This window comes from Nonomuraea sp. NPDC005983 (assembly GCF_040614375.1).
Classification (GTDB): Bacteria; Actinomycetota; Actinomycetes; order Streptosporangiales; family Streptosporangiaceae; genus Nonomuraea.
Map to the genome: position 1 here is coordinate 1 of NZ_JBEXUP010000019.1, position 56,349 is coordinate 56,349.

A 56,349-nucleotide genomic window follows, 5' to 3' on the forward strand; every position below is an offset into this window, starting at 1 on the left:
CTCGTCCCACGGCTCGGTGCCCGGCACCTCGCGGCGGGTGCCGAGCCGGTCGAACGACGCCGCGCGGAACCCCGCCGGCAGCCCCACCGGGTCGATCACGCACCTGGTCAGGTCGGTGACGTGGGCGAGCATCGGGGCGACCGCCGTGATCAGGGCGCCGGTCAGCTCGGTGAACGCCGACCTGGACGCCAGGTGCAGCAGGCCCGTGTACCGGCCCTCGGCCAGGAACAGCGGCGCGGTCAGCCCGGCACGCCAGCCGTAGGGGGCGAGGTGGCGGCGGAAGTAACGCTCGGTGCCCGGCTCCGGCATGCTCACCGGGGCCCGGGTGGCCATCGCCCTGCGGTAGGCGTCGAGCGCGGCGTACTCCTCGGCGGCGTCGCCGTCGATGCGCCCGTGGCCGTCGGACACGACGCTGTGGTGGCGGCCGGTCGCCGGGTCGAACGCGACGAACTCGTACGCGTCGAGCCGCACCACGCGGCGTAGCGCCGCCATCGCGCCCTGGGCTCCACCGCCGCCGCCGACCTGGTAGCCGACCTCGGCGAACGCCTGTAACTGGCGGACGTCCAGGGTGATCTCGGCCACCCGGCTTTTATATCACCCGACGATTGCGTGAACCTTGCTTGACCTTCACCTCTGGTTGGGGCTTCGTGTGGGCGCGGTCTGGGTGGTCCATGATCCCGTACTCTTCCTGGCATGACGGCCGACCTGGTAGCGAAGAGGGTGACGGACCTGCTGGCCCCGCAGGTGCTCGTGATCGTCATGCCGCCCGCCGTGGGGCTGATCGCGCAGGGGTGGGGCGGGGCGGTCTGGGGGCTGGTCGCCTCGGCGCTCTGCGGCGGCGTGCCCGCCGCGGTGATCGCGGTGGGCGTCTGGTCAGGGCGGCTCGACTCGCACCACATCGTCGACCGCGCCCGCCGCACCGGGCCGCTGCTCGCGGCGGTGGCGGCCGTGCTCGTCGCGCTGGTGCTGCTGGTCGCGCTGGGCGCGCCGACGCTGCTGGTGGCCACGGTGACGGCGATGCTCGCCGCGCTGGCCGTCACCGTGCCGGTCACGCTGCGGTGGAAGATCTCCTTCCACGCGGCGGTCTGCGCGGGCACGGTGGTGGTGCTGACGCGCGTCCTGCCCGTGGTGCCGACCGCGCTCGCCGGCGCCGCGGTCGTGGCCCTGGTGTGCTGGGCCCGGGTCCGGCTGGCGCACCACAGCGGGGGCCAGGTGGCCGCAGGGGCGGCGGTCGGCGCCGTGACCACCTGGACGACGCTGGTGGCGTTCGGCCTGGGGTAGCGCGGCCCAGCACGAAACCCGCGGCCCGTCCCGGCGGGCTTGCCACGGTCGGCCGCCAGGACCTCACCGCTGGAGCCCGCCGACGCGCGAATAGGGTCTGACCATGGTTGATTGGGTACGGCTTCGCCTGGATGTTGATGGTTTCGACGATGCGGCTTTCGAGCCTTACCTGACCAGGGCACGCGAGTCAGGCGTCGAGTTCACGACGATGGCGGAGCTCGGCGACACGGCCGGCCACCGGCGCGCCCTGTACGACCTCAACAAGACCTGCTCGGCCGACATCCCGGACCGGGGCGAGTTCTACACCTACGACGCGTACGTCACCGAGCGCATCGAGGTGCCCTCCTTCGACCCGGCCGGCGTCGCCCTCGCCCTGCACCAGGGCGCGTGGATCGGCATGACCACGACGTCGTTGCACGAGTCGAAGGGGTACGCGTTCAGCGAGATGACCGGCGTCCTGGCGCCCTATCGCGGACGGGGCCTGTCGCTGGCGTTGAAACTGCTGGCGATCCGCTTCGTCCGGTCGTCGGGGTACCGGTGGCTCGCGACGTTCCACCACCCGCGCAACGCGTCCGCGATCGCGATGAACCGGCGTCTCGGCTTCGTCGACCAGGTCGGCGAGGTCGGCTGAGGCGGGTCAGCCGTACGACTTGGCGACCCCGTCGAGCAGCTGCTCAAGGGTGTCGTAGGACGGCGTGTCGACCACGTCGATGAGGTCGGCGGCGACGGGGACGTCGTGATCCGCGGCGACCTTGGCGAACTGGGAGGCGTCACCCGAGCGGAACCCGTGCTCGGCGGCGAGCCTCTGCAGCTCGGGGTCGGTGCTCAGCAGGCGCCCGATCTTGTCGCCGGACGCGTTGAGCGGCACCAGCGTGTGCTTGGACAGCACGGTCGGCGACGGGTACGTCAGCACCATCCCGGGCTTGATCCGGCCCTGGGCGGCGGCGTCCACGAACTGCGCCTCGTAGATCCAGACCAGCGGCGACGGGCCCATGCCGACCGCGAGGTACTCGTCGAACGGGCCCTCGGTGGTGTTCTCGGTGTAGCCCTGGCGCAGGAAGAGCTTGGACACCGTGGGCAGCACCTCCACCTCGGCGGTGGCGCCGTGCACGACCGTGTTGCCGTTGGCGACGTAGCTGGCGATGGCCAGGTACATCGCCGCGGAGTTCGACGTGCGCGGGTCCGTCGTGGAGACCAGGATGTTCTTGCGGACGGGGTAGACCTTGTTGCCCGCGAGCTGGTCCCACCGCTTGTCCTCGGCGACCAGGGCGAGGTAGCGGGCGACGTCGAACGTCCGGACGGCGCCCTTCTTCACGACGCCCGCCTTGGTCAGCAGGTCCGCGATCGGCTGGAACGTCGCGATCGCCATCGGGGAGGAGAAGGGCGTGTACTTCTGGCTGACGTGACGCTGGCGCTGGATCCTGTCGGCCGCCGGGGCGCTCGACGGGAAGGCGAAGTCGTAGCGTCCGAGGTCGATCGAGGTGGCGATCTGGCGCGAACCCGCCGGGTCGACCTCGACCTTCACCCCCTTGGCGGCGAAGGCCTTGACGACCTGCGGGTCCTCGAAGAACGCCGTCTTCTCGGAGCCGATCACGCCGCGCACGGTCGCGAGCGGGGGCGGCGCGGCGGCCGGGGTCTCGCTCTCCTGCCCGCCCGTCGTGACCACCACCACGACGGCGACCACGACGACCGCTGCCAGAGCCAGCGAAAGAAATCCCTTACTGCGGACCCGTTCCGTCCAGATCCGCGGCGCCGCGGAGTTTTCCGGAGCGTGAATTCCCGGTGAATCAACAGTGTCGCCGGCGATGTCGGGCGACGTTCCCGCCGCGGCGTCCGACCGGACGTCCGCGGTCGTGTTCTGCGATGCGTGCGCGACCGCCTCGGGCGGCGTTTCCTCGCTCGCCCTCGCCGCCGTTTCCAGTTCCTGGCGGACGACGCGCTCGATCAGGACGGGGATGAAGTCCCGGACGGGACGGCCGTCGAAGCGGTGGCGGGCCGTCCCCACCACGACCTCGACGTGCTCGGCGGTGTGGATGCCCGTGAAGACCTGGACCAGGTGCTCCGTCATCCGGCGGATCGCCTGCTCTTCGCGGACGGTGTCGACACTCACCACTAACTCCTCGGTGTCGCGATTGGTCAGATATCGCAGCAAGCCGCCGTGCCTGCCCGCGCCGCGCCAACCATATAGGGGTTTCGGGCCCGTCGATAACCCGAATCGGCGGCTTATTTGATCTCTGCGGAGTCAGTCATGAAAGCCGCATGCCGCCGAAATCTTCGTTCATTGTCCGGTTGTTTTAGGTTCAGCGAAAAGATATGTGGACAGTCGAATGCGTTCACGGGGACGGGCCCGCCCGGGGCGGAATAGCGGCGGGGGGCGCGGGGTTGCCCGGGATATGGAGCCGATCACACGTGGACGCGTCCGCATCGAGCGGACCGCGAAGAGGGTACGGGTCTCGCTGGGCGGGCGGATGATCGCCGACACCGTCGGCGCGCTGCTGGTGTGGGAGGTGCCGTACTACCCGACGTACTACCTCCCTCGCGCGGACGTCGCCGCCGAGCTCAAGCCCAGCGGCCGCACCGCGCACTCGCCGAGCCGGGGGGAGGCGGTGCTCTACGACGTCGAAGGGGTGGCCGACGCGGCGCTGGCCTATCCCGACTCGCCGATCGAGGAACTGCGAGACCATGTGCGGTTCGAGTGGGACGCGATGGACGCCTGGTTCGAGGAGGACGAGGAGGTCTTCGTCCACCCGCGCGACCCGTACACCCGCATCGACATCCTGGCCAGCAGCCGGCACGTCCGGGTGGAGGTCGACGGGGTCACGGTCGCCGACTCGCGCAGCCCGCGCATCCTCTTCGAGACGGGCCTGCCGGCCCGCTACTACCTGCCGAAGACCGACGTCCGCCTCGACCTGCTGGAACACACCAGCACGGCCACCAGCTGCCCGTACAAGGGCACGGCGGAGTACTGGTCGGTCAACGGCCACGCGGACCTGGCGTGGTCGTACCGCACGCCGCTGCCGGAGAGCCAGAAGGTCGCCGGTCTGATCTCCTTCTACAACGAGAAGGTGGACATCTACCTCGACGGCGAGCTCCAGGAGCGTCCCGCGACCAAGTTCAGCTGATCACCGCGGCCGGGCGGCAGGTCAGGTGACGACCAGCGGGCGCTGCCGGACCATGGTGGCCGACGGCTCGACGGCGACGACCCTACGATCTGCCGGTTCGTAGGAGCAGGTGCCGGCGTGCCCAGGAAGGCCCGGGGGTGAGCATTGCCGCCTGCCGGGGCGACTCATCGTTACCGGAAGGAGACCTGGCAAGCGCTTCATAGTCATGGCATAACTAGTTATGATCTGACTATGGCAACTGAAGGCAAACGCTCCACCCTGGGGCTGACCGTGCTCGGCATCCTCGCCGGGGAGCCGATGCACGCGTACCGCATCCAGCAACTGATCAGGGATTACGGCAAGGACCGGGTCGTCAACGTCCGCCAGCGAGCCAGCGTCTACCAGGCCATCGACCGCCTGCTGAGGCTCGGGCTGATCGCCGTCGAGGGCGTCGGCCGGGACGGCGCCCGGCCGGAACGGGTCGTCTACGCCATCACCGAAGCCGGCCTGGCGACGGCCAGAACCTGGATCCGGGAGATGCTCTCGACGGTGGGCGGGGAGTTCCCGGAGTTTCCGGTGGCCCTGTCGTTCCTGATCATGCTGCCGCCGCCGGAGGCGCTGGCGGAGCTGGAGGCGCGGCTGGCCGCCGTCGAGGCCGAGCTCGCCGACGTGCGGGCAGCGGTGGACCAGTCCGCCGATCTGCCACGGATCTTCCTGGTGGAAGAGGAGTACCGGCACGCGGTACTGGCCGCGGAGCAGGCCTGGCTCATCACGATGATCGCGGACCTGCGAGACGGCAAGCTCACCTGGTCCCGTGAGTGGGTGCAGCAAATCGCCGCCGAATTCAACGAGCGGCAGGACTCCGAACGGCAGGAAAGGGAAGGCAGATGAACAGAATCCCCGTACTCATCGTCGGTGGCGGCCTGGCCGGCCTCGCGAGCTCGCTCTTCCTGGCACGGCAAGGCGTTCCGTCGCTGCTGGTGGACCGGCACCCGGGCGTGTCCATCCACGGCCGCGCACGCGGGATCAATCACCGGACGATGGAGATCTACCGGGCGTACGGGATCGCCGACGCGGTGGAAGCGGCCGGTAAGCCGTTCGACGTCGAGGCCGGTGTGGCCCGCTGCCACACGCTCGCCGGCGAGTGGGAATGGATCTTCGACGCGGACGAACCACGGGCGTGGCCGGACCTCACCGCGGGCGTCTTCTGCATGGCAGACCAGAACAGCGTCGAGCCGATCCTGATCGAAGCCGCCAGGTCGTCCGGCGCGACGCACCGCTTCAACACCGAGCTCGTCTCGTTCGACGCCGACACCGACGGCGTCACCGCGGTGATCGAGGACCGCGCGAGCGGCGAGCAGGAGGTCTGGCGGGCCGACTACCTGGTCGCCGCGGACGGGAACCGCAGCCCGATCAGGCAGCGGCTGGGGATCGCCCGCACCGGTGAGGCGACCTTCATGCACAGCATGAACATCGTCTTCCGCGCGGACCTGTCGGTGTTCCTGCCGCGGCGGGCGCTGTTCTGGATGATCTTCAATTCCGGTTTCGCCGGCGGGCTGGTCAGCACCGCCGACCCGCGTCGCTGGCAGGTGACGCTCTCCTACGACCCGGCGGTGGAGTCGGAGAAGGACTTCACCGTGGAGCGGTGTGTCCAGCTCGTACGGGCCGCGGTGGGCCGGGAGGACCTGGCTGTCGAGATCGAAGGCGTGGCCTCCTGGACGCAGGGCGTGGGCGTCGCCGAGCGCTACCGGCACGACCGGATCTTCCTGGCCGGCGACAGCGCGCACGTGTGGCCGCCGGCCGGGGCGCTGGGCGCGAACACCGGAGTGCAGGACGCGCACAACCTCGCGTGGAAGCTCGCCGCCGTCATCCACGGCCACGCCGGCGACGGGCTGCTGGACACGTACGAGGCGGAGCGACGGCCGCTCGCCGAGGCGTTAGCGCCGATGATCGTCAGACATCAGCAGGCCCGGATGAGCGGGGCGCCGGAACCCGAGGAGATGGACGGTAAGGTGCAACTGCTCGGGCAGCTCTACGGTGCCGACACCGTCTTCGCCGACCGGCTCGACCTGCCGGCCCGGGCCGGCGCCCGCGCCCCGCACCTGTGGCTCGACGGCGCAGGTGTCCACGATCTCTTCGTCGACGAGTTCGTCCTCCTGTGCGACAGCGCCGAATGGGCCGACGCGGCAGCCGTCCAGTCCATGCCGGTGCGCGCCTACCGTGCCGACCACGCCGACGGGTGGGCCGCCCGCTACGGCCGCGGCGCCGTTCTGGTACGCCCCGACGGCTACGTCGCCTGGCGCTCCTCCGCCCCCGCGTCCACGACCCTGCTGGCTCAGGCGCTCTCCCGAGCTCTCGCGATCCCCGCCTGACACATGGGGACGTCGCGACCGGTGGTCATGAGGTCGCTGAGTCGTCAGCGCGAGCGGAGGAAGGTGAGCGCGGCCAGCACCCTGCGGTGGTCGTCGGCGTGCTGGCCGAGGTCGAGCTTGGTGTAGACGCTGGTGACGTGCTTGGCCACGGCGGCCTCCGACACGTACAGCCGCTGGGCGATCGCGCTGTTGGATCTGCCCTCGGCGACCAGGGCGAGCACCTCGCGTTCCCGTGGCGACAGCGCGTCCAGCGGGTCGTGGGCGCGGCGGTGGACCAGCAGCTGGCGGACCACATCGGGATCGATGACAGTTCCCCCGCCCGCGACCGTACGCACCGCCTCCACGAACGGGATGATCGCGCCGATCCGGTCCTTCAACAGGTAGCCGACGCCGCGCGTGCCGGCCTCCAGCAGTTCGCCCGCCGCGGTCTCCTCGACGACCTGCGACAGGACGAGGATCCCGAGTCCGGGGTGGTCGGCGCGCAGCCGGATGGCGGCCCGCAGCCCTTCGTCGCGGAAGTCCGGCGGCATGCGGACGTCCACCACGACGACGTCGGGCACGTCACGCGCGACGGCGTGCAGCAGTTCGTCGGCGTTGCCGACGGCGGCGACCACCTCGAAACCGAACCGGGTGAAGATCCCGACGAGCCCTTCCCGCAGGAGCACCGAATCCTCGGCGATCGTCAATCGCATGGCAGTTCCATCCGGATCACTGTCGGACCTCCTGGTGGGCTGCTGAGTGACAGGGTTCCCTCGAGGACGCCGACCCGGTCGGCCAGCCCGGTGATCCCGCTGCCCGCCGCGGGGTCGGCCCCGCCGGTGCCGTCGTCGCTCACGTCGAGGGTGAGACATCTGTCGGACATTCTCGCCCTGATCATGACCTGCTGCGCGTTGCTGTGCCTGATCACATTGGTGAGGCACTCCGAGACACAGAAGTAGGCCGCCGCTTCCACTCCTGCAGGAGGGCGGCGCGGCAGGTCGAGGTCCAGGGTCACCGGGACGGGGCAGTGCCGGGCCAGGTCGGTGACCGCGGCCTCCAGCCCCCGGTCGGTGAGGGCCGGAGGATGGATGCCTCTGATCACGCGGCGCAGCTCGTCCAGCGCGGCCTGGGTGTGCTCGTAGGCCAGGCTGATGGCTTCCGCCGTACGTTCTGGATCCTCGCGCACGTCCAGCTGTGCCAGGCCGAGCTGCATGAGCACGGCGGTGAGCCGGTGCTGAGCGCCGTCGTGCAGGTCGCGTTCGATGCGTCGCCGCTCGGCTTCGAACGCGTCCACCAGCCGCGCCCGAGACCGGGTCAGTTCGTTCATCCGCTCTTCGGGGGGCGCGGCGAGCAGGCTGCGCGCCAGCGCTCCCTGGGCCGCGGCCACCACCGTGAACAGGTACGCGCATCCGGCCACCCCGGCCGCCACCACGAGGGCGGTCAGCCACGCGGACGGGGGGTGCGAGGCGTAGGAGACGATCGTCAGCGCCGCCAGCGTCATGATGACGCCGTCGAGCGCGGGCAGGATCGTCGCCCACAGCAGCGCGTAGCCGATCTCGCGCCAGGTGGCCGGGCTCACGGAGAAGGCTCGCGCTCCCGGTTTCGGCGCGGTGACGTCCGCGGGATCGATCAGCCTCAGCCGCCACCGCTCCATGGAGGCGATGGGGCCGCTCAGCACGACGGTGACGACCACCAGCGTGATCATCGCGACCATCAGCGCGGTCTGCCGTCCGAAGGCGGCCGCCACGGCCACCGCGCCGCCGCCGGGCAGGCTGGTCAGCAGGTAGGCGAGCGCCCGCCACGGCCACGAGGACCCGAGAAACCGCAGTGGGTTACCCGTGATCGCCTGCCAGGCGCTGGTGACGTTCTTCATCAGCCCTTGATCGTCCGGGTGACCTTGCCCGTGGCGTCGAGGAAGCGGATCTGAGGGTTGCCGTCCTGGCCCACTCGCAGGACGATCCGCGGCGTGCCCTTGCCGTCGGCGAGCGTCACGGCCGACGACCTGTCGGGGTTCTTGCCGACGAAGACCCGCTGGGGGCTCGGATACTTCTTCTGGTACTCGGCCATCGCCCGGTCCCGCTCCGGACCGGGCGGCATCTGCTCGATCTTCTTGCGCTCCTGGAAAGTCTCCGGCAAGGACGCCTCGGGCCGGTCGTCGACCGCCAGGCCGACGCCGCGGACGCCCTCCTGCTCCATGTACCGCAGCACGAGCGTCTGATCCTGCTTGTACTGGTCGAAGGCGAGCTGCCCGAACGCCCAGGGCTTCCCGCCGTCGACGCCGTTGTCGGTGCCCATGCCTCCGGACTCGTCCCCGTCGCCGTTGTAGAAGGTCATGCCCGGCCGGGTTCCCGCGTTGCCCAGCTCGACCCCGTCCACGACGGCGCCCGGCGACCGCTTCTTGTTGCTCAGGACCATGCGGGTCTTCCCGTCGGCCTCCACCACGTTGATCCGCTGAACGTCGATCTCGTCGAACGTGACCTTGCCTCTGTCCTGCGCGGCCGCCTGCCCGCTGCCGGCCAGGACCGCCGCGCCGGCCACGGCGGCAGCGGCCACGACTCCGGCCAGGAAGATGCGCATCTGCCGGAGTTGCCGCCTGACACTGGTGATTTCCGTTGCTTCAGCCATACATCCAATGATCTTGGCTGCCCTGCCGGACGGCGATGGAGCTGCTTACCGATCAGAGGTAGAAGTTCTTCTACCTCTGCGCGTCCCAGGGGCCGTTCCTCCCTGCTGCAGGACGAGCCTGCGGGAAGGGAGGTGAGGACGGCCGGGGCGGGGCGGTCAGGGGGCGGCGGGAGTCCAGGCGGGGTTGCGACCCAGGTAGGCCAGCAGCTCCGCGACCTCGTCGCCCGGCTCCAGCTCCAGCGCGGCGGCGTACGCGCCGTACGCGCGCAGCGGCTCGACGATGCTCCTGGCCACCTCCAGCAGCTCTTTGGAGAGCTCCGGCGTGAGCGGCGAGGGCTGACCGGTGGCGAGCGCGATGTCCCAGGCGTGCACCGCCGCGTCGAGCGCGCACGCGCCCGCGCCGAGCGAGGGCGCCATCTTGTTCGGCGGCACCGGGGTGGGCACCTCCTCGGCGTCCTTGCCGACGCCCGCCCACGCCGTCGCCGAGCGCTTCAGCGCCGCCTCCAGGTACGCCCGCGGCTCCTCGGCCAGCGTGCCCGACGGCGCGAACGGGTTCTCGCCGGGGCCGGGCTCGCCGGTGAGGAAGGAGGCGAAGGCGATCTGGTCGCCTGCGGCGTGCTGGAGCACCTGGGTGACGGTCCACTGCTCGCAGGGGGTCGGACGGTTCCAGGCGTCGGCGGGCACCCCGTCGACGGCCTCGCGCAGTGCCTGGTGTGCGGCGTCGAGCACGTCCCAGCCGGTGTTCACGGTCATCGGAGTCCCTTCCGGTCGCTTCGTGATGACTCCATAATAGCAGAACGGAATGATTCGTTCCAGTCTTGGGAGGCCAGTCCCTTGATGAGTGTGTCCAGGGCCCGCTCGAAGTCGGCGTCGGGATCGACCTCCCTCGCCGTCCCCAGCAGCCTGCTGAAATGCGGCAGTTTCGCCGGGTCGATCTGCCGGACGCGCTCGCCGCCTGGTTCGGCGCGCCCTGCGAGGCTCCGGCGGCCGTCGCGACCGGCCGGGGCTAGGTGAGCAGCCGGGTCAGGACGCGGGTGCCGAACTCCAGGCCCTCCACCGGGACACGCTCGTCCTTGCCGTGGAACATGCCGAAGTAGTCGAGGTCGGGGCGGAGCATCAGCGGGGCGAAGCCGTACCCCTGGATGCCGATCCTGGCGAACGACTTGGCGTCGGTGCCGCCGCTCATCACGTACGGAACCGGCCGCGCCAGCGGGTCCTCGGCGAGAAGCGAGCCTGCCAGCTCGTCGAAGAACGCCGACGGGTACGGCGCGGCCGGCGCGTCCTCCAGGTTGACGAACTCGCGGGTGATCTTCGGCCCGAGCAGCTCGTCGATCGTCGCCAGGAACTCCTCCTGCAGGCCCGGCAGGTAGCGGCCGTCGACGTGCGCCTCGGCCGTGGAGGGCACCACGTTGACCTTGTAGCCGGCCTCCAGCATGGTCGGGTTGGCCGAGTTGCGGATCTGCCCCTCGAACAGGCGGCCGAGCGCGCCCAGCCGGGCGGCCTCGGCGTCCAGGCGGTCCAGGTCGATCGGCTGCCCGGTGATCTCCGACAGGCTCGTGATCAGCGCCGCGACCGACGGCGTCAGCCGCACCGGCCACTGGTGGGAGGCCACCCGCGACAGCGCGTGCACCAGCGTCGCCACCGGGTTGTCGACCGCGGGCCTGGAGCCGTGGCCGGCCACGCCGTGCGCGGTGAGCTTCATCCAGGCCGTGCCGCGCTCGCCCACCGCGATCGGGTAGACCCGGTTCTCGCCGGAGGTCACGCTGAAGCCGCCCGACTCGCTGATCGCCTCGGTGACGCCGTCGAACAGCTCCCGGTGCTCGCCCACCGCGTGCCGCGAGCCGTAGTCGCCCGTCGCCTCCTCGTCCGCGAGGAACGCCAGCACCAGGTCACGCTTGGGACGCAGGCCGCGCGCCGCCATGCCGAGCACGGTGGCGAGCGTCATCGCGCACGAGCCCTTCATGTCGACCGCGCCCCTGCCGTAGACGCAGTCGTCGACGACCTCGCCGGAGAAAGGGTGCAGCTCCCACTCGGACGGGTCGGCGGGCACGACGTCCAGATGGCCGTGGATCAGCAGCGCGTCGGGCGAGTCGCCGTCGATCCTGGTCACGACGGTGGTCCGGCGCGGCGCGGACTCGAACACCACCGGCTCCATCCCCGCGTCGGCCAGCAGCGTGGCGACGTACTCCGCCGCCGGGCGCTCGCCGGAGCCCGGGTTGGTGGTGTCGAACCTGATCAGGTCCGAGCAGATCTCGGCAACGCTCTTCACGCTCTTCCTTCCAGCTTGAGCGGCGGGACCTCGGGCGTGTCGAACCCGAAGAGCAGCCCGTAGAAGGCCAGCTCGGCCTCCAGCACCGCGACGATAGTCTCCTCCCTGCGCCAGCCGTGCTGCTCGCCGGGGAAGGTGAGCAACGCCCACTCTTTGCCGTGTCTGTCCAGTTCGGCGACGAACCGGCGGGCCTGTCCGACGTCCACGATGGCGTCCTCCAGGCCGTGCATCATCAGGCACGGGCCCGACGCCTGGGCGGCGTGCAGCAGCGGCGAGCGGTCGGCGTAGCGCTGCCGGGTCTCCGGCAGCGGCCCGATCAGGCCGTCGAGGTAGCGCGACTCGAAGTCGTGCGTCTCGGCGGCCCAGCTCTCGGGGTCGGTGATCGCGTAGTGCGCGACGCCGCCCGCGAACACGTCGCTGTGCACCAGCGCCGCGACCGTGGTCCAGCCGCCCGCGCTGCCGCCCCTGATGGCGATCTTGGCGGCGTCGGCCAGGCCCCGCTCGACCAGGCCGCGCGCCACCTTGGCGCAGTCCTGCACGTCCACCACGCCCCACGCGGTACGCAGCCGCTCCCGGTAGGCGCGGCCGTAGCCGGTGGAACCGCCGTAGTTCACCTCGGCCACGCCGAGGCCCCTGCTGGTGAAGTAGGCGATCTCCAGGTCGAGCACCAGCGGCCTGCTGCCCGTCGGCCCGCCGTGCACGAAGATCACGTACGGCGCGGGGCCCTCGGCTCCCGCCGGAGGGTACAGGTGCGCGTGCACGCCCTCGATCGTGACCGCCTCGGGGTCGGGCAGCAGGGCGCGGTCGGGCAGCGGCTTGGGCGCCGACACCACCGTGCGGCCGCCTCCGCCGAGATCGACCAGCGTCACCTCGAGCGGCGTGTACGGGGTCGCGGCCACCGCCGCCGCCTTGCCTCCGGCCGCCGACACGGTCGAGGCCCAGTAGGTGGCGGCGTAGGTCGCGTCGCCACCTACGTCCCGCAGCTCGCCGGTGTCGGGGTCGAGCACGGACAGGAACCGGCGGTCGGCGGTGCCGTGGACCACCACGAGCGGGTCGTGCGCGCCCGGCCGGTCGGCGGCGCCGCCGGTGGCGATCGCGAACCAGGACGCGCCGGGCTTCCAGGGGGCGTCGCCGAACTCCTGGGGGAGCGGGGTGAGGTTGCGGGTCTGCCCGCCGTCGCGTCCCACCAGGTGGATGTTCCACCAGCCGGTCACGTCGGTGACGGCGTACAGGGTGTCCTCGTCGCGCCACTCGGCCTGCACGACCGACTCCTCGGGCCCGCCCGCGACCACCCGGTGCGGCCCCGCGGTGCCATCGGGGCCGAGCGGGGCGACGCACAGCTCGGTGCCGTCCCAGGGCATGTCGGGGTGGTTCCAGCCGATCCAGGCGACAAATCCGCCGTCAGGGGAAATACGCGGGTTCATCAGGAAATGCTGGGCTTTGACGATCATGCGGACGGGTCCGCCGTCGAGCGGCACCGCGACCAGATCGCGCACGTCGTCCGTCTCGCGGACGGCCCACACCTCGGCACGCCCGGGCGCAAGCCACAGGTCCGCGTAGCGGGACGGCCCCTCGGGCGTGAGCGCCACCGGCTCCCCGCCGCCGTCGAGGCGGTAGACGCGCTGGTCGGCCCAGTTCGTGAAGACCAGCCCGCCGCCCGGCAGCGGGCGCCAGGACCGCCCGCCGTACTCCACCACCCGGTTGCGGGCGTTCCACCCCTGGGGCAGGACGTCGGCACGGGCGCCGTCGGGCAGGCGGCGCACCACGCACCGCCTGCCGCCCTCGCCGGGACGCGGCTCGTCCCACCAGACCTCGACCCCGGCGGGCGTGGCCACGGCCTCGACCCACTGGGGGCCGCCATCGGTGCGCGCCACATCGATCGGTCGAATACTCATATCTCACCAATTACCGTTGGAAGGGGGAAGAGTTAGCCCAGGCGGGTGGAGCACGTAGACGATGCCCCCGCTGCCCGAGCCCCTGAGCCACACGTTCTCGAACGCCGCCCGCCGGTAGACCCGGCGGACCTCCGCGTCGCCCGGTGCGGCGGGGTCGTTGACGATCACGTCGCCCTCGGCGGTGAAGCCGGTGACGACCATGATGTGCCCGCCTGTGGAGTACCCGGAGCCGGGCAGCTCATGCTCCTTGAACGACATCGAGGCGATCATCGGGATGCCCGCGCGGACGAACCGCTCCAGCTCCACCGCCGACCGCAGCCTGGTGACGAAGCCGTCGAGCCCGAACAGACCCGCGTAGGCGACGTTGAACGGCCAGTTGCCGGTGCCCTGGTAGCTGCGGTCGTAGGTGCCCCTGGCCGCGTGGTCCACGGCCGGGCCCGGGTCGTCGTCGCCCACCCAGCCGAGCTCGTCCGCCGCAGGGCCGCGGCCCCAGAAGGCGAGGACCATCGCCACCGACGCGGGGCTGCACCAGTTCGCACCGCCGCCGTCCCACTCGGGGTGGTGCCCGGCGTGCGCGTGCTGCGAGTGCCTCGGGACCGCCAGCTCGACCGCGTCCGCCGCGGCGAAGGGGCTCGGGACGGCCGGACGCTGGGGGACGGCGGAGGCCATCACGCCCAGCGAGCCCACCTCGGCGCCGCCGTGTGTCGTGACCCGCACCCTGAACGCCACCACCGGCCGCCGCGCCACGAACGTGTCGACCGCCACGTCACCGTCGTCGTCGCCCTGGCCGGGCACCGAGGTGCGCGGGTCGCCGTGCGCCGACCAGCGGCCCATCACGTACCACTTGGTCAGCCCGCCCGCCGCGGTGCGGGCCTGCAGCTCCACCTCGATCCAGGCTCCCGGCGGGGTCCGCGCGGTCCACGAGGGGACGAGCTGGGTCGCCGCGAAGCCGATCGGGCGCTCCTCACTGGTCCACCCGCCCGCGGGCACGTCGGGGCGCACGTCGGGGCGCACGGTGAAGCGGGTGAAGGCGACGCGCGCCAGGTCGACGGTGAGCACCGGGCACATTCTGGTTCCGCGCCCGGCGCCGCGCATCGGAAGGTTTACGTAAAGCGAGACCTCAGAGGTAGAGGCCCGTCGACTCGTCCTGCGCCACCGGGCTGAGCGCGCGGCCCTGGCGGATCGCGTACAGCTCCGCCAGCGTCGCGCCGGACGGGCCGACGCCTTCCGCCGAGCCGAGCCACTTCACGGCCTCGTCCCTGGTCAGCGCGCCGACCTCGACCTGCGCCAGACAGCGGCCCGGACGGACCACGGCCGGGTGCAGCCGCTCCAGGTCCTCGTTCGTGGTGATCGCCACGAGCACGTCCCGGCCCTGGCCGAGCAGGCCGTCGGTGAGGTTGAGCAGGCGCGACAGGCCCTGGCCCGTCTGCGCCTTGGCCGAGGAGCTGATCAGCTCGTCGCAGTCCTCCAGGACGAGCAGCCGCCAGCGCCGCCGGTCCTCGTCGGTGTCGTAACCGACCGCGACCTCCATCAGGTAGCCGGGGTCGTTGAACAGCCGCTCCGGATCGAGCACGCAGTCGACCTGGCACCAGTCGCGCCACTGCTGGGCCAGCGAGCGCAGCAGCGTGGTCTTGCCGGTGCCCGGCGGGCCGTGCAGGAGGATGAGACGGCCGTTCACGTCAGACGGCCTGACCGCCATCAGGGTGTCGAGCGCGCCGCGGGCCCGCTCAGCGTAGTTGCCGCTGATCTCGGCCCACGGCTGGGCGGTGATCGGCTTGTCCGAACGGATGCCGCCGTGCGCGCCGCGCCACCAGAAGCCCATCTCGACGTGGTCGGCCTCGGGCTCGGGCTCCTCCGCGTCGTTGGTCGTCTCCTTCAGCACCGAGCTGGCCAGCTCCTCGCTGACCGCGGTGATGCTGACCGTCGCCGTGCGGTTGCGGTGCCGGATCACGCGCAGCGTCCAGCCGTCGCCGCAGATCAGCCGCGACTCGGAACCGTCCTCCACCGACGCGGTCCGCACGACGCGCCCGCTCGCGGGGGTCAGGGGGGCGTCGGGACGCACCCTCTCCAGGCTCGCCAGGCGCGACCACGGCTGGACACCCGTCGCGAACGGCGACAGCGCCAGCGCGTCGATGACGTCGATGGCTGAGTCGGCGTCGTCGAGCCAGATGTTCATGGGGAGCTCGGGAGAGTCCGGTGCTGGGAACGGCACCTCCTTGATCACAGACATGACTCCAATGATCGGCTGCCCGGCCGGTTAAGTCGAAGGGTTTTGCCGGTTATAGCGGTATACCATCAAAATCTTGATCATGACTGGTCTATCGCCCCGCGTGGCATCACCGTCCCGGGGGAACCGGCCCTGCTGAGAGCGCGAGGGAGGCCGGTCCCGCTGACTGACGCGGGTCAGCGGGCCCTGGTGAGGTCGCCGTGGCTCGTCCCGCCGATCGGCATGGTGAGCAGGTAGGCGGCCCGGCCGTCCGGCTTCTTCTCCAGGGACACCGTGACCCCGCCCGCGAGGTCCACGACCGCGCAGGTGCCCGTCAGGCCGGTGAGCCTGAACGCGAGCTTCGCGGCGCTCTGGTCGGTGAGCTTGAGGGTCCCCTTGAGACAGCCGGGGTCCGCGGACGGGTCGGGGTCCTCCGTCTGCCAGGTGCCCGTGCTCGCGCCCGCCGCGAGGGTGATCGTGACGGGCTCGCCCTTGAACTCCCTGTCGAGGACGGCGCCGTCGGCCTTGCCACGCCAGGTGCCCGCGAAGGCGGCGGGGATCCTCTGGCCGCCCGTGGCCGTTGCTGTGGCCGTTGCTGTGGCCGTCTTCGTCGCGGTGGACGGCGACGGCGCCGCCGACGTGGCAGCGGACGTCTGCACGGCCGGCGTGCCGGTGGCGGCCGGCGAGGAGGCGACCGTCGCGCCGCGCTGGTCCGGCGCGCGGTTCACCAGGACGAGCACCCCGCCGGCGGCCGCGACGGCGGCCACCATCGCCACCACGGCGACCAGCAACCCCCTGGACCGGCCGCGTGTGTCGCGCCCGGGGGCCGTGGTGAACGCCTGCGGCGGTCCGGTGCCGTCGGCGGAAGGCCGGGGCGCGACCGGCTGAGGAGCCGAGCCGGGACCGACGCCGGGTTCGACGCTGGGTTCGACCAGGGCGACCATCAGCTCCCGCGCCGTGGGCCGGCGCGACGGGTCCTTCGACAGGGCGGCCGCGATCAGGCCCCGCAGGCGCGGCGGTAGCGGCGACAGGTCCGGCTCGGCGTGCAGCACGCGGTGCAGGACCGCCGGCACCGTGTCGGCGCCGAACGGGCTGACCCCGCTCGCGGTGAACACCATCGTCGCCGCCCACGCGAAGACGTCCGAGGCCGGTGACGCCGGGGAACCGGCGATCTGCTCCGGCGACAGGTAGGCGGGCGTGCCGATCAGGCCCGAGGTCATCGTCGCCGCGCCCTCGGCCCTGGCGATGCCGAAGTCCACCACGCGCGGGCCGTCGGGGCCGAGCAGCACGTTGGCGGGCTTGAAGTCGCGGTGCACGACGCCGGCCGCGTGGATGGCCGCCAGCGCGGTGGCCGTGCCGACGGCCAGCCGTTCCAGGTCGCCGCCGCGCAGCGGGCCCCGGTCGCGGACCCGGTCGAGCAGCGACGGGCCCTCGACGTACTCGCTCACCACGTACGGCCTGGGCCCCTCGGACGAGGCGTCGAGCACGCGGGCCGTGCAGAACGACGCGATGCTCTCCAGCGCGTCGAGCTCACGCGCCAGCCTGGCGCGGGTCTCGGCGTCGCCGGTGCTCAGGAGCTTCACCGCGACCGCCTGTCCGTCGCGGGCGTGGCCCAGGTAGACGACCCCCTGCCCGCCCTCACCGATGCGCCCGGCGAGACGGTAACCGCCCAGCCACGCCGGATCGTCTGGTGTCAGGGGGGTCACCATGGCCGATACGTTACCGGTCTCCCTGCATGAGGACGGATCGCCAGGTACCTTGTTTCGTTGATCTAAATCACTCCTTATGCGGAGGTAATCGGGGTGCCCAGGGCGACGTTCCGGGAACGCGTGCGGTACTGGTTCGACAACACCATGTCGAAGGGGACGGTGTCGCTGATCGGCTGGCTGGCCGTGGTCTCGGTCGGTCTCATCGCGGTCGTGACCGGGCTCGCGCTCTGGCTCGCTCCAGAGGAGCCCGACGGGGTGTCCGGAGCCGGGCAGGTGCTGTGGATCGCGCTCATGCACGCGCTCACCCCCAGCAAGGTCGCCAGCGACAAGGGCTCGCTCGCCTACATGTCGGTCATGTTCGCCGGGTCGCTCGGCGGCATCTTCGTCGTCAGCATGCTCGTCGGCCTGCTCTCCAACGGGCTCAAGCAGAGGGTGGACCGGCTGCGCAGAGGGCGCTCACGGATCGTCGAGTCCGGGCACACCGTCGTGCTCGGCTGGTCCGACCAGGTGTTCACGATCATCGCCGAGCTGGTCAAGGCGCACGCGGGACGTCCGGGCTCGGTCATCGCCGTGCTGGCGGAACGTGACAAGCTCGCCATGGAGGACGACATCCGCGAGCGCGTCGGCGACCTCGGCCGGACCCGCCTGGTCTGCCGCACCGGCCGTCCCGCGGAGCCGCGCGACCTCGCCCTGATGAACCTCGCCACCGCCAGGTCCGTCGTCGTGCTCTCCCCTGATGGCGAGGACCCGGACGCGCACGTCATCAAGACCCTGCTCGCCCTCGCCAAGCGCGCGGGCGCCCACCCGCCCGTGGTCGCCGCGCTCGCCTCCGCCCGCAACAGCGCCGCCGCCCGCCTCGCCGGAGGCCGGGACGTCCACCTCGTCGACTCCGACGACACCGCGTCCAGGCTCATCGTGCAGTCGTCGCGCCAGTCCGGCATGTCCGTGGTCTGCATGGACCTGCTCAACTTCGACGGCGGCGAGATCTACCTGCGCGCCGACGCCGCCCTGGAAGGCCGCACGTACGGCGAGGCGCTGCACGCCTACGAGAGCGCCGCCGTCATCGGCCTGCGCGGGCCCGACGGCGTCGTGCTCAACCCGTCCATGGACACCGTCATCAAGGACGCGGACCAGGTCATCCTCATCGCCAACGACGAGGCGGCCATCCGCCCGGTCGCCGGCGAGCCCGCGATCGCCGAGGCCGCGATCGCCGCCACCGAGCTCTCCGGCCTCGAAGCGGAGAGCACGCTCCTGCTCAACTGGAACGGTAGGGCCGAGCAGATCGTCCGCTACCTCGACGGCTACGTCGCCCCCGGCTCGGTCCTGGAAGTCGCCGCCGACCACCCGAAGGCCGGCACCGGCCTCGAGGGCCTGGGCAACCTCACCGTGAACGTCAAGGAGTGCGACACCACCGACAGGTACGCCCTCGAAGCGCTCGGCGTCGGCCTCTACCAGCACGTCATCGTGCTGTCAGACGACCGCTACAGCCCCCACCACGCCGACACCCGCACGCTCATGACGCTGCTGCAACTGCGCGACATGCAGAGCGACACCGGCGAGCACTACTCGATCGTCAGCGAGATGCACGACGAGGGCAACCGCGCCCTCGCCGAGGTCACCGAGGCCGACGACATCGTCATCAGCGACACCGTCATCGGCCTGCTGCTCGCCCAGCTCGCCCAGAACAGGCACCTCGCGGACGTGTTCGGCTACCTCTTCGACTCGCGCGGCTCCGAGATCTACCCGCGCCCGGCCGCCTCCTACGTGCGGCCCGGCACCGAGGTCAGCTTCTCCACGGTCGTCGAGGCGGCTCGCCGCAGGGGCGAAACGGCCATCGGCTACCGCAACGCCACAGGACGCAACACGCCTCCCCACTACGGCATCGTCCTCAACCCCGCCAAGTCCGACAAGATGGTGCTCACCCAGCGGGACTCTGTCATCGTTCTGGCCGAACGGTGAGGTGATGTCCTGGCCCTGGAAACCCGGACGCCGCACGACCTCATCACCGCCATCGTGACGGACAGGCGCGTCATCCGGCCGTAGGCCAATTACTGCAATCCGGGGACCTGTCCGCACATCCCGCGTTACGTTGAGTCGTCATTGTCAACCCCCCGGAGATCGGCATGGCCTTCGACCTCATCAAACGTGGTGACTGGGGAGCGCGAACCCCGCGTGGCGACTACACACAGCTAGAGTCGACCAAGGGCACCAAGGTCCACTACACGGGCGGCCGGGTGAACCCCGCCATCGTCGACGACCATGACGGGTGCGCCGCCCTCGTCCGCTCCATCCAGAACTCCCACATGGACGGCAACGGCTGGATCGACATCGGCTACTGCGTGGACGAGGAGACGGAGATCCTCACCCAGCGGGGCTGGACGTCCTACCGCGCCTTACAGGTGGGGGACATCGCGCTCACGCTCGACCACGAGCTCGGTGTCTCCCGGTGGCAGCCCGTCCTGGAGGTGTGCGTCTTCCCGGCCCGCCGCCGGGAGATGGTGCGCATGCAGGGGCCGGGGCACTCGTCCCTCACCACTCCGCAGCACCGCTGGCCCGTCGAACGCCCGCGCCACGAGCGTCTCTGGGTGACGACGGAGACGATCGGCCGGCGCGACCGGATCCTCCTCGCGGCCCCCTGCGCCGACCTGCCTGCCGAGGCGAAGTGGTCCGACGCCTTCGTGGAGCTCGTGGCCTGGTTCGGGGGACGTCCCTCCGTGGCCGTGCGCCCCGCCCACGTCACCAGGGTCAGAGCCGCGCTGAGCGCGCTCCTCGGCCGTGCGGCGGGCTGGCGCGAGTCCCCCGCCGGGCACCTCGTCGACTTCCAGCTGCCGGACGACGCCGGAAGGCGGCTCCTGGAGGCCGCTCCCGGCGGCGTCCCGGGATTTGGCTTCCTGCTCGCCCTCACCAGGGCCCAGCTGGCGCTGCTCGTCGACACGTCCCTGGCCGCGGGCGACGGCAGGCCCGCCTGGAAGGACCGGGCCGCCGCCGAGGCGTTCATGTTCGCCGCGCTGCTCGCGGGGCACCCCGCGGCCATCCGGGAGACCGGGCTGTGGGAGGTCGCTCTGGGGAAGCGGCACCACGTCGCCCCCCGGCAGCGGGACGACTTCCAGATCGTCCGTGAGGAGTACCACGGCGAGATCTGGTGCCCCCGGACGGAGAACCAGAGCTGGCTCGCCCGCCGCGACGGCACCGTGTACTTCACCGGCAACACCTACGTCGCCTGCCCGCACCGCCAGGTGTTCGAAGGGCGCGGGCCGCACCACCTGCCCGCCGCCAACGGCGCGGGCCTCAACTCCGGGCACTACGCCGTCCTCGGGCTGGTCGGCAACGCCGGGCTCGTGGTGCCGCCCGAGCCCATGCTCCACGCCATCCTCGACGCCGTCGGCCACCTGCGCGAGCTCGGGAACGCGGGCAAGGAGATCAAGGGGCACCGCGACGGGTACAACACCGACTGCCCCGGAGAGCGGCTCTACGCGTGGGTCAAGCGCGGCGCACCCCGTCCCGGCGGGGGCGGCGGCGGCGAACCCGGCACCAGCGCCCCGCCGTTCCCCGGGCGGCTGTTGCGGTATCCGCCGGTGACGCGCGGCGACGACGTGCGCACCTGGCAGCAGCAGATGCGACGGCGCGGCTGGGCCGTCGACGTCGACGGCGTCTACGGCCCGGAGGCGCGGGACGTGTGCCGCCGCTTCCAGCGCGAACAGCACATCGACGACGACGGCACGGTCGGCCCCCTCACCTGGCGCCTCACCTGGGAGGCCCCCCAACCCTGACCGCCTCGGCCACGCTCGCCGCCGGCGACCCGCCGAGGGTTCTCGCGTCGGCACGCCGGCGCGTGTCTGCGCGGCCGTGGCGAGGCGGGCCTCTCAAGGGGCCGAGGGGAGTCGCGCCCGGTTGCCGGATGGCGGATAGGGGTGGGCGCTTGCTGGGGATATCTGACGGGGGGTCCCGGTTACCGGCTCTGAACGCTTCGGCCTACTATCCGAATCATGGATCTGGCAGCCGGTTTCCCAGGGACCACCCGTGACGACTGGCGGGCGCTGGCGCTCGCCGTCCTGCGCAAGTCCGGGGTGGAGGCCGGGTCGCCCGAGGAGGCGCTGGCCGGCCACACCTACGACGATCTGACCATCGCGCCGCTGTACGACGCCTCCGACCTGCCCGCCGACCTGCTCGCCGACCCTGGCCTGCCGGGCTCGCCGCCGTTCGTTCGCGGCTCCCGCACCTCCACCGGCTGGGACGTCAGACAGCGGCACGCGGCCTCCGACCCCGAGGCGGTCCTCGCCGACCTGGAGAACGGCGTCACCTCCCTCTGGCTGGTCATCGGCGACGACGCGATCCCGGTCGCCGAGCTGCCCACGGTCCTCAGGGACGTCTACCTCGACCTCGCTCCGATCGTCCTCGACGCGGGTCCCCAGACCTTGGAGGCGGCCGAGGCCCTCCTCGCCCTGGCCGCGGCCCGCGGCACCGCCGTCACGGGCAATCTGGGCGCGAGCCTCGCCACCCCGGCGGGCGGCGCGCCGTCCAGCCGAGATGTCGTCGTCAACCTGGCGAAGCGCTGCGTGGCGGACCACCCCGGGCTCCGAGCCGTCACCGTGGACGCCACGCCGTATCACGACGCGGGCGGCAGCGACGCCGAGGAACTCGGCTGCTCGATCGCCCTCGGCCTCGCCCACCTACGCGCCCTCACCGGCACCGGAGCCCCCGGGGCGGGACCTGGTGGCGCGGGAGACTCCGGGACGGGGCTCGGCGTGGTGCAAGCGCTTGGGCAGCTCGACTTCCGTTACGCCGCCACCGCCGACCAGTTCGCCACCATCGCCAAGCTGCGGGCCGCGCGCAGGCTGTGGGCGCGGGTCGCCGAGGTGTGCGGCGCGCCCGAGGAGGGCGGGCAGCGGCAGCACGCCGTGACGAGCTCGGCGATGATGACCGCCCGCGACCCCTGGGTGAACATGCTGCGCACCACGCTCGCCTGCTTCGCCGCCGGGGTGGGCGGCGCGGACGCCGTCACCGTGCAGCCGTTCGACGCCCGCCTGGGGCTGCCCGACGCCTTCTCCCGCCGCATCGCCCGCAACACCCAGTCGCTGCTGCTGGAGGAGTCGAGTCTGGGCAGGGTCATCGACCCCGCGGGCGGCTCCTGGTACGTCGAGCGCCGTACCGCCGACCTCGCCGAGCGAGCCTGGGCGTGGTTCCAGGAGATCGAGGCGGCGGGCGGGTACGAAGCGGCCTCCGGCCTGATCGCCGAACGGATCGCCGCCACCAGGGCCCGCCGCGCCGACGACATCGCCCACCGCCGCTTCCCGATCACGGGCGTCAGCGAGTTCCCCGACATCAACGAGAAACCCCTCAACCGCCCGACCCCGCCGGACCCCCACGAGCCCCGTGCCGGCCGACAGTCGGAGGAACGAGACGCGGGCGCGGACGTCGTCCGGTACGCGCAGGAGTTCGAGGTGCTGCGGGATCTCGCCGACGCCCAGCCTGAGCGGCCGAAGGTGTTCCTGGCCACCATCGGGACGGTCGCCGCGTACACCGCGCGGGCGGCGTTCGCCGGGAACCTGTTCCAGGCGGGCGGGATCGGCATTGAGAGCGCCGGGCCAGGGAGCGACCCCGAGCAGATCGCCGCGGCCTTCGCCGCGAGCGGGGCCCGGGTGGCGTGCCTGTGCTCCAGTGACCGGATGTACGCCGAGCACGCCACGGCGGTGGCCGCCGCGTTGAAGCGGGCGGGAGCGAGAAAGTTGTGGTTGGCGGGGAAGGGAGAGTATGAGGGCGTTGATGGCTGTCTGTACGCCGGATGTGATGCGCTCGGCGTGCTCCGCGCGACCTTTGAGGACCTGGAGGTGACCCGATGATTCCCGATTTCTCCGGTATCCCGTTGAACGAGCAGGGGCAGACGCAGGGGTCGCTTCCCGGGTGGCAGGACGCCGAGGTCTGGGAGACCCCTGAGGGGATCGAGGTCCGGCAGCTCTACACCGCCCGTGACCTGGACGGGCTGGACTTCCTCCAGACCTACCCGGGAGCCCCGCCCTACCTGCGCGGCCCGTACCCGACCATGTACGTCAACCAGCCGTGGACGATCCGCCAGTACGCGGGCTTCTCCACGGCCGAGGACTCCAACGCCTTCTACCGCCGTAACCTCGCCGCCGGGCAGAAGGGCCTGTCGGTCGCGTTCGACCTGGCCACGCACCGCGGCTACGACTCGGATCATCCGCGCGTCGCCGGTGACGTCGGCATGGCCGGCGTCGCCATCGACTCGATCTACGACATGCGGCAGCTCTTCGCCGGGATCCCGCTGGACCGGATGTCGGTGTCGATGACCATGAACGGCGCGGTGCTGCCCGTCCTGGCGCTGTACATCGTGGCCGCCGAGGAGCAGGGGGTGGCGCCCGAGCGGCTGACCGGGACCATCCAGAACGACATCCTCAAGGAGTTCATGGTCCGAAATACCTACATTTATCCCCCAGCGCCGTCCATGAGGATTATTTCGGATATTCTCGCGTATACAAGCGAAAAGATGCCGAAATTCAATTCGATCAGTATTTCGGGGTACCACATCCAGGAGGCCGGGGCCACCTGCGACCTGGAGCTGGCCTACACGCTCGCCGACGGCGTCGAGTACCTGCGGCGGGGCGTCGCCGCCGGGCTGGACGTCGACCGGTTCGCGCCGAGACTGTCGTTCTTCTGGTGCATCGGGATGAACTTCTTCATGGAGGTCGCCAAGCTGCGCGCGGCCCGGCTGCTGTGGGCGAAACTGGTCGCCGGATTCGGTGCGAAAGACCCGAAATCGCTGAGCCTGCGGACGCATTCCCAGACCTCCGGCTGGTCCCTCACCGCCCAGGACGTCTTCAACAACGTCGCCCGCACCTGCGTCGAGGCCATGGCCGCCACCCAGGGGCACACCCAGTCCCTGCACACCAACGCCCTGGACGAGGCCCTGGCCCTCCCCACGGACTTCTCCGCCCGCATCGCCCGCAACACCCAGCTGCTGCTGCAGCAGGAGTCCGGAACGACCAAGGTGATCGACCCCTGGGGCGGCTCCTACTACGTCGAGCGGCTCACCCACGACCTGGCGGAACGCGCCTGGGCGCACATCCAGGAGGTCGAGGCGGCGGGCGGCATGGCCAGGGCCATCGAGGCCGGGCTGCCCAAGCTGCGCATCGAGGAGGCGGCGGCCCGTACCCAGGCGCGCATCGACTCCGGACGCCAGCCGGTGATCGGCGTCAACAAGTACCGTCCTGACGCCGACGAGCCGATCGACGTCCTCAAGGTCGACAACAGCGCCGTCCGCGCCCAGCAGCTCGACAAGCTGCGCAGGCTCAGGGCCGAACGCGACGGCGACGCCGTGCAGCGCGCGCTCGACGCCCTCACCAAGGCCGCCGACAGCCCCACGCCCGGCCTCGACCACAACCTGCTCAAGCTCTCCGTCGACGCGGCCCGCGCCAAGGCGACCGTGGGGGAGATCTCCGACGCGCTGGAGCGCGTCTTCGGACGGCACGCGGGGCAGATCCGTACCATTTCCGGGGTGTATCGGGACGAGGCGGGCCCCGCCGCCAACATCGAACGCGTCCGGCAGGCGTGCGCCGACTTCGAGCGGTCCGAGGGGCGGCGGCCGCGCATCCTGGTCGCCAAGATGGGGCAGGACGGCCACGACCGCGGGCAGAAGGTGATCGCCTCGGCCTTCGCCGACCTGGGGTTCGACGTGGACGTCGGCCCGCTGTTCCAGACGCCGGAGGAGGTGGCGCGGCAGGCCGTCGAGGCGGACGTGCACGTCGTCGGCGTCTCCTCGCTGGCCGCCGGGCACCTGACGCTGGTGCCGGCGCTGCGGCAGGCGCTGGCCGACCTGGACGCGGAGGACATCATGATCGTGGTGGGCGGCGTCATCCCGCCCGGCGACTTCGACGAGCTGCGCTCCGCCGGAGCCGCCGCGATCTTCCCGCCGGGAACGGTGATCGCCGACGCCGCCCTCGACCTCCTGGCCGACCTGCGAGCCCGTCACCGGTAGACCTCAGGCGGGGAGGAGCGGCTCAGGCGTCAGTACGTCTGGCGCGGGCAGAGCGTGACCGGGATGGTCCGCTGCTGGGTCACGGGAGAGGTGATGCGCAGCGTGACGTTGTGCGTGCTGCCGGAGCCCGTGACGTTGCGGGGCGAGGTCAGGTACTGCTTGCCGTCTTCGGAGATGAAGCGCGTGGACCGGCCGAGGGACTTGCCGTCGATGATCCACACGTAGCTGAAGCTCACCGGCGCGCCGTCGCGCTCCACCAGCGCCCGCAGCGTCACCTCGCCGCCGGCCCAGCAGTCGCCGTTCATGGCGCCGCCCGCGCGCACGTACCGCAGCCGCAGCCGCCCGGCCGCGGTGCTCGCCGACGGCTCGGACGTCGCGTCCGCGCCGGGCTCCTCGGTGGCCGTCCGCTCGGGCGCGGGCGAGTGGTCCTTCTTCTTGGTCCGGGACGGCGAGGCCGCGGCGGAGGCCGGCGTGGAGGCGGAGGTGCCCGCCAGGTTCTGCGTCCTGGGCTGCGGCGTCGAGGGCGTCAGCCACACGATGGCTCCCGCCAGCGCCAGCGCCGACAGGCCGGACACGCCCGCGATCATCACCGTCTTGACGCGACGCCGGCGGCCGCGCTTGGGAGGGGCGCTGACCGGCCTCCCACCTCCCGGCTGGGGAGACGCGGGGCCCGGCCCCTCGAGTCCGGGGTGGAAGGGGCCGGTGACCGGCGCCTCGGTGGGCGCCGAGGTGAGCGCTGGGGTGGGCGCCGGGGCCTGGCCGCCGGCCAGGTGGTGGAGCACGTCCTGCATGGTGGGACGGCGGGCCGGGTCCTTGACGAGGCAGCCGAGCAGCGTCGAGCGCAGCGGCTCCGGCAGCTCGCCGATCTGGGGCTCGTCGTGCAGGATACGGTTGATCACGGCGGGCAGCGAGTCGTCGCCGAACGGCGGCCCCCCGGTCGCCGCGAACACGATCACCGACGCCCACGAGAACACGTCCGAGGGCGCTCCTACCGGCTGCCCCGCGAGCTGCTCAGGCGCCATGTAGGCGGGGGTGCCGACGATGCTGCTCGTCGCGCTCAACCCCTGGTTCAGCGCGCGGGCGATGCCGAAGTCGGTGACGCGCGGCCCGTCACGGCCGAGCAGCACGTTGGAGGGCTTGAAGTCGCGGTGCACCACGCCCGCCCGGTGGATCGCGGCCAGCGCGCTCGCCGTCGCGACCGCGAGCAGCCGCACCTGCACGCCGGTGAGCGTGCCGGCCTGCTGGAGCGACGGCCCTTCCACGTACTCGGTCACGATGTAAGGACGGCCCGAGAAGGACGCGTCGAGCACCCGCGCGATGCCGGACGGCTCCACCTGGCGGGCGGCGGCGAGCTCGCCGGCGAGGCGTTCGTCGCCGGTCAGGTCGTCGCGGAGCACCTTGACCGCGACCGCCGTCCCGTTACGCGCCTGGCCGAGGTAGACGACGCCCTGGCCGCCCGCGCCGAGCCGTCCGGCCAGCCGGTAGGGCCCCACCGCGGTCGGGTCGCCCTCCCGAAGTGGTTCGACGTTGGGCATAAGGGGAGTGACTCCTGTGACGGGTGGGACAGAACGTCCATGACCTTAGCGGCAAATTTCGGCATGTGTCGGGAGTTAGGCTGATCGAGCTGGAGGAGAGGAGGAGGAGGCCGGTGCGCTCGCTGGAGGACTACGTCCAGGGTGTCAAGGACGGATCCCGCGTCTGGATCGCCCGCGCGATCACGCTGGTGGAGTCGACCAGGTCCGACCACATCGCGCTGGCGCAGCAGCTGCTGGTCGAGCTGACCCCGCTCGCCGGCAGGGCCCGCCGGGTCGCCATCTCCGGCGTGCCGGGCGTGGGCAAGTCGACCTTCGTCGACGCCCTCGGCACCCTGCTGACCGGCCGGGGCCACCGGGTCGCCGTGCTGGCCGTGGACCCGTCCTCCACCAGGACGGGCGGCAGCATCCTCGGCGACAAGACCCGCATGGCCCGCCTGTCGACGGACCCTGCCGCCTTCATCAGGCCCTCGCCCACCTCCGGCACGCTGGGCGGCGTCACCCGGGCGACCAGGGAGGCCATGGTCGTGGTCGAGGCGGCCGGGTTCGACGTGGTGTTCGTCGAGACCGTCGGCGTCGGCCAGTCGGAGACCGCGGCGGCCGACATGGTCGACACGTTCCTGCTGCTCAGCCTCGCCAGGACGGGCGACCAGCTCCAGGGCATCAAGAAGGGCGTGCTGGAGCTGGCGGACGTCATCGCCGTCAACAAGGCCGACGGCGAGCACGAGCAGGCGGCCCGCAGGGCGGCGAGGGAGCTGGCGGGCGCGCTGCGCATGCTCCGCTCCGACAGCGCCCCGCCCCCGGTCCTCACCTGCAGCGGGCTCACCGGCGCCGGGCTCGAGGACCTGTGGCGGCAGATCCTCGCCCACCAGGACGGGCTCGACGTGGACGCCAAGCGCCGCCGCCAGCAGGTGCAGTGGACCTGGACCCTGGTGCGCGACCGCCTCCTGGCGGAGCTGCGCGACGACCCGGAGGTGGCGGCGATCACCGCGGACGTGGAGCGCGACGTCCTCGCAGGCGCGCTCACCCCCGTCCTGGCCGCGGAGCGCCTCCTGGGGGCTTTCAAGCGGATCTGACGGGAGGAAGGCGAACAAGGCTCGTCTCCCAGGTGTGGAGTCCTCCGCCGTAGGTGGAAATATCACCATCCGCACCACGCAGCGGAGCCGGCCGCACACGTGATCCGTGTCACGATGGCGCGCAACCGACGCTGGGGAGGCGCGCGTGTGCCAGGAGTCGACGCTGCCAGAGACGCTGCCAGAGACGCTGCCCGAGACGCTGCCCGAGACGCTGTCAGAGGCCCTGTCAGAGACGCTGCCCGAGACGGTCGCGGAGGCGCTGCACGAGTACGGCCGGTTGCTCGGGGAGCACGGCATCACGTGGGGCGAGCCCGAGCTCTCCTACGTGAAGCTGTTCGCCACGCGCAGGGTGCTGCCCGCCGCGCTGACCGACCGCTTCTGGCGGCTGGTGGTGGAGCGGCTGACGGAACGGCATCCCGGCAATCCGCTCGACCACCTCGGCACCCTGCTCGCCGAACCCGACTACGACGAGTTGCTCCGCGACACCCTCGACGGCGAGCTTCCCGGCCACCTCGCCGCCCTGCGCGTCACGGACACGGGAGCCGTCCTGGAGGGCGCCACCCACGTAATCCTCGGGGGAGCGGGCGCGAACGGCGGGCCACCCGTTCCGCTCCTCGTCGACTCGCGGCGGCCGCACTCTGTCGTGGTCGGCGTCGACGGGGTGCGGCGCGAGCTCCCCGGGCGCGGCGCCTGGCTGGTCGACGTCGCCCCGCACGCCGAGCTCACCGTCGACGGCGTGCCCGTTGAGCTGGGACGGCTCGCCAGGACGGCGCCGAGGGCGCGGCTGCGGCTGGTGGCCGGGGTCCCGTGCCGGTGGAGCGTCGCCGGGGCAGGCGGGCAGGGCTGGTTCCCCGACGGGGTCCCGCACCGGTACGACTTCCACGGCAGGCCCTACTTCCACGGCGACGACCTCCTGGTGGACGTCCCCGCCGAGCCGCTGACGGTCACGGTGGCGCGCGGCATGGAGCACGGCGAGGTCAGCGTCCGCGTCGAGCCGGAGGCGGGCGAGCAGCGTCTGGTGCGGCTCGCCCCGCCACGGCTGTACGACGCCGCGGCCCGCGGCTGGTACGGCGGCGACCTGCACGTCCATCTGAACTGGGCGGGCGACGTGGTCGCGGCCCCCGCCGACGCCGCCGCCGCGCAGCACGGCGAGGACCTGCACGTGCTCAATCTGCTGGCGGGCAACGTGTCGGGCGGGCGCGTCTACGACCGTGAGGCGCTGCACCACTGGATCGCCGCCGACCTGCCCTGGTCCGACGCCACCCACCTGGCCAGGATGGGCGTGGAGTACCGCAACGACCTGCTCGGCCACGCCTACGCGTTCGCGCCCGAGGCCGTGCCGAGCCGCTTCCACACCGGCTTCGACGGCGACGCCGACTGGCCGCCCAACGCCGAGGGGCTGCGCGAGCTGCGCGGCCTCGGGGCGCTGGTCGGCTACAGCCACCCGTTCCGGCTGCCGATCAAGGACGGCGACCCGCCCAAGGCGATCGTCTGGCCGTGGCCGCGCAACTGCGCCTCCCGCGAGCTGGTCGCCGACGCCGCGCTCGGCCTCGTCGACAGCCTGGACGTGCTCACCCACTCCTCGATCCCGTCCACCGCGACCGTCTACCGGCGGTTGGTCGGGGCGGGCAACCGGCTCGCCGTCACCGCGGGCACCGACGCGATGATCTCCTTCACCCGGGCCGGCAACCAGTCGAACCCGCCCGGCTGGGCGCGGGTGTACGCGCGGGTGGAGGGGGCGTTGACGGCCGCGTCCTACGCCGCCGCGGTGCGCGCGGGCCGCACGTTCGCCACCACTGGGCCGTGGGTGGAGCTGTCGGTCGACGGCCACGGGCCCGGGGACACGGTCGACGTCCTGCCCGGCGACCGGCTCACGGTCACCGCGGGCGCGCTCGGACCCGAGGTGACCGCCGTCAGGATCCGCACGGCAGAAGGGGTCCGCGCCGCCGCCGAACGGTTGGCCGACCGCGAGGCGGCGCCGGAGGAGGTGCTGTCGGTGACGGCGGAGCTGGAGATCCACGAGCCCACGTACGTCGTCGCCGAGGTGCTCTGCGCCTCGCACCCGCGCACCCTCACCGAGACCGGCTACGCCCTGACCAGCCCCGTCTACCTGGACGTCGAGGGCGGGCGGGTCGCCAGGGAGTACGACGTGCGCTGGTGCCTGGAATGGCTGGACCTGCTGGAGGACCTGATCAGGCAGCACGGCCGGCTGGCCGGCCGCGACCAGCTCGCCGACCACCTGGACCTGCTGGAGGAGGCGAGGGCGGTCTACCGGTCGCGGCTAGGCTGATCGCCGATGGACATCGACGCAGTGCGCAATGCCCACCCCGACTGGCTCGACCACCTGGAGTCGCTGGGAGGCCTGGACCTCTCCTTCCCCCGCGACCTCACCGCGGAGCTGCTCAGGCTGGCCGTCCCGCACGAGGACATCGCCGCCGTCCTCGCCGACGTCCCCGGGCGGGGCAGCCGGAGGTGGTGGCTGGCGGAGCGGTGCGTCCACTCGCTGGTCTCGACCATGGGCAGCCTCGACCGGCCGCCCGCGTTCCCCTCCCGGTTGCCCGACGGGTTCGGGCCGTACTTCTTCGTGCACGTCTTCCTCGCGGCGCTGCCGTACACGCGGGAGTACCACCGCGAGCACGGCGTCCCCGACGAGGTGTCCTGGGCGACGCTGACCGACCTGGGCCGCAACATGGCCGTGCACCGCAGGCGGCACGGCACCGGCGGCCTGCACGCGCCCTGGTGGTTCACGCTGCACGCCCGCGGCGTCCTGTACGACCTGGGCAGGCTCCAGTTCGAACGCACCCGCCTCAACGGCGCCACCGGCGAGGGCGTCGCCGCGGCGGGAGCGCCCGCCGGGCCGGGAGATCCGGCGCTCGGCGTGCACGTCCCCGAGTTCAAGGGCCCGCTGACGGCGGCGGCGTGCGACGCGTCGTTCGAGCGGGCCAGGGAGTTCTTCCCGCGCCACTTCCCTGAGGAGCGGCACCAGGTCGCGACCTGCCACTCGTGGCTGCTCGACGACCAGCTCGCCGCCTACCTGCCCGGCTCCAACATCGTGGCCTTCCAGCGCCGCTTCCACCTGCTGCAGCGCCTGAACGCGGGCGCCATGCTGGCCTTCGTCTTCGGGGCCGACGCCGAGGCCGCCGAGCTGCCCCGCCGCACCGCGCTCGAACGGGCGATCGGCGACCACCTTGCGGCGGGCGGCACCTGGTATGCACGGGCGGGCTGGCTCAGGCTCTAGCGACGAGGCCGCAGCCGGGCAGCCGGCCGCGCTCCCTGCCCATGAAGCGGCCCTGCGCGGCCATCAGCGAGCACCCCGATCGCAGCATCTGGCCGCATGTGTTAAATTTTGGCCATGCGGTCAGAAATTGGAACCGACGGCCAGAAGGGTCGGACGTTCATCGAAGAGGCGAGACGGGCGCAGATCATCGCGTCCGCCGTCGAGGTGATCGCCGACCTCGGCTTCGCCCGTGCGTCCCTGGCCCAGATCGCCAAGCACGCGGGCATCAGCAAGGGCGTCATCTCCTACCACTTCGCCAGCAAGGACGCGTTGATGGAGGAGGTCGTCGACCGCCTCTACGCCGGCATCGCCGACCACGTCCTGGCCAGGACGGAGGGCGTCGCCACGGCCACCGAACTGCTCAGGACGCACATCCTGTCGGTCGCCGAGCACATGCGCGGCCACCGCACCCAGATCAAGGCGCTGGGCGAGATCTTCTACAACCTGCGCGACGCCGACGGCCGGCCCCGCTACGGCATCAACGCCAACGAGGAGGTCTACCAGGCGCTGGAGCAGATCTACCGCCTCGGCCAGGAGAGCGGAGAGTTCCGGCAGTTCGACGTCCGGGTGATGGCGATCACCCAGTCGTCGGCCATCGACAACATGTTCGCCTACTGGGTAGCCCGCCCGGGGCACGACCTCGACGCGCACGCCAGAGAACTAGCCGACCTCTTCGAAAGGGCGGTCCGATGAAGGCCGAACCGCGAGCCACCCCTACCTCCACCCCCGCCTCCACCCCCACGCCGACCGCCGGCCGCCCGCGCCTGTTCGCCATCGACAACCTGCGCATCGTGCTCACGGCGCTGGTCGTCGTCCACCACGTGGCCCTCACCTACGGCAACATGCCGCTCTGGTACTACAACGAGCCCGCGCGTGACGGCTCCGGCGTCGTGCTGGACATCCTGGTCACTTTCAACCAGGCGTTCTTCATGGGCTTCTTCTTCCTCATCTCCGGCTTCTTCACCCCCGGCTCGTACGACCGCAAGGGCGGCAGGGCGTTCATGCGCGACCGGCTGGTACGGCTCGGCATCCCGCTGATGGTCTTCCTGCTGCTGCTGCGCCCCCTGGTGACCCTCGGCGCCTACGGCGACTACAAGCACCTGCCGTACTGGCAGTTCTACCTCGGCTCCTGGGACCCGGGGCCGATGTGGTTCGTCGAGGTGCTGCTCGTCTTCGCCGCCCTCTACGTCCTCTGGCGGCGCTTCGGCGGGCCCGCGCAGGAGCGCCCGTCCGCGCCGAAGGCGCGCTGGATCGTGCTGTTCACGCTCGGCCTGTCGGTGGCCGCGACGCTGTGGCGGATCCCGGTGCCCGTCGGCACGTACGTGCCGGTGCTGGGCCTGCCCACCCCGTACTTCCTGCCGCAGTACGCGAGCATGTTCGTGCTCGGGCTCATCGCCTTCAGGCGCGGCTGGTTCCAGGCCCTGTCGCGCCGGGCCGGGCGGATCGGCCTGCTCGTCGCCGGCCTGTCGAGCGCGGTGCTGCTGCCGCTCTCCGGCATGACCGAGGGCTTCGTCGCGACCGCCGTGACGGCCACCTGGGAGTCCACGTTCGCGGTCAGCATCATCATCGGGCTCGTCGTGCTGTTCAGGGAGCGGTACAACCACCAGGGCCCGCGCGGCAGGTTCCTGTCGGACCAGGCGTTCACCGTCTACATCATCCACCCGCTGGTGCTGGTCGGCGTCGGCTACGCGCTGAGCGGGCTGCACGCGATCGCGATCGTCAAGTTCGCCGTCGCGGCGGCCGTCTCCCTGCCGCTGTGCTGGGGGCTGGCCTACCTGGTGCGCTCGCTGCCCGGAGCCAAGCGGGTGCTGTGAGCATCGCGGGCAGCGGCGCCGCGCCCTACGCGGTCAGCCGTCGTAGAAGGAGTCCAGCGTCGAGCCGTAGCGCTCCTCCACGGCCTTGCGCCTGATCTTCAGGCTCGCCGTCAGCTCGCCCGTCGCCACCGTGAAGTCCTCGGCGAGGATCGCGAACTTCTTGATTGTCGCGTAGCCGGCCTGGTCGGCGTTGACCTCGTTGACGGCCTTCTCGACCTCCGCGCGCATGCGGGGGTGCTCGCGCAGCTCCTCCGGGTCCTTGGGCAGGCCCTCGGCCTCGGCCCACGGGACGACCACGTCCATGTCCAGCGTGACCAGGGCCGTGCAGTAGTTGCGCCGGTCGCCGTGCACGAACACGTGTGACAGGTACGGGCAGGCGGCCTTGATCCGGCCCTCCAGGTAGGTGGGCGCGACGTACTTGCCCCCCGAGGTCTTGATCAGCTCCTTCTTGCGGTCGGTGATGCGCAGCCGCCCGGCGGAGTCCAGCTCGCCGATGTCGCCGGTGTGCAGCCAGCCGTCCTCCAGCGCCTGCGCGCTCTCCTCCGCCAGGCCGTGGTACCCGCGCATGATGCCGCGCCCGCCGATCAGGACCTCGCCGTCGTCGGCGATGCGGGCCTCGGTGCCGGGCAGCGGCGGACCGACCGTGCCGAACCGCACCGTGTCGGGAAGGTTGAGGAAGCTGCCCGCCGACGACTCGGTCAGGCCGTAGCCCTCCAGGATCGTCAGCCCGGCCGCGTCGAAGAACTCGGCGATGTCCTGCGACAGCGGCGCGGCCCCCGAGATGAAGAAGCGGATCCGGCCGCCGAACCGCTGCCGCAGCTTGGCGAACACCAGCCGGTCCGCCAGGGCGTACTCGGCGCGCGTGGTGAACGGGATGGCGGCGCCGCGCTGCCTGGCCCGGCAGACCCTGAGGCCGGTCGCGCGCGCCCAGGTGAACAGGCGTTCCTTGACGCCGCCCTCGCGCCGGACGGTGGCCACCACCGTGTTGTGGATCTTCTCGAAGATGCGCGGCGCCGCCGCCATGAAGGTGGGCCGCAGCGTGCCGAGGTTGTCGGCGATCTGGTCCAGGCGGCCGTCGATCGCGGTGGGCACGCCGATGTCGATCATCACGACCTCCAGCAGCTTGCCGAAGGAGTGCGACAGGGGCAGCCAGAGGAAGTGCAGGTCCTCGCCGGAGAGCAGGTTCAGGTCGCGCACCGCGCCCGCGACGTAGAGCCAGTTGTCGTGGGTCAGCTCCACGCCCTTGGGGCGGCCGGTGGTGCCAGAGGTGTAGATGAGCGTGGCCAGGTCGTCGCTGCCGATGGCGTCGACCATCGCGTCGTACCCGCCCGTGTCGTCCGTGCCGCTGGGGGTGCGCATCGAGTCGAGCGTGATCACCCAGCCGTCGTCGCCGGGCGTGCCGTCGATGACCACGACGTGGGTCACGCCGGGCAGGTCGCTCCGCACCGACCTGAGCTTGGCCACCTGGGCGTCGTCCTCGGCCACCACGATCGTGCTGCCGGAGTCGCCGATCACGAACGCCGACTCGGCCGCCGTGTTCGACGGGTAGACCGTGGTGGTCGCCGCCCCGGTGGACAGCACCGCCAGGTCGGCGAGGATCCATTCCAGCCTGGTCGAGCTGAGGATCGACACCGTGGTGCCGGGGCCCGCGCCCAGCGCGGCCAGGCCGAGCGCCAACTCCCGCACCTGTTCGCCCACCTCACGCCAGGTCAGCGAGGTCCAGCCGTCGCCGGATCGGGTCCGGTAGGCCTCGACGTCAGGGGTGGCCGCGATCCGGTCGCGCAGCAGGGCGGGGATGCTCGTCATGCCTGACCTCCCGGAGAGTGATTGCTGCCGACTCTAGGACGGGATGCCGGGCCCGTCGATGGTCTTGGCCCGGGGAGACACGCACCCGACGAGGCTCCCGGTGCGCACTTCCCACGCGCCGCAGGAACAGCGCAGGTAGGAGACCAGGCCGTCGGAGGTGGCGTGCGTGGAGACGACGGTGAGGGCCAAGGGGTCGTGCGGGTTACCGGAGTGCATGACCCCAATCTGATGTAATGGCCTTATGCATTTCAATGCTTACGGCGGCAACGGGGCGGCCCTGGCGGCCGACCTCGTCAACGCCACCGACTTCAGCCCCGCGGCGCTGGAGCCGATCCTCACCGCGAACGCCATGCTCAGGCCCGAGCTCACCCCCGAGCAGGCGGAGCGGCTGAAGGAGTGGGCGCGCGAGCTCGAACCGCTCTTCGGCGAGCATGACCAGGACGTCCAGATCAAGCTGATCAACGACCTGCTCGACGTCACCGCGTCCAAGCCGTACGTGAGCGCGCACGACGGGCGCGAGCCGCACCTGCACTTCTTCTCCGTCGACGCCGACATCGTCTCCAGGGCCAGGGACACCACCGCGGGCGGGCTGGCCATGGCCATCTGCTTCTCCGGCGGGCGGCGGCTCGGGCGGTGCGACCGCGAGGGGTGCCGGACCGTCTACGTCGACACCTCGCGCAACGGTCGCCGGCGGTTCTGCTCGCTGGCCTGCGCCAACAGGGTGAATGTGGCGGCGCATCGGGCGAGGGGGGTTGCCAGGTGAGCGGAGCCGCCTCATGTCGTTCGCCATCGTCATCGACCATGTCTCCTTCGGCTGGTCCGATGGCACTGCGGCGCTGGACGTGAAGGGCAGCACTTGCAGGGTGACGTTGCGGAGCTGGGCCAGTTTGATCAGGTGCACGACCTGGGTGCTGCGAACCGCGGCGAGCGCCCCCCGGCGTGGACGTGACCACCGTGGCGATCTCCCTGGCCGCCTTCACCATCGTCTACGCCGTACTGGCCGCGATCACCGCGGTCATCATGGCCCGACACGTCAAGGCAGGCCTCCCGGCCTCTGCCCAGCCCAGACGCTGAGGGGGCGGCATCGTGAGCAAGGGCAGCCGGCTCAAGGCGCGCAGGCAGCCTGAAAGATCGAGCGAAGCCGCATCGGTTCCTCGGGCGCCGTAAATCGGTGGTCAGTTCGGAATTTCACTGCCATGGCAACCGCTGTCGATCCGGCCCGTTTCGAAGTACTTCACCACGTCGGCGGCGCACTCGGGAACCCGGGTGGTCGACACGTGCACGTCGTCGGCGACCGTGTAGACGGTGCCACCGACGGCGCGCTGTGTCTGTAGCGTCCAGTCGTAGGCGGACATGAACTCATGCAGGTGCCCCGCCAGCACCAGTGACCCGCTGCCCCGCTTCAACGTGGTCTGCTGCACCGGCAGCGGCCAGCCAGCACACATGGCAGGCGGTCCCCAGGACCGGCCGGTCGCCGGATGGCGCTTCAGGAGCCGCTGGTAGGCACGCCAGGCGGTGTCGAAACCGGCCCGGCTGCTGTCCTCGTTGCAGCCGACCGCCCAGTTCATGGTCATGTTCAGTGATTCGGGCGCGCCGGGCATGGGCGGGCCCATTATCTGACCGCCGCCGAGCATCTCCTTGACGGTGGGCGGGGCTGTGGTGCCGGTCGCCGTCCGCAGTTCGGCCAATGCCTTGCCCGCGCGCGCCCAGTCGGTCGAGATGCTCTTGGCCAGATCGGCGACGGCCCAGCCGTCGACGGGCTGCGGCAGGTCGCTGTAGGTCTTGGGACTCTTGTCGTAGGCGCGGACCAGCTTCGCCACCTGCTTACGCACCTGCCGGGTGGTGGCGCCGAGAGCGTAGGTCTTGTCGCGGCGGGCCAGCCAGGCGGCCATGCGCCCGAAGTTGCGCTCGGCCGCCTCCGCGCTGCCCTCGATGTGCTTGACGAAATCGGTCCACGGTGGTGCCACGCTGTCCAGGAAGGCCCGTCCGGTGTTCTCGGGGAACAGGCTGCGATACACCATGCCCAGATAGGTGCCCCAGGAGAAGCCGAGCACGTTGAGTTCGCTCTCACCCAGCGCGGTCCGTACCAGGTCCAGGTCCTTGGCCACGTTCTCGGTGGTGAGCTGTCCGAGGAAGGCGGGGTCGGAGTTCGCGCACTTCTGGTTGGCGGCGACCTGGGCGTCGTAGATCTTCCTGGCCGACTCCTTGGTCAGCGTGCCCGGCCTGTCCGGGCCTCTCGGGCCGGGCTCGCAGGCGACCTTGGTGCTGTAGCCCACCCCGCGGGGGTCGAGGCCGATGATGTCGTATCGCTCGTTGAGCCCCGCCATCTCCTCGTTTCTGAGCGCGGCCCGCAGGACCGGGTCCAGGTATCCGCTGTTCCCCGGCCCGCCCGGCAGGACGGCGATGGCGCCGAGCCGGTTGGCCTCGTCCGTGGCGGCCAGCCGGGTCACCGCGATGTCGATCGTCCGCCCGGCGGGGTCGCGATGGTTCAACGGGACGCTGACCGTCCCGCACTCCAGGCGCTTCATCTGGGTGCGGAAGGCCGGGATCTGCTCCTGCTTCACGCGCAGGCTCCGGATCACCTCATCGGGGTAGTCCGGGCAGGATTTCCATTGCACGGATGACACACCTGAACTCGGGCGGGAGTTCGCGACAGCGCTTGCGCCCGGGCCGGCAAGCTCGGCGGCGGTTGCGGGTGCTTGGAGGCTCAACGCCAGCGCCGCTCCTGTCAGCCCGGCCATGCCAACCGTTCTCCCACGCCTCATCTTCGATCCCTCTCTACGTGACTTCGAGGGTGATCACATCTACCGGCCGACACCTATCGGCGGGCGATCGGCGGACCATATGTGCTCCATATGCGGGCGTTGCGATACTGGCCGGATGCGAGTGCTCCTGGTCGAAGATGAGCAACCCCTCGCCGGGTACATCGAAGCCGGGCTGCGCAAGCACGGCTTCACCGTCGACGTCGCTCTCGACGGCCGGAGCGCTCTCGACAAGTGCGAGATCACGCCGTACGACGTGGTGGTCCTGGACCGGGACCTGCCCCTGGTGCACGGCGACACGGTGTGCCGCCGGCTCGCCCAGCGCGGTGAGTCGCGGGTGCTGATGCTGACCGCGTCCGACGCCGTCGAGGACCGGGTCGGCGGGCTGATGCTGGGCGCGGACGACTACCTGGGCAAGCCGTTCGCGTTCTCCGAACTGGTCGCCCGGGTCCACGCCCTGGTACGGCGCAGCGCACCGGCCCGCCCGCCGGTACTGCGCGCCGCCGGCGTGACCCTGGATCCGGCCCGGCGCACGGCCGAGCGGGACGGACGGCTGCTGCGCCTGACGCCCAAGGAGTTCGGCGTGCTCGAACAACTACTGGCCGCCGGCGGTGCCGTGATCAGCGCGGAAACCCTGCTGGACAAGGTGTGGGACGAGCACGCGGACCCGTTCACCAACGCGGTCCGGATCACCGTCGGCACGCTGCGCCGCAAGCTCGGCGACCCGCCGCTGATCGAGACCGTCACCGGCGCCGGCTACCGGATCGGCGGCTGAAGGATGGTCCGGCGCAGGATGGTCCGGCTGACCGCCCGGGCCCGGCTCGCATCGCTTCAGACCGCCCTGGTGCTGGCCGCCGGCGCCGCGCTGACCGGGTTGACCTACCTGCTGATGCCGCGCCGCGCGTTCTTCACCCACCTGGATCTGACCGGCTCTGCCCTGCCAGGCACGCCCCAGCCGATGCCACCGCAGGCCGGGGACCTGCGCGCTCTGGCCGACCGGGTGCAGGCCGACACCCTGTCCGCGCTGCTGCCCCAGGCCGGTCTGGCGCTCGTCGTGGTGACCACCCTGGCCGCCGTGCTGAGCTGGGTGGTAGCCGGTCGTGTGCTGCGGCCGATCCGCGTGATCTCCTCCACCGCCCTGCGGCTGTCGGCCGAGAACCTCACTGAACGGGTCCCGGTCACCACCCCTGCCGACGAGCTGTCCGCGTTGGCGCGCACGGTCAACGACATGCTGGACCGCATCCAGCGCGGCGTGGCCGAACGGGACCGGATCCTGGACAGCCAGCGGCTGTTCACCGCCAACGCCGCCCACGAGCTGCGTACACCGCTGACCACCGCGCGTACGGCGATCGACGTCACCCTGGACGGACACCCTAGCCGCGCCGAACTGCTCACCATGGCCGGCGACGTCCGCGACGCTGTCGATCACATGCAGCGCGTCCTGGACGGACTGCTGCTGCTGGCCCGCAGCCAGGCCGGGCTCACCGCACGACAACCGGCCGACCTGGCCGCCATCGTGGCCGCCTCCCTCGACGCCGCCGCGGCGCGGACGACAGCCGCCGGCCTCACCGTAGGATCCGAGCTCCGGCCGGCGCCGGTCAGCGGCGAACCTGTCCTGCTGGAACGGATGATCGGCAACCTGATCGACAACGCGATCCGCTACAACCAGGCGGGCGGGCACTTGGCCATCGACACCGGCACCGCGGCTGGACGCGCCGTCCTGCGTATCTCCAACACCGGCCGAAAGATCCGGCCCGATGAGGCGCAGACACTGCTGGAGCCGTTCGTGCACGGGCAAGGAACCCGCGTCCGGACCGACGGCTTGGGGCTGGGCCTGTCGATCGTGCGCGCGGTCACTCTCGCCCACCGCGGACGGATCGCGCTCGTCGCCCGCACCGACGGCGGCCTCGACATCACCATCGACCTCCCGCACAACCCGACAGCGACGGGCGGTGGCGATCAGGTGCAGCGCCGGCGCAGAGACCTCGACGTTCTCCCGGTCGTCGCCGGTCAGTAACGACTCCACATCTCATCCGATCTCGACGATCCGGGCGCCGATCAGGCGGCTGAAGGGCTGCGCGTCGAGCGCCTGCCATCAGCGGGCGGCGGGCGCGCCGCGCCGGGCGGCCCCCGCGGCGAGGCCGAAGACCCCGAGCGCGAGCAGGCCGAGCACCCCCGACGCGGGAGGCAGCGCCGCGCTCGTGAAGACCAACAACAGGACCCCGCCCAGGCCGCCGTCGACCGCCACGCCGATATAGGTGAAGCCGGTGTTCAGGGCGAGCGCCCGCCCCCGACCGGACAGGCCGTACGCGCAGAAGGTATAGCAGTGGCCGGCGGGAACTGGGGAGGCCCTGGCGGGCTACCGGGGCGCGCTGATCGTGGCCAGCCACGACCTGCCGTTCCTGGAGACCCTCGGCATCACCAGGTGGCTCCGGCAGGACAGGTACGACGGCCTGTCGGAATCCTGATTGACGCGTAGGGATCAACCGGGCGATAGTGTGGCAGGTGTCTGCCCCCCGATTGATCTCCTGCGCGCTCGCCCTGGCGGCCCTCACCGCGTCCACCGTGGCGTGCACCGCGACGGTTCCGGGGCCGACGGGCGGCGAGCCCGTGGCCAGAGGGGTCGCGGGCGGGCCCGTCAGCAACCCGTCCGGCACCAGCGGCACCCCCAGCGCGTCCGCACCGGCGGCGCTCACCGCCGACGCCTACAAGAGCGAGCTGAGCGGCCGGCACAAGACGATGCTCGACGCGCTCAACTCGATGGCGGGCGCCCGCACGGTCAAGACCCTCAACCAGCGTCTCGGGACGGCCGAGCAGGCGCTGGAGAGCTCGGCGGACGAACTGGCCGCGCTGTCGCCGCCACAGGACGTCAAAGCCCAGCACGACGCGTACGTCACCAGCCTGCGCGACCTCGCCGCCTCGCTCGGCTCCAGCGCAGGCAAGGTCGGCAGCCGCACGTTGTGCACCTCCTCGGCCGTCCTCACCGACCTGAACGACCAGCTCAAGGCGCTGGACCAGGCGGGGGAGGCGCTCCAGGGCGCCGGCGGCTTCCCGGCAGACGTGGTCACGGTGAAGGCCAAGGGCAAGCAGAGCAGGCGCCTCGGCAACGGCCACTACCTGCGCAAGGGCACCCTCAACGGCCGCAGCTCGCTGCAGATCGACAACGGCGGCTCCCGCGACGCGGTCGTCACCGTGGTGAAGGGCGGCTCCAAGGCGTTCAGCGTCTACGTCCGCAAGAAGTCGAAGTTCAAGGTCCTGGGCGTGCCCGACGGCACGTACAAGATCTTCTTCACGCACGGCGTCGACTGGGACGGCAAGGCCCGCTCGTTCACCCGCGACTGCAGCTTCGAACGGTTCCAGAAGTCGGTGAAGTTCAAGACCACCTACACCGCCACGCAGATCCTCTGGCATGACTGGCGGATCACGCTGCACGCCATCTCCGGCGGCAACGCCAAGACCTCGGACGTCGACCCGGAGCAGTTCCCCGGCTGACGGCGAGGGCCGCGCACCTCCCAGGTGCGCGGCCCTCAGCAGACCAGGTCGACCCGGATCAGGTCGAGACGGATCACGTCGAGAAGAGCATCCCGACCCAGCTGCGCTGCCGGTGGTGGCCGTAGTGACCGCCGTGGCCGCCGTGCGGCGCCCCCCAGGACGGCCCGTGCGCGGGCGGGGGAGGCGGGGGAGCGGCGTGCCACGAGGACTCCATCTGGGTGAGGGTCTCGAGCTCGCCGTAGTCGAGGAAGATCCCACGGCAGTTGTCGCACTGCTCGATGTGGACCCCGTTACGCTCGTATGTCCGCATGTGGCCGCGGCATTTGGGGCACTGCATCTACTCGGTCTCCTTGGCCTCGGGTTCTGAGGAGCAACCTACCGCGCGCGACCCCTGTCACGCTCGGACGATTCTGTTGCACGACTCGATCAACGCGTGTTCCACCTCATCCAGTTCCCGGCCTTCGCGCTCGGCGTTGACGACGGCCACGGCGGCCAGCTGCACGGTCAGCGCCCTGGCGGGCAGGTCGAGCCGCTGCCAGGGGTCGTCGCCGCCCAGCGCGGGCCCGCCCGACGCCAGGTAGGCGCCCAGGAACCGCCGCCAGACGGCCGGGTCGAGCAGCCCGGCGGCGAACCAGGCGGCGGGCCTGGCCAGGTCCCAGGCGGGATCGCCGACACCCAGGTCGTCGACGTCGATGAGCAGCCAGCGGTCGCGGTGGACCAGCTGACCCAGATGCCAGTCGCCGTGCGTGAGTAAGCCGGGCAGCAGCGGCTCAGGCCCGGGCAGTTCCTCGAACACGCGGCGGACGAGCCGCTCGACGGGCCCGTCACCGGACATCCGCCGCACCGCGCGCGCCACCCTCGCGGGCCCTCCGGCCGCGGGTAACGCGGGCACCAGCGTGAGCGGGACGGCATGCAACCGGGCCAGCAGCCTCGCCCCCGCCTCCCACGGGGCGCCGTCGGGATCGTCGTGGGCCACCGGACGTCCGGCGGGCCAGACGGTGACCGCGCGGCCCGCCACGCTCAGCACCTCGCGCTCCAGCGGGGCCAGCATCACCCCGCTCAGCGCGGCGGAGGCCACCGCGCGCAGCCGCGGCCGCAACGACTCCACGTCGTCGCGGCGCGAGTGCGCCTTCACGACCACCTCGCCCCTGCGCAGCACGACCACGTCGGTCCTGGTGGGGTGGAGCATGGTCGGCCCGCTACCGCCGTACGCATCCGCGACGCCCGCGAGCTCCTGCGCCAACCGCCCGCCCTCCGGCTCCCCGCCGAGATCGGGACCCGCGTCCGTGACGGTCGTGCGGTCGCCTTCTAAGCGGGTGCGCCCGCCTGCGACGCCGTCGTCCGGACCCGCTCGCTCCTCCTTCAGACCCACTCGTACAGACTATGGGGCGGTATGGGCGGTGCATGCCGCCGGACGCGATCGCCGGATCGGGCCAAACCTCCGACCAGACCTGCGGTAACGCCAGCCGCTCAACTTTTGGCGTGTGCCAGGGCGGGCAAGTCGCGGCCCGTGAGTGCCGCCACTCGCGGAATACACGCGGAATGATCTTGCCGCCCCTGCGGCTCGCGCTGCTGGCTGGACGGTGGCCGACGTGCTGCACGCGCTGGACGTCCGCGCCGACGACAGCGCCTGGACGTACACGTGGTCGAGCGTGGCCGAGCTGCGTCACATTCCCGGCTGGGTGCGGCATCGCCTCGCTGCCTGGCTCGACGACGACGGCCAGGCGCTGCTGTCGCGGGTCGCAGCGCGCGGCCGCGGCTGACGCCCGGCGCCCGACGCGGTACTGCGCGCGCCTCCGCCTCCCGCGTCGGTCACCGTCCACCTTAGAGCCCGGTGACAATGGGGTTTGGCGGCTGAGATTGGGATCAGCGATTCCTCGGCAGGTTGTGTCAGTGGGCTCTGCCATGATCGCTGCATGATCACACCCCCTGGTGACCACGCCTGGTTCGCCGACTCCGGCCTCGCGGAGGCGTACAGCTTCATCTTCGTTCGCGGGCTCACACCCGAGCAGCTCGTAGCCCGGATGGGTGGCCGGGCAGAAGACTTCTCCCGGATGACGCTCGATGAGTCGTTCGATGTCGGCGCCCGCTACGGCTACGAGACCGAGTTCGTCGCGGTTACGACCGTCGGTGACTGGGCGTTCGTCGCGCAGTGCAACAGCTGGCTCGGCGCCGACGACGACTTCATCGTGCCGCTGTCGGAGGGCACCCGTCTGGTCTCCCTCTACCGCCTCGACATCAAGGGGCTGGAGGACTTCCGCTGGATAGAAGACGGGGAGACCAGGTTCGCTTTCTGGGCCCAGGAGGGCTACTCCGAGGAAATCCCCGACGAACTCGTGGAGACCATGAAGCAGATCGACCACGACTACGGGGAAGACAAGTACGAGCTCTACCGGGGACCAGGGCTTGTCCTGATCGAGCATCTCACCGGCATCAAGATCACCCCCCAGATCTTGGAGGAGTCCGCCTACCTATCCGGAGTCATCTCCAAGCCGCCGACCACCACGTAAGCCTTTCCCAGCTGACGGCGTGTGATAGATGCAGCGCCGCGCCTGGCGTGCGCGTCGTCCGGCGCCCGACAGCTGCCGGACGGTCGACACAAGGTTACTTACCGGGCGAGGACGGTAATGATCACTGAATCCGTGCGCCATTGCCGTAGCATCCGACCATGGCAGTGCGATCCGGCTACATCCTCTGCGGTACCCCCCGGACCGGAAGCACCTTGTTGTGCAGCCTGCTGGGCTCAACGGGAGTACTCGGCCGACCCGAGTCCTATTTTCGTGAACCGGACGAAGCGACCTGGGCTCAGCGCCTCGGTGTGCCAATCGAGGGCGCAAGGGCACGCAACTACCGGGGCTTCGTCGGGGCTGTTTCCGACGCAGCCAGGACCGAGAACGGCGTCTTCGGTGCCCGAATCATGTGGGGTTCGCTGGAGCGGGTCACGACGGACTCCGGGGGTCCCGCGACGAGACGGACATCGCGACTCTGAACCGCGCACTCGGGCCGCTGACGTTGATCCACCTACGGCGCGAGGATCTGGTCGCCCAGGCAGTCTCTTGGTCTCGGGCAGAACAGACGGGCTATTGGCAACAGGGCGACGAAGCGTTGCGGCGGCCGCACGAGAACATCGATCAGATGCGCCAGCTGCTGGAGACCGTCCGTCAACACAACCAGGCATGGGAATCCTGGTTCCGCTCTCAGGGAGTCTCACCGCACGAGGTCACGTACGAGCAGTTGGTGGGCGATCCGGGCGCGGTCGTCGAAGGGATCGCCGCTCGACTGCGGATTGCCCTACCCCCAGGGTGGCAACCCAAGTCGCCCCACCGGAAGCAAGCCGACGAGGTGAACGAGAACTGGGCCCTCGCTCTGCGGACGTCTCTCGCGGCGCGTCCTCTGTGAGCCGTGGCGTCGAACGGCCCGCGCCCGCCCCGGCGTACTTCGCCCTCGTCGGTGGGCCCCAGCGTGGCCTCGTGATCGCTCCCGTCCGACAGCCGGCAATGTGCAAGCAGCCGCGGAAAATCCAACGAAACCTTCTCTGACCTGGCTCTTCATTGAAGGTGGCCAGTTCGCCTCGCTCCGGCTTGCCGTGGAGACGGTGTAGGTCGGAGACAGGTTCGTTGGATTTACGGCGAGTGCTACCGGGCGCCCTCACGGGAGCGACCCCGGCCCCTGGGACAGGGGGCGCGCACCGCGCTTTCCGGGGCCCTCGGCTTACTCGGCCGGCTGGAAATGGACCGACATGACCCTGAAGCCCGGCTTAAGCTCTTTCATCTCGTTCGCCGGGATGGTGGTGCGCCCACGTTGGCAGTCCCCAGACATGTAGAGCACGACGTTGTCGGAGGTCTGGTTGTCGGCGCGGTCGGCGTAGAGGGGGTAGTCCAGGTTCACGCACTCCCCGGGGGAGGCGGGGACCAGTTCCTCCTCCCCGGTGGGGCTGAAGAGGATCAGCTCCCCCTCCTCGGTCTGGGCGGTAGCGGCGTCGGCCCCGGCCGCTCCGGTGGCCAGCAGGCCCGCGGCCAGCAGCGCGGTCGCCGCGATCCTCGCGACAGAGCTCTTGAGCACGATGTCCTCCTGCAATGGGGAGTGCGAGGCGGCCGGCCCGCCTCCACTCCCGAGCACACCCTAGTAACTGTCTGGAGTCAATTAATGACACAGAGTTATCACTTCGTGCTTCTTCGCAGGTCACAGGCTCCTTGCTGGAGCGAATTCGCGTCGGTCAGACTTGGGCGCATGAGAGTCGGTTTCGCCGTGCCGCAGTCAGGCCCCTGGGCCACGCCGCAGAACATGCGCGTCATCGCCGCGAAGGCCGAGCGGCTGGGCTACCACGAGCTGTGGACGTTCCAGCGGCTGCTCTACCCGGTCGGCCACCCGATGGGCGCCACCTACCGCAGCGTCCACGACCCGGTGGTGACGCTCGCGTACCTGGCGGGTGTGACGAGCACGATCAGGTTGGGCGTCGCGGTGATCAACGCGTTCGTGCAGCCGGTGCCGCTCGCCAAGCAGCTCGCCACGCTCCAGACGGTCTCGGACGGCAGGCTGACGGCCGGGATCGGGCTCGGCTGGCTCGTGGAGGAGTTCGAGGCCGCGGGCGTGGGTTACGAGGGGCGCGGGCGCCGGGGTGAGGAGTTCGTGGAGGTGCTGCGCACGTCCTGGACGGACGACGTGGTGGAGCACCAGGGGCGTTTCTACCGGGTCCCGCCGTCCCACATGGACCCCAAGCCGTCCCCGGCGCCGCCGCCGATCCTGCTCGGTGGCACGGCCGAGGTGGCGCTGCGCCGCGCCGGGCGGCTCGGCGACGGCTGGGTCAGCTCCAGCCGCGAGGACCTGTCGCGCATCGGTCCCCGGATCGACCTCATCAGGTCCTCGGCCCGCGAGGCGGGCAGGGACGCCGACGCGCTCCGGTTCGTCTGCCGGGGCGTCACCCAGGTCCGTCAGGGCGGCCTCCCGGATCGGCGGCCCCTCACGGGCTCCTACGAGGAGATCAGAGCCGACGTGGCGTCCCTGGAGGCTCACGGCGTGACGGACGTCTTCCACGACCTCAACTTCGACGAGGAGATCGCCACAGCGGACCCCGAGGACGCGATGCGCCGCGCGGAGGAGGCCCTGGAAGCCCTCGCCCCCGCCTGACGCACCCACCGCGCGGAGGAGGCTCTGGGGGCGTCCCCGGTCGGGGGCTGTCAGGGACTCGGTCGGGGGCTGTCAGGGGGAGGCGGCTGGGCGCCGCTCCGGTGTGGGTGCCGGTGTCAGGGCTGGTCGGCGAGGCGCAGGGCCTCGGCCGCGACCGCGTGGCGCAGCGCGCGGATGCCGTCGCGGCCCCGTACCGGGTGGACGGCGTTGGTCAGGAGCACCACGGTCAGCCGGCGCGCCGGGTCGACCACGAGCGAGGTGCCGGTGAAGCCCGAGTGGCCGAAGGCCCCGGTCAGGGGGCCCACGATGCCGGGGTCGCCGATCCGGACGCCGAGCCCGTGCCGGAACGCCACGCCCTCCGCCCCCTGGTCGCGCAGCATCTCGGCGACGGTACCCGGGCGCAGCATGACCCCGCCGCCCAGCCGCAGCGTCTCGCCGAACGCGAGCACGTCGTCGGCGGTGGAGAAGACGCCCGCGTGCCCGGCAACCCCGCCCAGCGCGTAGCACGTCTCGTCGTGCACGTCCCCCCGAACGCACCCGGGGCCAGGACGCTCCGCCTTCCACTCGGTGGCCGCGATCCGCGACAGGTCGGCCGGCTCCTCTGCGCTGCGGTGTGAGGTGTCGGCCGGTTCCCGCAGGGCGCGGGTCATCGGGCGGTAGCCGGTGTCGGGCAGGCCCAGGACGCTTGTGACGCGGGCGTGGACGAGTTCGTCCAGGGGCGCTTCGCCCGCCACCTCCGCGACGTGGCCCGCCATCACCAGCCCGACGTCCGAGTACAGGTACGGCCCGCCGACCGGCGCGTTGATCGGCGTGTCGGTGATCGCCGCCAGCCGGGTGGCCGGGTCCGCGCCGGGCAGTTCCAGGTCGATGCGGCGGGTCGGCTGGAGACCCGCCGTGTGCGTGAGCAGGCGCCGCAGCGTGATGCGCGGGTCACGCCCCGGCAGCCAGGTGGCCACCGGTTCGTCGAGGTCCAGGCGGCCCTGTTCGACCAGCGACAGGATGGCGGACGTGGTGAACAGCTTGCTGATCGACGCCAGGTCGAAGACGGAGTCGCGGCGCACGGGCGGCCGGTCCTCCGCGAGGGTGCCTTCGGCGTCGGCGTACCGCACCAGCTCGCCGGTGGCCGACGCGGCCACCACGGAGCCGTTGACGGCGATCAGCGCGACCGCGGCGGAGCACACCCGCGGCACCCCGTCGGTCAGGATCGCGTCCAGCCGGTCCGACATCGTCCGTCCTCCCCGTCAGTCGTACGAAACCCCGTAACCCGCCCAGCTCAGTCAGGCCGCCCAGTCAGGCCACCCAGGCAGGCCGTCCGGTCGGGCCGCTCGGGCGATCTGCCCAGGCAGGCCGTCCGGTCGGATCGCTCGGGCTGGCCGCCCAGGTCAGGCCGCGCGGGCGAGCCGATCGGTCAGTTGCTCAGCGCGTCGCTGAGCCGCTCGCCGTGCGACTCCAGCAGCGCCCGCGCCCCTTCGGGGTCGAGCCCGTGCTGGATCATCAGCACCGCGATCTTCGCCTGGCCGCCGGCCGCGTCGAGCGCCTGGTTGGCGGTGTCGTGGTCGGCGCCGGTGATGTCGCTGACCATGCGGACCGCCCGCCCGGCCAGCTTGTTGTTCATCGCCGACATCTCGATCATCTGGTTCCCGTACGTGCGGCCGAGCCTGACCATCGAGATCGTGGAGATCATGTTGAGCACCAGCTTCTGCGCGGTGCCCGCCTTGAGCCGCGTCGAGCCGGTGACCACCTCGGGCCCGACGACGACCTCGATCGCGTGCTCGGCGGCGGCCGACAGCGGCGCGTCGTTGTTGCACGACAGGCCGACGGTCAGCGCGCCCCGCCGGGTGGCCTCGCCCAGGGCGCCGAGCACGAACGGCGCGCGCCCGCTGGCGGACACGCCCACGACCGAGTCGAACGTTCCCACCTCCAGGTTCTCGATGGCGGCGGCGCCGGCGGCGTCGTCGTCCTCTGCGCCCTCGACGGAGCGGGTCAGCGCGTCCGGGCCGCCGGCGATGACGCCCTGCACCAGCTCGGGGTCGGTGCCGAAGGTGGGCGGGCATTCGGACGCGTCGAGGACGGCGAGCCGCCCGGACGTGCCCGCGCCGACGTAGAGCAGGCGCCCGCCCGAGGCCATGCGCTCGGCGATCGCGTCGATCGCGGCGGAGATGGCCGGGATGACTACGGCGACGGCGGCGGGTACCGCGGCGTCGGCCTGGTTCATCAGTCGGGCGATCTGCTCGGTGGGCAGCCGGTCGATCTGGCTGTAGCGAGGATCGCTCTGCTCGGTGGACAGCTCGCGTAGTGGATCGATCATGACGCTAATTTCCACCCTTTACTTCTCTCTTGTAAATATCTTTCAGACAATGGGTTCATGTCATACGTACGCACCGGAGCTGAACGGCTGGCCGCGGATCCCGCACTCGCCGGAGGAGCCCGTCTCGGCCTGATCACCAATCCCACTGGCGTCCTGCCTGATCTGACCCTCACTCTCGACGCGCTGAGCGCGGCGGGAGCACCGCTGACCGCCCTGTTCGGCCCGGAACACGGCATGCGGGGAACCGCGCAGGCGAACTTCAGCGAGGGGGACACGACGGACCCCAGGACGGGCCTGCCCGTCTTCGACACCCACAAGATCGACGGGGCGGCGCTGGACGAGGTGGTGGCGCGTTCCGGCGTGGACACGCTGGTCTTCGACATCGCCGACGTGGGCGCCCGCTTCTACACCTACATCTGGACCATGTACGACCTGATGGCGTCGGCGTCCAGGCTCGGCGTGCGGTTCGTGGTCCTGGACCGTCCCAACCCGCTGGGGGGCCTGGTGACGGAGGGGCCGATGCTCGACCCGGCGTTCGCCAGCTTCGTCGGCAGGTTCCCGCTGCCCGTGCGGCACGGCAGGACCGCGGGGGAGCTCGCCACGCTGTTCGGCTTCGACCTGGACCTGCACGTCGTCACGATGGACGGCTGGCGGCGCGACATGGGCTTCGAGGAGACCGGGCTGCCGTGGGTGATGCCGTCGGTCAACATGCCGACCCTCGACACCGTGACCGTCTACCCGGGAACCGCGCTGTTCGAGGGGACCGACTTCTCCGAGGGCCGGGGCACCACCCGCCCGTTCGAGCTGGTCGGCGCCCCGTACGTGGACGACAGGTTCGCGTCCGAGCTCAACGCGCTCGGGCTGCCGGGGGTGCGCTTCCGTGACACCTGGTTCACGCCCACGTTCCACAAGCACGCGGGCGTCGCGGTCAGGGGGGTACAGCTGCACGTGTCCGACAGGACGGCCTTCAGGCCGGTGCTGACCGGCCTGTCGATGCTGCACGTGGCCCGCGTCCTCTACCCGGACCACTTCACCTGGCGGGGCTCCGACCTGTTCATGGACCACCTGTGGGGCTCCGACACCCTCACCAGGTGCCTGGACGCGGGAGAGGACCCGCGCGAGCTCTGCCCCGACCCCGCACACCCCGAAGGACCACTGCTCTACGCCTGACATCACGCCAGGTCGCGACGGTAGAGCCAGAAGACGCGTTCCGCTCGCGCGCCCACGGCGCGCGAGTAGAACCGCAGCGGACCCACCCAGCCGATCTGGGCGTCGGACTGGCCGGCAGCGCGCTGCTCGGCCAGGCACCGTCTGAGAAGCACCCTGCCGACCCCCAGGCCCGTCGCCGTGGGGGCGGTGCCCATCGGCCCGAACCACGCCGGCCGGGCGCCCCACGCGGCGAACCCCAGGATCTCGCCCTCGCGCTCGGCGTAGTGCAGCCCGGAGGCGTTCGCGGCCTCCCAGGCCCAGCTGTCGTTCCACTGCTCGCGGACGAACTCCACGACCCGCTCGCGGCTCTCGCCGGCCGCGTGGACGGCCACCCCGGCTCGCGCGAGCCGCGCCACCTCGGAGTCGACCGACAGGTCCACGGACAGGTCGGCCGTCATGTTCCAGGCGACGTCGTACCGCTCGTACCCCAGGCTCTCGGCCAGGCACGCGGCGGCCGTGTAACGGACGTCGATGCCGGGCCAGGCGTAGCACGGCGGGTTCCCGGTGAAGCGGGCCTGCGTGGCCCCCTCGATCCGCAGCCACTCCTCGGCCGCGCGCACCAGCTCCCTGCCGCGTCCCCGCCCCTGCACGCGCGGGTGCACCGCCAGCAGGTCGAGGTGCCCGACCGCGGGGTCCCGGGTGGAGACGGACGCCATCACCACGCCTCCGTCGTCGCCGATGGCGGTCCACCGCCGGTCGGGCGGCGGCTCGGCCAGCCTCCGGACGAGCGCCGCGGCCTCGCCGGCGTCGTACACCAGCGCGGCTCGCGCCACCTCCGCGGCCCCCAGGAGCAGCTTGCCGCTCACCGCGTCTCCGGCATCGGACAACGGGTCACACCTCGCTCATCGGGCGGGCGATCACGCTGCGGCGCTCGGGATGGAAGCACGCGTGCTCCTGCGGGAACCCGTCCGTCACCCCGAGGAGCGGCAGCTCGGACTCGCAGCGGTCGGTACGGAACGGGCAGCGGCCCGCGAACAGGCAGCCCTCCTCCGACTGGGCCCCGTTGAGCGACTCCACCGGCACCACCGGCTGCTCGCCGGGCTGCTCCAGCCCGTGCAGCACCGGGATGGCCGACAGCAGCGACTGCGTGTACGGATGCACCGGGTCGGCGATGACCGTGTCGACAGGGCCGCGCTCCACGACCTGCCCCCGGTAGATGACGTACAGCTCGCCGTCGTCGCCGATGTACCGCGCCGTCGCCACGTCGTGCGTGATGAACAGGACGCTCACGCCGAGCCGCTCCCGCAGGTCCTTCAGCAGGGCCAGGATGCCGAGCCGCAGCGACACGTCGATCATGGAGACGGCCTCGTCGGCGACGAGCATCTCCGGGTCCACGGTCAGCGCGCGGGCGATCACCACGCGCTGGCGCATGCCGCCGGACAGCTGGTGCGGGTAGCGCGCGAGCACCGTGCCCGGGTCCAGGCCGACCAGCGACAGCACCTCGGCCGCCCGCTCCTCGATCCACGCCTTCGACCGCCCCGTCTGCCCGGCCCGCAGGGCCAGCGGCGCGTACAGGGTCTGGTGGATGGTCCTGGTCGGGTTCAGGGCCGAGTACGGGTCCTGATGGATCATCTGGATCTTGCGGAAGTGCGGCTGCCGCTGCTTGGGCTTGAGCGGCGACATGGGGGTCCCGTCGATCGAGACCTCGCCCCCGTCGTACGACTCCAGCCCCGCGATGATCCGCCCGAGCGTGGTCTTCCCGCAGCCGGACTCGCCGATGAACGACGCCGACCCGCCCTTGGCGATGGAGAAGTCCACGCCGCGCAGGGCATGCACCTCCCGCCCGCCGAGGACGTTGCCCCGCTGCTTGAAGGTCTTGGTGATGCCCTTCCCCGTAATCACGCGTGCTCCTTCACGGTCACCGCATGGCAGGCGACGATCCTCGATCCGTGGGCGACGGCCTCAGGGTCGTCGGTGTCACAGACGTCCATCCGCACCGCGCACCGCTCCCGGAACACGCAGCCCAGCTTCGGCACGGTCGCCAGCGTCGGCGGGCGGCCGGGCAGCGCCCGCGCCTCGTCGATGTCGCCGACGAGCCGGGGGATGGCGTTGATCAGGCCCCTGGTGTACGGGTGCTTGGGCGCGCCGAGCACCTCCCTGGTGGGGCCCTGCTCGACCAGGCGTCCGCCGTACATGACCGCGAGCCTGTCGGCGACCTCGGCGACCACGCCGATGTCGTGCGTGATGACCAGCGTGGTGAGCCCGCGCTCGGCGTGCACCTCGCGGACGATCTTCAGGATGTTCGCCTGCGTGATCATGTCGAGCGCGGTGGTCGGCTCGTCCAGCACGACCAGGTGCGCGTTGAGCACCAGGGCCAGCATGATGCCGACCCGCTGGCGCATGCCGCCGGACAGCTCGTGCTGGTGCGAGTCGAGCACCCTGGCGCCGTCGAGGCCCATCCGGCCCAGCAGCTCCCTGGCCTCGCGCACCAGCCCGCGCAGGTCCTCGACCCCGTGCGAGCGGCCGAGGTCGAGCAGCTGCTTGCCGACCGTCTTGAGCGGGTTGAGGGAGTTCTGCGCCGCTTGGAACACGTACCCGACGTGCGCCCCCCTGGCCTTGCGGAGCTTCTCACCCTCGAACGTCACGACGTCGCCGAGCCCGTCGATCTCCACGCTGCCCGCCGAGATCCTGCCGGGCGGCTGGACCGCGTTCAGCAGCGACAGCGCGAGCGTGGACTTGCCGGAGCCCGACTCGCCGACGATGCCGGTGATCGTGCCGGGTTCCAGCGTCAGGCTGACGTTCCTGACGGCGGGCAACTCGCCCGCGGGCGTCTTGTAGACGACCGTGAGGCTGTCGATGCGCACTCCCGGCGCCTGCCCAGCCGCCCGCTGGGGGACCTGCTGGCTTGCCTGCTGTGCCACTTTCACTCCTCACGCAGCCTGGGGTTGAAGATCTCGTCCATGGCGTCGACCACCAGCACGATCCCGAGCGTGAGCAGCAGGATCGCCAGCAGCGGCGCCAGCATGTACGGCAGGGCCGCGGTGGTGGTCATCGCGCCGCCGCCGAACACGGCCAGGTTGAGCATCACGCCCCAGTTGTCCGCCTCGTACGGCAGGACACCCAGGAAGAACAGTCCGACCTGCGCGTAGACGGCGCCGGTGACCGCGATGAGCATGTTCATCGCGATGTAGGGCGCCATGCTCGGCAGCAGCTCCTTGCCCACGATGTGCCTCGTGGAGAGCCCGAGCCCGCGGGCCGCCTCGATGAAGCCGCGCTCGCGCAGCGACAGCGTCTGCGACCGGACGGCCCGCGCGACGCCGCCCCAACCGAGGAGCCCGAGCAGCAGGCCCATCTCGACGGCGCTGCCGAACTTCCAGACCGTTGACAGGACCAGCAGCAGCGGCAGCCCGGGGATGGTGAGCTTCATGTCGGTGACCCGCATGAGCACGGTGTCCCAGCGGCCCCGCTTGAAGCCGGAGAACAGCCCGATCCCGGTGCCGAACACGACCGTGATGACCGCGGTCACCAGCGCGCTCAGCAGCACGTAGCGGGAGCCGGTGACGACCAGCGCCAGCACGTCACGGCCCTGGCCGTCGGTGCCGAACCAGTGCTCGGCGCTGATCGGCGCGTAGATGCCCGCCGGGTCGCGGGGCAGCATCGCGGGGTAGAACATCGGCCCGAACAGGCCCATGAACGCGAAGCCGACCACGATGACCGCGCCGACCAGGCGGCTCGGCTTGCGCCTCATCACCCGCCAGACGCCGCGCCAGAAGTTGCGGCGCATGGTCGCCGCCGTGCTGGCGCCTTCCAGGACGACGCTGCTCATGACGAAACCTCCTCACCGGAGCGCACCCGCGGGTCGATCACCGTGTAGAACAGGTCGGCCAGGATGTTCGCCACGATGATCGCCAGCGTGATCAGCAGGAACGCGCCGCCCATCAGGGCGTAGTCGCGGTTGCTGATGCTGTCGATGAGCAGGAACCCGAGCCCCGGATAGTTGAAGATCCGCTCGATGAAGATCGCGCCGCCGAACAGCAGGCCGAGCGAGAGCGCGAGGATCGTGAAGAGCGGCAGGATCGCGTTGCGCGCGATGTACCTGAAGATGATCGACCGTTTCATCCCCCGCAGCTCGGAGGCCAGGATGAAGTCGTCGCCGAGCACCGTGACCACGCTCGACTTCATGGCCAGGATCCAGCCGCCGTAGCTGGCCAGCGCGTACGTGACGACCGGCAGTGTGGCGTGCTCGATCAGCGAGCCGATGTAGCCGGCGTTGAAGCCGGGCTCGAACAGGATGTCCGCGGTGCCGCCCTCGGGCAGGATCGGGATCAGCGTGGTGAAGATCGCGCCCATCAGCAGCGCCAGCACGTACTGCGGCACGCCGTGCAGCAGCGAGCCGGAGATGGCGAGCACGTCGCCGAGCTTGCCCGAGCGCTTGATGGCGGCGTAGACGCCCAGCACGATGCCGACCAGGAAGCTCAGCAGCGTGCCCGCGAGCACCGGTAGAACGGTCCACTTGGCCGCCTCGCCGAGCACCGTGGTCACCGGGGTGCCCGGGTTGGTGACTGACACGCCGAGGTCGAAGCGGGCCAGGCCCGACATGTAGTCGACGTACTGCTGCCACAGCGTGCCCTTGGGCAGGAAGCCGTACATGACGGCTGTAGCCCGCTCGGCCGCTTCGGGTGACATGCCCTGCTCGACCAGCTTCTGGAACTTCGCGGCGACGGGGTCGCCGGGAATGCTCCTGATGATGAAGAAACTGATCGTGGCGACCACGAGAATCATGACGATCCCGCGGGCCACGTGGCCCGCGAGTCGCCGTGCGATAACCGTCATGTGCTACTGCTTCTTCTTCACCATGCCGAGCTGAATCCAGACTCCGGCAGGAAGGCGCAGGACGTCGCTGTCCTGCTCGGGCCAGCCGCTGAAGCGGCTCGTGTTGGTGAACTGGGTGTTCACGTAGTCCCAGAGCTGGATGGCCGGCAGGTCCTGGTTGGCCGCCTTGGCCAGCTGCAGCATGATCGGCTTGGCCTGGTCCGCCGAGGCGGCGTTCAGCTTGCCGGTCAGCTCACCGGGGTTGACCTTGCCGACGCCGTCGACGTCGATCGTCTCCTTGCTGCCCATCCAGTTGCCGCCCTTGCCGGGAGCAGCGTGCGCGATCTTGCCCGCGACGTTGGTCCAGCCGTTGGAGGCGCCGAAGAGGCGCTGGTAGATGTCGTACGGCGCGGGGCCGAGAGCCAGCAGCCAGAAGCCGACGTCGTACTTGCCGGCGGCGATCTCCTCGAGGTACAGCGGGTAGTCGGCGGTCGTGACGACCTCCGCGTCGACGCCGTTCTCGGTGAGCTGGCCCTTGATGTTCTCCTCAGCGGAGATCCAGTCGGAGAAACCGGCCGGGGCGTGCATGGAGACCTTCCACGGCGAGCCGTCGGCCAGCGCCCACTTGCCGTCCTTCTTCTGCAGGCCGGCGGCCTTGAACTCCGCCTCGGCCTTGGCCACGTCGTACTTGTACGGCTCCAGGGCGCTCAGCTCCGAGCCGAGCCACTCCTGCGCGGGCTTCTGGTGGATGCCGGACGTCGTCACCGCCGGCGTGCCGCCCTCGGGCGAGGCAACCTTGGTCACCTGGTCGCGGTCGATCAGGTAGGCCAGGCCCCTGCGCACGTGCACGTTGTCGTAGGGCTTCTTGCTCTGGTTGAACGCCATGCCGACCGAGACCGGGGAGAAACCCTTGATGAGCTGGCTGCCGGCAGCCTGCTTGATCCGGTTCATCACGTCGGTCGGGGCCGCGGTGAAGCCGGCCTGGTCGAGCTTGCCGGCGATCAGGTAGTTCCAGATCTGCTCGTTACCGGTGTAGTTGAGGAACTTCACCTGGTCGGGCGCGACCTGTGCGGCGTTGTAGAAGTTCTTGTTCTTGACGAGCAGCGCCTCGCCCGGGTTGACCCGCTCAAGGGTGAACGGGCCGGCGGAGGTGTCCTTCGGCGGGGCGAAGGCGATGATCTTCTCGCCCAGGGCGGTGATCACCTCGCGCGCCTTCTCGGCGTCGGGGCCCTCGCCCCTGGAGGCCTTGAGCTTGTCCCAGAAGTCGGCGGGGAGCACGCTGCCCCAGACGCCGGCCGGCACCACGATCGTGTCGAGCACGCCGCGGGCGAACTTCATGCTGGGGTTCTTCATGTCCTGGGTGACCTTGACCGTGTGGTCGTCGACGACCTGCACGTCGGCCGCCGCGCCCGCCGCACCCGGCGTGATCGCGAAGGCGGTGCTGCCCTGGGTGTAGGCGATGCCGATGGACAGCTTGACGTCCTCGGCGGTCACCGGCTTCCCGTCGGACCACTTGTTGTTCGGCTGCAGGTGCAGGGTGATCGACGAGTTGTCGGGTGCGACCTCCCAGCTGGCCGCGATGCCGGGGTAGGCCTGGTTGGGGTCCGTCAGGTGGTTCTTGACGAAGCCGAGCTTCATCGAGTTGTACCCGAGGAAGGAGTTGCCCTTCGGGTTGTAAGGATTGGCGGGGGCGCTCGCGTCGATGCCCGGCCTGTTCACGTCGATCGTGGTGAAGAGCCCGCCACCACCGCCCGAGCCGGACGTCTT

General features: G+C 71.2%; 52 protein-coding genes and 1 pseudogene (1 of these 53 only partly in view). 25 read left to right on the top strand and 28 right to left on the bottom strand.

Features of this window, described 5'->3' with window-relative positions:
* Positions 1-582: pseudogene (locus tag ABZ297_RS11755) on the bottom strand (DNA-binding response regulator); the annotation flags it as partial.
* A 111-nt stretch (positions 583-693) separates the two neighbouring features.
* Between ABZ297_RS11755 and ABZ297_RS11760 the strand changes: the two are divergent.
* Together ABZ297_RS11760 and ABZ297_RS11765 are read left to right on the top strand one after the other, a co-directional pair.
* Positions 694-1,281: a hypothetical protein gene (locus ABZ297_RS11760; protein WP_355343326.1), complete on the top strand. Its 588-nt coding sequence runs from the start codon at positions 694-696 to the stop codon at positions 1,279-1,281.
* Positions 1,282-1,384: 103 nt separating this feature from the next.
* Positions 1,385-1,912, top strand: coding sequence for a GNAT family N-acetyltransferase (locus tag ABZ297_RS11765; protein WP_355343329.1), 528 nt, complete (start codon positions 1,385-1,387; stop codon positions 1,910-1,912).
* Between the two features lie 6 nt (positions 1,913-1,918).
* Here the strand turns inward: ABZ297_RS11765 and ABZ297_RS11770 are convergent, their stop codons facing one another.
* Positions 1,919-3,391, bottom strand: a complete 1,473-nt coding sequence (locus ABZ297_RS11770) for a three-helix bundle dimerization domain-containing protein (RefSeq protein ID WP_355343332.1) — start codon at positions 3,389-3,391, stop codon at positions 1,919-1,921.
* Positions 3,392-3,674: 283 nt separating this feature from the next.
* On the opposite strand from ABZ297_RS11770, the gene ABZ297_RS11775 reads away from it, so the two are divergent.
* The 3 genes from ABZ297_RS11775 (at position 3,675) to ABZ297_RS11785 (ending at position 6,754) form a co-directional block, all read left to right on the top strand.
* Positions 3,675-4,403, top strand: a complete 729-nt coding sequence (locus ABZ297_RS11775) for a DUF427 domain-containing protein (RefSeq protein WP_355343334.1) — start codon at positions 3,675-3,677, stop codon at positions 4,401-4,403.
* A gap of 231 nt (positions 4,404-4,634) precedes the next feature.
* Positions 4,635-5,273: a PadR family transcriptional regulator gene (locus tag ABZ297_RS11780; RefSeq protein ID WP_355343337.1), complete on the top strand. Its 639-nt coding sequence runs from the start codon at positions 4,635-4,637 to the stop codon at positions 5,271-5,273.
* Positions 5,270-6,754 carry an FAD-dependent monooxygenase gene (locus ABZ297_RS11785; protein WP_355343339.1) on the top strand — a complete coding sequence of 495 codons (1,485 nt, stop codon included), beginning with the start codon at positions 5,270-5,272 and terminating at the stop codon, positions 6,752-6,754. The genes ABZ297_RS11780 and ABZ297_RS11785 overlap by 4 nt, the downstream gene beginning before the upstream one ends.
* A gap of 44 nt (positions 6,755-6,798) precedes the next feature.
* Here ABZ297_RS11785 and ABZ297_RS11790 read toward each other — a convergent pair whose 3' ends face one another.
* The 10 genes from ABZ297_RS11790 to ABZ297_RS11835 form a co-directional block, all read right to left on the bottom strand.
* A complete protein-coding gene (locus tag ABZ297_RS11790) occupies positions 6,799-7,446 on the bottom strand; it encodes a response regulator transcription factor (protein WP_355343342.1) in 648 nt (215 codons plus the stop codon).
* Entirely contained in the window at positions 7,437-8,606 is a 1,170-nt protein-coding gene (locus tag ABZ297_RS11795; RefSeq protein WP_355343345.1) for a sensor histidine kinase, read from the bottom strand. Before ABZ297_RS11795 ends, ABZ297_RS11790 begins: the two co-directional genes overlap by 10 nt.
* Positions 8,606-9,358, bottom strand: a complete 753-nt coding sequence (locus ABZ297_RS11800; protein ID WP_355343348.1) for a hypothetical protein — start codon at positions 9,356-9,358, stop codon at positions 8,606-8,608. The genes ABZ297_RS11795 and ABZ297_RS11800 overlap by 1 nt, the downstream gene beginning before the upstream one ends.
* A gap of 156 nt (positions 9,359-9,514) precedes the next feature.
* On the bottom strand, positions 9,515-10,111 hold the full coding sequence (locus ABZ297_RS11805; RefSeq protein WP_355343351.1) for a TIGR03086 family metal-binding protein: 597 nt from the start codon (positions 10,109-10,111) through the stop codon (positions 9,515-9,517).
* A complete protein-coding gene (locus ABZ297_RS11810; RefSeq protein ID WP_355343555.1) occupies positions 10,108-10,293 on the bottom strand; it encodes a TetR/AcrR family transcriptional regulator C-terminal domain-containing protein in 186 nt (61 codons plus the stop codon). Before ABZ297_RS11810 ends, ABZ297_RS11805 begins: the two co-directional genes overlap by 4 nt.
* A 71-nt stretch (positions 10,294-10,364) precedes the next feature.
* On the bottom strand, positions 10,365-11,627 hold the full coding sequence (locus ABZ297_RS11815) for a M20/M25/M40 family metallo-hydrolase (RefSeq protein ID WP_355343354.1): 1,263 nt from the start codon (positions 11,625-11,627) through the stop codon (positions 10,365-10,367).
* Positions 11,624-13,522 carry a prolyl oligopeptidase family serine peptidase gene (locus ABZ297_RS11820; RefSeq protein ID WP_355343357.1) on the bottom strand — a complete coding sequence of 633 codons (1,899 nt, stop codon included), beginning with the start codon at positions 13,520-13,522 and terminating at the stop codon, positions 11,624-11,626. The genes ABZ297_RS11815 and ABZ297_RS11820 overlap by 4 nt, the downstream gene beginning before the upstream one ends.
* Positions 13,523-13,525: 3 nt before the next feature.
* On the bottom strand, positions 13,526-14,590 hold the full coding sequence (locus ABZ297_RS11825; protein WP_355343360.1) for a C39 family peptidase: 1,065 nt from the start codon (positions 14,588-14,590) through the stop codon (positions 13,526-13,528).
* 52 nt (positions 14,591-14,642) lie between these two features.
* Positions 14,643-15,752 (bottom strand): DUF5925 domain-containing protein, encoded by a 1,110-nt coding sequence (locus tag ABZ297_RS11830; RefSeq protein WP_355343363.1) that lies wholly within the window; start codon positions 15,750-15,752, stop codon positions 14,643-14,645.
* Between the two features lie 173 nt (positions 15,753-15,925).
* Positions 15,926-17,437 carry a protein kinase gene (locus ABZ297_RS11835; RefSeq protein WP_355343366.1) on the bottom strand — a complete coding sequence of 504 codons (1,512 nt, stop codon included), beginning with the start codon at positions 17,435-17,437 and terminating at the stop codon, positions 15,926-15,928.
* Positions 17,438-17,530: 93 nt separating this feature from the next.
* Between ABZ297_RS11835 and ABZ297_RS11840 the strand changes: the two genes are divergently transcribed.
* The 4 genes from ABZ297_RS11840 to scpA all read left to right on the top strand — a co-directional run bounded on the left by ABZ297_RS11840 (position 17,531) and on the right by scpA (position 25,427).
* Positions 17,531-19,396 carry a potassium transporter TrkA gene (locus ABZ297_RS11840; protein WP_355343369.1) on the top strand — a complete coding sequence of 622 codons (1,866 nt, stop codon included), beginning with the start codon at positions 17,531-17,533 and terminating at the stop codon, positions 19,394-19,396.
* 164 nt (positions 19,397-19,560) lie between these two features.
* Entirely contained in the window at positions 19,561-21,207 is a 1,647-nt protein-coding gene (locus ABZ297_RS11845; RefSeq protein ID WP_355343372.1) for a peptidoglycan-binding protein, read from the top strand.
* A gap of 216 nt (positions 21,208-21,423) precedes the next feature.
* On the top strand, positions 21,424-23,277 hold the full coding sequence (locus tag ABZ297_RS11850; RefSeq protein ID WP_355343375.1) for a methylmalonyl-CoA mutase subunit beta: 1,854 nt from the start codon (positions 21,424-21,426) through the stop codon (positions 23,275-23,277).
* Complete coding sequence (gene scpA / locus ABZ297_RS11855) at positions 23,274-25,427, top strand: methylmalonyl-CoA mutase (RefSeq protein WP_355343378.1); 2,154 nt, start codon at positions 23,274-23,276, stop codon at positions 25,425-25,427. The genes ABZ297_RS11850 and scpA overlap by 4 nt, the downstream gene beginning before the upstream one ends.
* Positions 25,428-25,456: 29 nt before the next feature.
* Here scpA and ABZ297_RS11860 read toward each other — a convergent pair whose 3' ends face one another.
* Complete coding sequence (locus tag ABZ297_RS11860; protein ID WP_355343381.1) at positions 25,457-26,962, bottom strand: protein kinase; 1,506 nt, start codon at positions 26,960-26,962, stop codon at positions 25,457-25,459.
* Positions 26,963-27,075: 113 nt separating this feature from the next.
* On the opposite strand from ABZ297_RS11860, the gene meaB reads away from it, so the two are divergent.
* From meaB to ABZ297_RS11885, 5 genes are all read left to right on the top strand, one after another.
* The gene (gene meaB, locus ABZ297_RS11865) at positions 27,076-28,035 is read left to right on the top strand and encodes a methylmalonyl Co-A mutase-associated GTPase MeaB (protein WP_355343558.1); all 960 of its coding nucleotides are present in this window, start codon (positions 27,076-27,078) and stop codon (positions 28,033-28,035) included.
* Positions 28,036-28,180: 145 nt separating this feature from the next.
* Positions 28,181-30,325 carry a CehA/McbA family metallohydrolase gene (locus ABZ297_RS11870; RefSeq protein WP_355343384.1) on the top strand — a complete coding sequence of 715 codons (2,145 nt, stop codon included), beginning with the start codon at positions 28,181-28,183 and terminating at the stop codon, positions 30,323-30,325.
* A gap of 6 nt (positions 30,326-30,331) precedes the next feature.
* Positions 30,332-31,273, top strand: coding sequence for an acyltransferase domain-containing protein (locus ABZ297_RS11875; protein ID WP_355343387.1), 942 nt, complete (start codon positions 30,332-30,334; stop codon positions 31,271-31,273).
* Between the two features lie 114 nt (positions 31,274-31,387).
* Positions 31,388-32,005, top strand: coding sequence for a TetR/AcrR family transcriptional regulator (locus ABZ297_RS11880; protein WP_355343390.1), 618 nt, complete (start codon positions 31,388-31,390; stop codon positions 32,003-32,005).
* Complete coding sequence (locus tag ABZ297_RS11885) at positions 32,002-33,126, top strand: acyltransferase family protein (RefSeq protein WP_355343393.1); 1,125 nt, start codon at positions 32,002-32,004, stop codon at positions 33,124-33,126. Before ABZ297_RS11880 ends, ABZ297_RS11885 begins: the two co-directional genes overlap by 4 nt.
* 33 nt (positions 33,127-33,159) lie before the next feature.
* On the opposite strand, the gene ABZ297_RS11890 is transcribed toward ABZ297_RS11885, so the two are convergent.
* A complete protein-coding gene (locus ABZ297_RS11890; RefSeq protein ID WP_355343396.1) occupies positions 33,160-34,932 on the bottom strand; it encodes a long-chain fatty acid--CoA ligase in 1,773 nt (590 codons plus the stop codon).
* Between the two features lie 33 nt (positions 34,933-34,965).
* The gene (locus ABZ297_RS11895) at positions 34,966-35,148 is read right to left on the bottom strand and encodes a hypothetical protein (RefSeq protein WP_355343399.1); all 183 of its coding nucleotides are present in this window, start codon (positions 35,146-35,148) and stop codon (positions 34,966-34,968) included.
* Positions 35,149-35,173: 25 nt separating this feature from the next.
* Between ABZ297_RS11895 and ABZ297_RS11900 the strand changes: the two genes are divergently transcribed.
* The gene (locus ABZ297_RS11900; RefSeq protein ID WP_355343402.1) at positions 35,174-35,695 is read left to right on the top strand and encodes a CGNR zinc finger domain-containing protein; all 522 of its coding nucleotides are present in this window, start codon (positions 35,174-35,176) and stop codon (positions 35,693-35,695) included.
* 176 nt (positions 35,696-35,871) lie between these two features.
* Positions 35,872-36,006, top strand: coding sequence for a hypothetical protein (locus tag ABZ297_RS11905; RefSeq protein ID WP_355343405.1), 135 nt, complete (start codon positions 35,872-35,874; stop codon positions 36,004-36,006).
* 101 nt (positions 36,007-36,107) lie between these two features.
* Here ABZ297_RS11905 and ABZ297_RS11910 read toward each other — a convergent pair whose 3' ends face one another.
* A complete protein-coding gene (locus tag ABZ297_RS11910; protein WP_355343408.1) occupies positions 36,108-37,550 on the bottom strand; it encodes an alpha/beta fold hydrolase in 1,443 nt (480 codons plus the stop codon).
* A 262-nt stretch (positions 37,551-37,812) separates the two neighbouring features.
* On the opposite strand from ABZ297_RS11910, the gene ABZ297_RS11915 reads away from it, so the two are divergent.
* On the top strand, positions 37,813-38,469 hold the full coding sequence (locus tag ABZ297_RS11915; protein WP_355343411.1) for a response regulator transcription factor: 657 nt from the start codon (positions 37,813-37,815) through the stop codon (positions 38,467-38,469).
* An 18-nt stretch (positions 38,470-38,487) separates the two neighbouring features.
* The gene (locus tag ABZ297_RS11920) at positions 38,488-39,711 is read left to right on the top strand and encodes a HAMP domain-containing sensor histidine kinase (RefSeq protein ID WP_355343414.1); all 1,224 of its coding nucleotides are present in this window, start codon (positions 38,488-38,490) and stop codon (positions 39,709-39,711) included.
* Between the two features lie 78 nt (positions 39,712-39,789).
* Here ABZ297_RS11920 and ABZ297_RS11925 read toward each other — a convergent pair whose 3' ends face one another.
* Positions 39,790-39,942 carry a hypothetical protein gene (locus tag ABZ297_RS11925; protein WP_355343417.1) on the bottom strand — a complete coding sequence of 51 codons (153 nt, stop codon included), beginning with the start codon at positions 39,940-39,942 and terminating at the stop codon, positions 39,790-39,792.
* A gap of 257 nt (positions 39,943-40,199) precedes the next feature.
* Here ABZ297_RS11925 and ABZ297_RS11930 point away from each other — a divergent pair, with 257 nt between their 5' ends.
* A complete protein-coding gene (locus ABZ297_RS11930; RefSeq protein WP_355343420.1) occupies positions 40,200-41,186 on the top strand; it encodes a hypothetical protein in 987 nt (328 codons plus the stop codon).
* Between the two features lie 73 nt (positions 41,187-41,259).
* On the opposite strand, the gene ABZ297_RS11935 is transcribed toward ABZ297_RS11930, so the two are convergent.
* Positions 41,260-41,523 (bottom strand): zf-TFIIB domain-containing protein, encoded by a 264-nt coding sequence (locus tag ABZ297_RS11935; protein ID WP_350809006.1) that lies wholly within the window; start codon positions 41,521-41,523, stop codon positions 41,260-41,262.
* Between the two features lie 57 nt (positions 41,524-41,580).
* Positions 41,581-42,558 (bottom strand): aminoglycoside phosphotransferase family protein, encoded by a 978-nt coding sequence (locus ABZ297_RS11940; RefSeq protein WP_355343424.1) that lies wholly within the window; start codon positions 42,556-42,558, stop codon positions 41,581-41,583.
* Between the two features lie 220 nt (positions 42,559-42,778).
* Between ABZ297_RS11940 and ABZ297_RS11945 the strand changes: the two genes are divergently transcribed.
* The 4 genes from ABZ297_RS11945 (at position 42,779) to ABZ297_RS11960 (ending at position 44,585) form a co-directional block, all read left to right on the top strand.
* Entirely contained in the window at positions 42,779-42,949 is a 171-nt protein-coding gene (locus ABZ297_RS11945; protein WP_355343427.1) for a hypothetical protein, read from the top strand.
* Between the two features lie 153 nt (positions 42,950-43,102).
* The gene (locus tag ABZ297_RS11950; RefSeq protein WP_355343430.1) at positions 43,103-43,696 is read left to right on the top strand and encodes a DUF6461 domain-containing protein; all 594 of its coding nucleotides are present in this window, start codon (positions 43,103-43,105) and stop codon (positions 43,694-43,696) included.
* A gap of 158 nt (positions 43,697-43,854) precedes the next feature.
* Positions 43,855-44,175 (top strand): Stf0 family sulfotransferase, encoded by a 321-nt coding sequence (locus ABZ297_RS11955; RefSeq protein WP_355343433.1) that lies wholly within the window; start codon positions 43,855-43,857, stop codon positions 44,173-44,175.
* Positions 44,106-44,585 carry a Stf0 family sulfotransferase gene (locus tag ABZ297_RS11960; protein ID WP_355343436.1) on the top strand — a complete coding sequence of 160 codons (480 nt, stop codon included), beginning with the start codon at positions 44,106-44,108 and terminating at the stop codon, positions 44,583-44,585. Before ABZ297_RS11955 ends, ABZ297_RS11960 begins: the two co-directional genes overlap by 70 nt.
* Positions 44,586-44,897: 312 nt before the next feature.
* Here ABZ297_RS11960 and ABZ297_RS11965 read toward each other — a convergent pair whose 3' ends face one another.
* On the bottom strand, positions 44,898-45,248 hold the full coding sequence (locus ABZ297_RS11965; RefSeq protein ID WP_355343439.1) for a hypothetical protein: 351 nt from the start codon (positions 45,246-45,248) through the stop codon (positions 44,898-44,900).
* Between the two features lie 168 nt (positions 45,249-45,416).
* On the opposite strand from ABZ297_RS11965, the gene ABZ297_RS11970 reads away from it, so the two are divergent.
* A complete protein-coding gene (locus ABZ297_RS11970) occupies positions 45,417-46,313 on the top strand; it encodes a TIGR03619 family F420-dependent LLM class oxidoreductase (RefSeq protein ID WP_355343442.1) in 897 nt (298 codons plus the stop codon).
* A 116-nt stretch (positions 46,314-46,429) separates the two neighbouring features.
* Here the strand turns inward: ABZ297_RS11970 and ABZ297_RS11975 are convergent, their stop codons facing one another.
* Both ABZ297_RS11975 and murQ read right to left on the bottom strand, forming a co-directional pair.
* Positions 46,430-47,539, bottom strand: a complete 1,110-nt coding sequence (locus tag ABZ297_RS11975) for a serine hydrolase domain-containing protein (protein ID WP_355343445.1) — start codon at positions 47,537-47,539, stop codon at positions 46,430-46,432.
* Between the two features lie 182 nt (positions 47,540-47,721).
* Positions 47,722-48,621, bottom strand: coding sequence for an N-acetylmuramic acid 6-phosphate etherase (gene murQ, locus ABZ297_RS11980; RefSeq protein ID WP_355343448.1), 900 nt, complete (start codon positions 48,619-48,621; stop codon positions 47,722-47,724).
* Between the two features lie 57 nt (positions 48,622-48,678).
* On the opposite strand from murQ, the gene ABZ297_RS11985 reads away from it, so the two are divergent.
* Complete coding sequence (locus ABZ297_RS11985; RefSeq protein WP_355343451.1) at positions 48,679-49,791, top strand: DUF1343 domain-containing protein; 1,113 nt, start codon at positions 48,679-48,681, stop codon at positions 49,789-49,791.
* Positions 49,792-49,793: 2 nt separating this feature from the next.
* On the opposite strand, the gene ABZ297_RS11990 is transcribed toward ABZ297_RS11985, so the two are convergent.
* The 6 genes in view from ABZ297_RS11990 to ABZ297_RS12015 are tightly spaced (at most 4 nt apart) and all read right to left on the bottom strand, a layout consistent with a single transcriptional unit that may run on beyond the window.
* Positions 49,794-50,657, bottom strand: a complete 864-nt coding sequence (locus ABZ297_RS11990) for a GNAT family N-acetyltransferase (protein WP_355343454.1) — start codon at positions 50,655-50,657, stop codon at positions 49,794-49,796.
* A 4-nt stretch (positions 50,658-50,661) separates the two neighbouring features.
* Positions 50,662-51,672, bottom strand: a complete 1,011-nt coding sequence (locus ABZ297_RS11995) for an ABC transporter ATP-binding protein (RefSeq protein ID WP_355343457.1) — start codon at positions 51,670-51,672, stop codon at positions 50,662-50,664.
* The gene (locus ABZ297_RS12000; protein ID WP_355343460.1) at positions 51,669-52,691 is read right to left on the bottom strand and encodes an ABC transporter ATP-binding protein; all 1,023 of its coding nucleotides are present in this window, start codon (positions 52,689-52,691) and stop codon (positions 51,669-51,671) included. Before ABZ297_RS12000 ends, ABZ297_RS11995 begins: the two co-directional genes overlap by 4 nt.
* 2 nt (positions 52,692-52,693) lie before the next feature.
* A complete protein-coding gene (locus ABZ297_RS12005; protein WP_355343463.1) occupies positions 52,694-53,596 on the bottom strand; it encodes an ABC transporter permease in 903 nt (300 codons plus the stop codon).
* The gene (locus ABZ297_RS12010; RefSeq protein WP_355343466.1) at positions 53,593-54,603 is read right to left on the bottom strand and encodes an ABC transporter permease; all 1,011 of its coding nucleotides are present in this window, start codon (positions 54,601-54,603) and stop codon (positions 53,593-53,595) included. Before ABZ297_RS12010 ends, ABZ297_RS12005 begins: the two co-directional genes overlap by 4 nt.
* Before the next feature lie 3 nt (positions 54,604-54,606).
* Positions 54,607-56,349: the 3' portion of an ABC transporter substrate-binding protein gene (locus tag ABZ297_RS12015; protein ID WP_355343468.1), read on the bottom strand. Its footprint extends 75 nt past the window's final position; 1,743 of the gene's 1,818 nt are visible here — the last part of the coding sequence; the start codon falls outside the window, past its right edge — the gene reads right to left on this strand; the stop codon is at positions 54,607-54,609.

What these genes read in the sequence shown, in the direction of transcription:
- scpA (WP_355343378.1), top strand. Translation starts at nt 23,274, where the DNA reads ATGATTCCCGATTTCTCCGGTATCCCGTTGAACGAGCAGGGGCAGACG.
- ABZ297_RS11780 (WP_355343337.1), top strand. Translation starts at nt 4,635, where the DNA reads ATGGCAACTGAAGGCAAACGCTCCACCCTGGGGCTGACCGTGCTCGGC.
- murQ (WP_355343448.1), bottom strand. Translation starts at nt 48,621, where the DNA reads ATGATCGATCCACTACGCGAGCTGTCCACCGAGCAGAGCGATCCTCGC.
- ABZ297_RS11935 (WP_350809006.1), bottom strand. Translation starts at nt 41,523, where the DNA reads ATGCAGTGCCCCAAATGCCGCGGCCACATGCGGACATACGAGCGTAAC.
- ABZ297_RS11820 (WP_355343357.1), bottom strand. Translation starts at nt 13,522, where the DNA reads ATGAGTATTCGACCGATCGATGTGGCGCGCACCGATGGCGGCCCCCAG.
- ABZ297_RS11920 (WP_355343414.1), top strand. Translation starts at nt 38,488, where the DNA reads ATGGTCCGGCTGACCGCCCGGGCCCGGCTCGCATCGCTTCAGACCGCC.
- ABZ297_RS11950 (WP_355343430.1), top strand. Translation starts at nt 43,103, where the DNA reads ATGATCACACCCCCTGGTGACCACGCCTGGTTCGCCGACTCCGGCCTC.
- ABZ297_RS11915 (WP_355343411.1), top strand. Translation starts at nt 37,813, where the DNA reads ATGCGAGTGCTCCTGGTCGAAGATGAGCAACCCCTCGCCGGGTACATC.
- ABZ297_RS11790 (WP_355343342.1), bottom strand. Translation starts at nt 7,446, where the DNA reads ATGCGATTGACGATCGCCGAGGATTCGGTGCTCCTGCGGGAAGGGCTC.
- ABZ297_RS11800 (WP_355343348.1), bottom strand. Translation starts at nt 9,358, where the DNA reads ATGGCTGAAGCAACGGAAATCACCAGTGTCAGGCGGCAACTCCGGCAG.
- ABZ297_RS11900 (WP_355343402.1), top strand. Translation starts at nt 35,174, where the DNA reads ATGCATTTCAATGCTTACGGCGGCAACGGGGCGGCCCTGGCGGCCGAC.
- ABZ297_RS11760 (WP_355343326.1), top strand. Translation starts at nt 694, where the DNA reads ATGACGGCCGACCTGGTAGCGAAGAGGGTGACGGACCTGCTGGCCCCG.
- ABZ297_RS11890 (WP_355343396.1), bottom strand. Translation starts at nt 34,932, where the DNA reads ATGACGAGCATCCCCGCCCTGCTGCGCGACCGGATCGCGGCCACCCCT.
- ABZ297_RS11880 (WP_355343390.1), top strand. Translation starts at nt 31,388, where the DNA reads ATGCGGTCAGAAATTGGAACCGACGGCCAGAAGGGTCGGACGTTCATC.
- ABZ297_RS11970 (WP_355343442.1), top strand. Translation starts at nt 45,417, where the DNA reads ATGAGAGTCGGTTTCGCCGTGCCGCAGTCAGGCCCCTGGGCCACGCCG.
- ABZ297_RS11825 (WP_355343360.1), bottom strand. Translation starts at nt 14,590, where the DNA reads ATGTGCCCGGTGCTCACCGTCGACCTGGCGCGCGTCGCCTTCACCCGC.
- ABZ297_RS11860 (WP_355343381.1), bottom strand. Translation starts at nt 26,962, where the DNA reads ATGCCCAACGTCGAACCACTTCGGGAGGGCGACCCGACCGCGGTGGGG.
- ABZ297_RS12010 (WP_355343466.1), bottom strand. Translation starts at nt 54,603, where the DNA reads ATGACGGTTATCGCACGGCGACTCGCGGGCCACGTGGCCCGCGGGATC.
- ABZ297_RS11835 (WP_355343366.1), bottom strand. Translation starts at nt 17,437, where the DNA reads ATGGTGACCCCCCTGACACCAGACGATCCGGCGTGGCTGGGCGGTTAC.
- ABZ297_RS11885 (WP_355343393.1), top strand. Translation starts at nt 32,002, where the DNA reads ATGAAGGCCGAACCGCGAGCCACCCCTACCTCCACCCCCGCCTCCACC.
- ABZ297_RS11985 (WP_355343451.1), top strand. Translation starts at nt 48,679, where the DNA reads ATGTCATACGTACGCACCGGAGCTGAACGGCTGGCCGCGGATCCCGCA.
- ABZ297_RS11765 (WP_355343329.1), top strand. Translation starts at nt 1,385, where the DNA reads ATGGTTGATTGGGTACGGCTTCGCCTGGATGTTGATGGTTTCGACGAT.
- ABZ297_RS11875 (WP_355343387.1), top strand. Translation starts at nt 30,332, where the DNA reads ATGGACATCGACGCAGTGCGCAATGCCCACCCCGACTGGCTCGACCAC.
- ABZ297_RS11795 (WP_355343345.1), bottom strand. Translation starts at nt 8,606, where the DNA reads ATGAAGAACGTCACCAGCGCCTGGCAGGCGATCACGGGTAACCCACTG.
- ABZ297_RS11850 (WP_355343375.1), top strand. Translation starts at nt 21,424, where the DNA reads ATGGATCTGGCAGCCGGTTTCCCAGGGACCACCCGTGACGACTGGCGG.
- ABZ297_RS11845 (WP_355343372.1), top strand. Translation starts at nt 19,561, where the DNA reads ATGGCCTTCGACCTCATCAAACGTGGTGACTGGGGAGCGCGAACCCCG.
- ABZ297_RS11785 (WP_355343339.1), top strand. Translation starts at nt 5,270, where the DNA reads ATGAACAGAATCCCCGTACTCATCGTCGGTGGCGGCCTGGCCGGCCTC.
- ABZ297_RS11975 (WP_355343445.1), bottom strand. Translation starts at nt 47,539, where the DNA reads ATGTCGGACCGGCTGGACGCGATCCTGACCGACGGGGTGCCGCGGGTG.
- ABZ297_RS11830 (WP_355343363.1), bottom strand. Translation starts at nt 15,752, where the DNA reads ATGTCTGTGATCAAGGAGGTGCCGTTCCCAGCACCGGACTCTCCCGAG.
- ABZ297_RS12005 (WP_355343463.1), bottom strand. Translation starts at nt 53,596, where the DNA reads ATGAGCAGCGTCGTCCTGGAAGGCGCCAGCACGGCGGCGACCATGCGC.
- ABZ297_RS11775 (WP_355343334.1), top strand. Translation starts at nt 3,675, where the DNA reads ATGGAGCCGATCACACGTGGACGCGTCCGCATCGAGCGGACCGCGAAG.
- ABZ297_RS11955 (WP_355343433.1), top strand. Translation starts at nt 43,855, where the DNA reads ATGGCAGTGCGATCCGGCTACATCCTCTGCGGTACCCCCCGGACCGGA.
- ABZ297_RS11805 (WP_355343351.1), bottom strand. Translation starts at nt 10,111, where the DNA reads ATGACCGTGAACACCGGCTGGGACGTGCTCGACGCCGCACACCAGGCA.
- ABZ297_RS11895 (WP_355343399.1), bottom strand. Translation starts at nt 35,148, where the DNA reads ATGCACTCCGGTAACCCGCACGACCCCTTGGCCCTCACCGTCGTCTCC.